Origin of the sequence: Collinsella aerofaciens (assembly GCF_040926185.1) — a bacterium.
Taxonomy (GTDB): domain Bacteria; phylum Actinomycetota; class Coriobacteriia; order Coriobacteriales; family Coriobacteriaceae; genus Collinsella; species Collinsella aerofaciens_BC.
Genome location: NZ_JBCOIQ010000011.1, coordinates 1 through 56286, shown reverse-complemented (window position 1 = coordinate 56286; position 56286 = coordinate 1). Strand labels below are relative to the sequence as shown.

The 56286-nt window shown below is 60.3% G+C and carries 41 protein-coding genes, 1 tRNA gene and 1 pseudogene; 37 read left to right on the top strand and 6 right to left on the bottom strand.

Annotated elements, in window-relative coordinates:
* Nucleotides 1-192: 192 nt before the first annotated feature.
* From AB5750_RS06220 to AB5750_RS06200, 5 genes and pseudogenes are all read left to right on the top strand, one after another.
* Complete coding sequence (locus AB5750_RS06220; RefSeq protein WP_368145860.1) at nucleotides 193-1098, top strand: hypothetical protein; 906 nt, start codon at nucleotides 193-195, stop codon at nucleotides 1096-1098.
* The gene (locus AB5750_RS06215; protein ID WP_368145861.1) at nucleotides 1095-2939 is read left to right on the top strand and encodes a serine/threonine protein kinase; all 1845 of its coding nucleotides are present in this window, start codon (nucleotides 1095-1097) and stop codon (nucleotides 2937-2939) included. The genes AB5750_RS06220 and AB5750_RS06215 overlap by 4 nt, the downstream gene beginning before the upstream one ends.
* Nucleotides 2940-2942: 3 nt before the next feature.
* Nucleotides 2943-3881, top strand: a complete 939-nt coding sequence (locus AB5750_RS06210; RefSeq protein WP_368145862.1) for an FHA domain-containing protein — start codon at nucleotides 2943-2945, stop codon at nucleotides 3879-3881.
* 321 nt (nucleotides 3882-4202) lie between these two features.
* Nucleotides 4203-4472: pseudogene (locus AB5750_RS06205) on the top strand (methyltransferase); the annotation flags it as partial.
* A 695-nt stretch (nucleotides 4473-5167) separates the two neighbouring features.
* Nucleotides 5168-6796 (top strand): ATP-binding cassette domain-containing protein, encoded by a 1629-nt coding sequence (locus tag AB5750_RS06200; RefSeq protein WP_117564924.1) that lies wholly within the window; start codon nucleotides 5168-5170, stop codon nucleotides 6794-6796.
* Nucleotides 6797-7682: 886 nt separating this feature from the next.
* On the opposite strand, the gene AB5750_RS06195 is transcribed toward AB5750_RS06200, so the two are convergent.
* From AB5750_RS06195 to AB5750_RS06185, 3 genes are all read right to left on the bottom strand, one after another.
* A complete protein-coding gene (locus tag AB5750_RS06195; RefSeq protein ID WP_147324165.1) occupies nucleotides 7683-7862 on the bottom strand; it encodes a hypothetical protein in 180 nt (59 codons plus the stop codon).
* A 30-nt stretch (nucleotides 7863-7892) separates the two neighbouring features.
* Nucleotides 7893-8096 carry a hypothetical protein gene (locus tag AB5750_RS06190; protein ID WP_124785779.1) on the bottom strand — a complete coding sequence of 68 codons (204 nt, stop codon included), beginning with the start codon at nucleotides 8094-8096 and terminating at the stop codon, nucleotides 7893-7895.
* A 169-nt stretch (nucleotides 8097-8265) separates the two neighbouring features.
* Entirely contained in the window at nucleotides 8266-9624 is a 1359-nt protein-coding gene (locus tag AB5750_RS06185; RefSeq protein WP_082421808.1) for a radical SAM/SPASM domain-containing protein, read from the bottom strand.
* Between the two features lie 516 nt (nucleotides 9625-10140).
* On the opposite strand from AB5750_RS06185, the gene AB5750_RS06180 reads away from it, so the two are divergent.
* From AB5750_RS06180 to AB5750_RS06170, 3 genes are all read left to right on the top strand, one after another.
* Complete coding sequence (locus AB5750_RS06180; RefSeq protein WP_368145863.1) at nucleotides 10141-10614, top strand: FHA domain-containing protein; 474 nt, start codon at nucleotides 10141-10143, stop codon at nucleotides 10612-10614.
* A gap of 452 nt (nucleotides 10615-11066) precedes the next feature.
* On the top strand, nucleotides 11067-14606 hold the full coding sequence (gene nifJ, locus AB5750_RS06175; RefSeq protein WP_368145864.1) for a pyruvate:ferredoxin (flavodoxin) oxidoreductase: 3540 nt from the start codon (nucleotides 11067-11069) through the stop codon (nucleotides 14604-14606).
* Between the two features lie 637 nt (nucleotides 14607-15243).
* Nucleotides 15244-16053 carry a DDE-type integrase/transposase/recombinase gene (locus AB5750_RS06170; protein ID WP_368145865.1) on the top strand — a complete coding sequence of 270 codons (810 nt, stop codon included), beginning with the start codon at nucleotides 15244-15246 and terminating at the stop codon, nucleotides 16051-16053.
* A gap of 95 nt (nucleotides 16054-16148) precedes the next feature.
* Here AB5750_RS06170 and AB5750_RS06165 read toward each other — a convergent pair whose 3' ends face one another.
* Both AB5750_RS06165 and AB5750_RS06160 read right to left on the bottom strand, forming a co-directional pair.
* Nucleotides 16149-17000: an alpha/beta hydrolase gene (locus tag AB5750_RS06165; protein ID WP_368145866.1), complete on the bottom strand. Its 852-nt coding sequence runs from the start codon at nucleotides 16998-17000 to the stop codon at nucleotides 16149-16151.
* A 98-nt stretch (nucleotides 17001-17098) separates the two neighbouring features.
* Complete coding sequence (locus tag AB5750_RS06160) at nucleotides 17099-18739, bottom strand: PucR family transcriptional regulator (RefSeq protein ID WP_368145867.1); 1641 nt, start codon at nucleotides 18737-18739, stop codon at nucleotides 17099-17101.
* A gap of 231 nt (nucleotides 18740-18970) precedes the next feature.
* On the opposite strand from AB5750_RS06160, the gene AB5750_RS06155 reads away from it, so the two are divergent.
* The 5 genes from AB5750_RS06155 (at nucleotide 18971) to arcC (ending at nucleotide 26867) form a co-directional block, all read left to right on the top strand.
* The gene (locus AB5750_RS06155; protein ID WP_368145868.1) at nucleotides 18971-21976 is read left to right on the top strand and encodes a bifunctional FdrA/YlbE family protein; all 3006 of its coding nucleotides are present in this window, start codon (nucleotides 18971-18973) and stop codon (nucleotides 21974-21976) included.
* A gap of 12 nt (nucleotides 21977-21988) precedes the next feature.
* Complete coding sequence (locus AB5750_RS06150) at nucleotides 21989-22906, top strand: oxamate carbamoyltransferase subunit AllH family protein (RefSeq protein WP_368145869.1); 918 nt, start codon at nucleotides 21989-21991, stop codon at nucleotides 22904-22906.
* Nucleotides 22907-22922: 16 nt separating this feature from the next.
* Nucleotides 22923-24170: a dicarboxylate/amino acid:cation symporter gene (locus tag AB5750_RS06145; protein ID WP_368145870.1), complete on the top strand. Its 1248-nt coding sequence runs from the start codon at nucleotides 22923-22925 to the stop codon at nucleotides 24168-24170.
* 63 nt (nucleotides 24171-24233) lie between these two features.
* Nucleotides 24234-25508: a dicarboxylate/amino acid:cation symporter gene (locus AB5750_RS06140; protein WP_368145871.1), complete on the top strand. Its 1275-nt coding sequence runs from the start codon at nucleotides 24234-24236 to the stop codon at nucleotides 25506-25508.
* 396 nt (nucleotides 25509-25904) lie between these two features.
* Nucleotides 25905-26867 carry a carbamate kinase gene (gene arcC, locus AB5750_RS06135; protein ID WP_195645238.1) on the top strand — a complete coding sequence of 321 codons (963 nt, stop codon included), beginning with the start codon at nucleotides 25905-25907 and terminating at the stop codon, nucleotides 26865-26867.
* A gap of 279 nt (nucleotides 26868-27146) precedes the next feature.
* Here the strand turns inward: arcC and AB5750_RS06130 are convergent, their stop codons facing one another.
* Nucleotides 27147-28148, bottom strand: coding sequence for a C39 family peptidase (locus AB5750_RS06130; protein WP_368145872.1), 1002 nt, complete (start codon nucleotides 28146-28148; stop codon nucleotides 27147-27149).
* Between the two features lie 354 nt (nucleotides 28149-28502).
* Here AB5750_RS06130 and AB5750_RS06125 point away from each other — a divergent pair, with 354 nt between their 5' ends.
* From AB5750_RS06125 to AB5750_RS06010, 24 genes are all read left to right on the top strand, one after another.
* Nucleotides 28503-29954: an APC family permease gene (locus tag AB5750_RS06125; RefSeq protein ID WP_368145873.1), complete on the top strand. Its 1452-nt coding sequence runs from the start codon at nucleotides 28503-28505 to the stop codon at nucleotides 29952-29954.
* A 131-nt stretch (nucleotides 29955-30085) separates the two neighbouring features.
* Complete coding sequence (locus AB5750_RS06120) at nucleotides 30086-31363, top strand: metal-dependent hydrolase family protein (RefSeq protein ID WP_368145874.1); 1278 nt, start codon at nucleotides 30086-30088, stop codon at nucleotides 31361-31363.
* Between the two features lie 112 nt (nucleotides 31364-31475).
* Nucleotides 31476-32867, top strand: a complete 1392-nt coding sequence (locus AB5750_RS06115; RefSeq protein ID WP_368145875.1) for a sensor histidine kinase — start codon at nucleotides 31476-31478, stop codon at nucleotides 32865-32867.
* Nucleotides 32868-32906: 39 nt separating this feature from the next.
* Nucleotides 32907-33641: a LytR/AlgR family response regulator transcription factor gene (locus tag AB5750_RS06110; protein WP_368145876.1), complete on the top strand. Its 735-nt coding sequence runs from the start codon at nucleotides 32907-32909 to the stop codon at nucleotides 33639-33641.
* A 92-nt stretch (nucleotides 33642-33733) separates the two neighbouring features.
* Nucleotides 33734-34678: a zinc dependent phospholipase C family protein gene (locus AB5750_RS06105; RefSeq protein WP_117848797.1), complete on the top strand. Its 945-nt coding sequence runs from the start codon at nucleotides 33734-33736 to the stop codon at nucleotides 34676-34678.
* A 101-nt stretch (nucleotides 34679-34779) separates the two neighbouring features.
* Nucleotides 34780-36039 (top strand): MFS transporter, encoded by a 1260-nt coding sequence (locus AB5750_RS06100; RefSeq protein ID WP_195363431.1) that lies wholly within the window; start codon nucleotides 34780-34782, stop codon nucleotides 36037-36039.
* 171 nt (nucleotides 36040-36210) lie between these two features.
* The gene (locus tag AB5750_RS06095) at nucleotides 36211-37398 is read left to right on the top strand and encodes a glycosyltransferase (protein ID WP_055285281.1); all 1188 of its coding nucleotides are present in this window, start codon (nucleotides 36211-36213) and stop codon (nucleotides 37396-37398) included.
* Complete coding sequence (locus AB5750_RS06090) at nucleotides 37395-38738, top strand: histidine kinase (RefSeq protein ID WP_006235157.1); 1344 nt, start codon at nucleotides 37395-37397, stop codon at nucleotides 38736-38738. The genes AB5750_RS06095 and AB5750_RS06090 overlap by 4 nt, the downstream gene beginning before the upstream one ends.
* 72 nt (nucleotides 38739-38810) lie before the next feature.
* Complete coding sequence (locus AB5750_RS06085; RefSeq protein ID WP_368145877.1) at nucleotides 38811-39527, top strand: LytR/AlgR family response regulator transcription factor; 717 nt, start codon at nucleotides 38811-38813, stop codon at nucleotides 39525-39527.
* A gap of 96 nt (nucleotides 39528-39623) precedes the next feature.
* Nucleotides 39624-40091, top strand: a complete 468-nt coding sequence (locus AB5750_RS06080; protein ID WP_117584170.1) for a YfcE family phosphodiesterase — start codon at nucleotides 39624-39626, stop codon at nucleotides 40089-40091.
* Between the two features lie 410 nt (nucleotides 40092-40501).
* A tRNA-Asp gene (locus tag AB5750_RS06075) sits at nucleotides 40502-40579 on the top strand.
* A 359-nt stretch (nucleotides 40580-40938) separates the two neighbouring features.
* Complete coding sequence (locus AB5750_RS06070) at nucleotides 40939-41424, top strand: RrF2 family transcriptional regulator (RefSeq protein WP_368145878.1); 486 nt, start codon at nucleotides 40939-40941, stop codon at nucleotides 41422-41424.
* A 21-nt stretch (nucleotides 41425-41445) separates the two neighbouring features.
* Nucleotides 41446-42351: an HhH-GPD family protein gene (locus AB5750_RS06065; RefSeq protein ID WP_368145879.1), complete on the top strand. Its 906-nt coding sequence runs from the start codon at nucleotides 41446-41448 to the stop codon at nucleotides 42349-42351.
* 114 nt (nucleotides 42352-42465) lie between these two features.
* Nucleotides 42466-43005 (top strand): rubrerythrin, encoded by a 540-nt coding sequence (gene rbr / locus AB5750_RS06060; protein WP_117746791.1) that lies wholly within the window; start codon nucleotides 42466-42468, stop codon nucleotides 43003-43005.
* Nucleotides 43006-43288: 283 nt separating this feature from the next.
* Complete coding sequence (locus AB5750_RS06055) at nucleotides 43289-43921, top strand: hypothetical protein (RefSeq protein ID WP_368145880.1); 633 nt, start codon at nucleotides 43289-43291, stop codon at nucleotides 43919-43921.
* A 433-nt stretch (nucleotides 43922-44354) separates the two neighbouring features.
* Nucleotides 44355-44789 carry a hypothetical protein gene (locus AB5750_RS06050; protein ID WP_368145881.1) on the top strand — a complete coding sequence of 145 codons (435 nt, stop codon included), beginning with the start codon at nucleotides 44355-44357 and terminating at the stop codon, nucleotides 44787-44789.
* A gap of 136 nt (nucleotides 44790-44925) precedes the next feature.
* Nucleotides 44926-45489: a transcriptional regulator gene (locus AB5750_RS06045; protein WP_195235012.1), complete on the top strand. Its 564-nt coding sequence runs from the start codon at nucleotides 44926-44928 to the stop codon at nucleotides 45487-45489.
* 51 nt (nucleotides 45490-45540) lie between these two features.
* On the top strand, nucleotides 45541-46896 hold the full coding sequence (locus AB5750_RS06040; RefSeq protein WP_368145882.1) for a DNA recombination protein RmuC: 1356 nt from the start codon (nucleotides 45541-45543) through the stop codon (nucleotides 46894-46896).
* Nucleotides 46897-47019: 123 nt separating this feature from the next.
* The gene (locus tag AB5750_RS06035; RefSeq protein ID WP_368145883.1) at nucleotides 47020-48822 is read left to right on the top strand and encodes an ABC transporter ATP-binding protein; all 1803 of its coding nucleotides are present in this window, start codon (nucleotides 47020-47022) and stop codon (nucleotides 48820-48822) included.
* 63 nt (nucleotides 48823-48885) lie between these two features.
* On the top strand, nucleotides 48886-49551 hold the full coding sequence (nth, locus tag AB5750_RS06030) for an endonuclease III (protein WP_035136768.1): 666 nt from the start codon (nucleotides 48886-48888) through the stop codon (nucleotides 49549-49551).
* A gap of 157 nt (nucleotides 49552-49708) precedes the next feature.
* Complete coding sequence (gene mfd, locus AB5750_RS06025) at nucleotides 49709-53341, top strand: transcription-repair coupling factor (protein WP_368145884.1); 3633 nt, start codon at nucleotides 49709-49711, stop codon at nucleotides 53339-53341.
* Between the two features lie 88 nt (nucleotides 53342-53429).
* Nucleotides 53430-54293 (top strand): phosphatase PAP2 family protein, encoded by an 864-nt coding sequence (locus AB5750_RS06020; protein ID WP_368145885.1) that lies wholly within the window; start codon nucleotides 53430-53432, stop codon nucleotides 54291-54293.
* A gap of 45 nt (nucleotides 54294-54338) precedes the next feature.
* Nucleotides 54339-55364 (top strand): threonine aldolase family protein, encoded by a 1026-nt coding sequence (locus AB5750_RS06015; protein WP_368145886.1) that lies wholly within the window; start codon nucleotides 54339-54341, stop codon nucleotides 55362-55364.
* A 77-nt stretch (nucleotides 55365-55441) separates the two neighbouring features.
* Nucleotides 55442-56032, top strand: coding sequence for a GNAT family N-acetyltransferase (locus tag AB5750_RS06010; protein WP_368145887.1), 591 nt, complete (start codon nucleotides 55442-55444; stop codon nucleotides 56030-56032).
* Nucleotides 56033-56286 lie beyond the last annotated feature (254 nt).

Sequence of the window (56286 nt, the reverse complement as noted above, 5' to 3'; positions counted from 1 at the left end):
ACGGTGGCCATTATTCGGTGACCGGGATTGGTCAAAATAGTTTGACTATTAGCGGCTAAAATCGCCCGGCGCTAACAGCATCCTTAATTTGCCCATTCGTTGCGCAACCTTTTGGGTTCGCTGATACACTCAAATATGGATTTGAATGAATGCGCCGCTTCTGAGCGGCGTGTTTTTGTTGGAGGAGAACACATGCGGCCCGGTGGCACTCAGACAAAGCGCGGCGCCGCGGTGCGCATGCGACGCCGACTGGGCTTGGCGCCGCGGGCGTACGCACTGCTATCGTGCTCGCTGGTGCTGGTCATAGCTGGCGTTTCGGCCTATGGCATGACCGTGCCGTCCATGATGCAGGCGCATGCCGCACGCGAACCGCGCGTGGGGCATGAGGTCAAAAGTGATCTGGGCACCACGACTGGATATGCTTGGGCAAGCGTGGTCGCGCATATTGTGTTTGGCACCGACGATGCGGACGGTGCCGAGGCCCCGGACAACGAAGTCACGCTTGCCAACGGCAAAACCATCGTGCTCACCAACACCAAGATCATCGATCGGTTGTCCAACAATAGCGTGGCGGCAACGGTGAATAAGGTCGAGCAGCAAAAGGAACAGGACGCCCAGCAGTCCGGAAAGCCCGGTAGCTCGGATACTTCTGGCTCCGGCTCGGATTCGTCGAGTTCGGGCGGCGGCTCTGGGTCGGGTTCCTCTACCGGAGGGTCTGGAAACGGCGGCTTGACGGGCGGCAACACTGACAGCGATGCAAACTCCGGTGGCCTTTCCGCTGCTGAGGAAGAGAGCATTCACAGTTGGCTTGTGACCAAGTACAACATGCTCGACGGCTATGTTTCTCGTGCCAATGACGTGGTCTCGACCTATAACTCTACGGGAGATCCCAGGCCGTGCGACAGCCTGGTCGGGGAGATGTTCGTCATTCGAGCCGAGTTCGGTCGTCAGACATTCTCGCCCCGGTCAAAGTGGTATCAGCAGTATGCCAATCTGTGGGGCTGTTATACCAACCTATGTCAATGGGTCGGCCATTACGGCGATGATGACGTCGCGCTCGGTAACTTCAACAATAACGTGGCGGCGCTTGCCCTATGATGACCGATCTTGCATCCACCACACCACAATCGCTCGGTCGCGATCCCATGGTCGGCCTGCGCCTGGCGCGTGTCGACGGGTTTGAGCCGGCCATTGCGCTCGGTCAGGACGAACTGCCTGCCTATCTGCGTCGTTTTACGATACTGTTTGCCGACGATGCCACCATGCGCCGTGGCGGTATCGGCCGCGTGACGCGTGCTGTCAACGCCCAAGGCGAGGACGTAGCACTCAAACAGCTCATCTTGCCGACGCGCGATGAGTTTGACGACGATGCCGCCCATGAGTCGCTGGTCGCCAAGTTCAAAGCGGCATTTCGCGAGGAATATGAATGCCATCGCGCCCTTTCGGGCCTTAAGGGCTTTCCCCGCCTCTATGGCTGGGGCGAGGTTGACGGTGTGCCTGCAATTGTCATGGAATGGGTCGAGGGCGAGACGCTCGCCCGCTTGCGCTCGCGACTCGCCGTGGACGATGCCGGACGCCTATCGCCGCTTGTGGCGGCGCGTCTGGGTCGCGACCTGTTCGATCTGCTCTGCCGTATGAGCCTGGTGGGCGAGGGCTTTGTCCATCGCGATATCTCGCCCGCTAATATTATGGTGCGTACGGCGCGCCTGCCGCTTGACCGACAGCTTGCCGAGGGCGCCTTTGACCTGTGCCTGATCGACTTTGGCTCGTCGCTGGCGCTTGAGCCTGCGTCGGCCGTGGCCGGTACCGGCGGCAAGGCGTCGTTTACGGAGCGTTATGCCACGCTGCGTCGCGCGACGGTTGCCTATGCCCCGCCCGAGATGCTCACCGACGATATTCCCGACCTGCGCGCTTTACGTATGTCGCCGGCGATTGACGTCTATGCCGCGGCAAGCACGGTTTACGAGCTCATTGCCGGCGTCGCGCCATACGAAGCCGCGCCGAGCACTTCGGGCGCCTCGGGTTCGCGCAAAAAGACGCGCGACATCGCGAGCCCCTACCGTCTCAAGATGGACACGCGGCCCGACTATCCCATTGGTGCCCATGCGCCCGGTTGTGATTTGACTCAGCTGCTTCGTCGTGAGCCCGATGTGGCGCTCGCTGCGGCCGAGCAGGCCCAGCAGCTAGGGCTTGAGCCGGATTCCGAAGAGCTACGCGATGCGCTGGCGTTTGTCGATGCCCAGCTGTTCGACGTGGTGATGGCCTGTCTGTCCAGCCATCAAAAAGATCGTCCCGAGCCGGCAGCGGTCGAGGCGGCGCTCTCGGCGTTTTGTGACCACTATGCGCAAAATGTCGGTCGTTCGCTCCGCTGCGAGCCGCTCACGCCGTGCCCCATGGATGCGTCTGGCCGCGCGGTTCGTCGCGCGGCGATGATCGGTGCGGCGGTCGTTTGCAGCGTGGTTTGGGCTGTGGTCGTGGTTTCGGCCGCGCTGCTGGCGTCGGGCGCTCGCGTGACGGCGACTTTGGGATCGCTCGTGTGGTCTGGGTCGCTACCGGGTATTATTGCCGCACTGGCGTTGGCGCTGCCAGGCATAGCCGGCGTTGCCGCGGGGGCACTTGCGCGCGATCGGCGCTCGGGGTTCCTGCAGGGTGTGCTTGCGCTTTCTGCCTGCGAGGTTCCGGTGCTGGTTGTGGCTGCATGTAGCGTATTTTCCCAACGCGCCGTGACGGGCGGCCTTGTTGCCGCTCTGGTTGCAACCTATACGCTTACGTGGTTTTTGCTTGCGATGGGCTTTGCCTTTGAACTTCCCGTTTCGGCACCGCGACGCACAAAAGCCCAGATGGCGACTCCGCTTGCCGGTGGAGCCGCAGCTGCCCGTACTTTTGGCGGACCTGTCGAAGTATCGTCCGATTCTATTTCTACGACCAAGGAGGCCTAGGTCATGGCATCTCAAGTTGAGCTCACCCCATGCGGGGCCATGTTTGACATCTTTAAGCGCGCGGCGCATCTGAGCCATATCGAGCTGTGCGGCTTGGTGCTTTCGTCCCGTCCGCTCGCCGACGGCCGCAGCCCGCAGAGCCGAGCCGCCGATCGCTCTTGGGTTTCCCGCTTTATCGTTCGCGCGCCGGTCGGCACGCTTCAGCAGCGCTACTTTGCCGAATACGGTACCTCGGCTGCGCGTATTATGTCGCAACTGGCCCTGCGCCAGCGCAATCCCATGGACTCCACGGCTGTGATCAATATGGTGTGCGGTTCTGCAGGTGAACCGATGGTACGCGCGCTCGAAGAGTGCCACCAGGACACGAATCTCTATCGCAACGCGCTCGATCGCCTGTCCCAGGCGGCGGAACTCATGCCCGCCGAGCGCGCCGAGACCGTGCTGGTGCTGTTTGTCGCCGTCGGTTGTTCGGCGGATGTGCGGTCCTCGGTGAACTATGCCATCGACTACGCGCACGCGACCTGTGGCGGAGGCACCTCCACGCCGCGTTCGCTTGGCATGTCGCTGACCGCGGGCGAACGCGAACCCGCCCCGGCGCACCCCTTGGGCTTGCTGCGCGTGCAAAACAGTTTTGTCGTGAGCGCCCCGCGCTGGATTCAGCCGAGCGAGCAGGGTGTTGAGATTGGCGCGCTGGCCACTGGTGAGGGCGATATTACCGACGTCGGCGATGATGTCTCGGCCCGCCATGCCCATATCTGGTGCGATGCTCAAAATATCTGGCACGTCGAGGACTTGTCGTCCACCAACGGAACCGTGGTGGTAAACGGGGCCACGCGCGTCTGCATTCAGGTCGAGCCCGGCCGTTCCGCCCAACTCAATCCCGGCGACGAGCTCAAGCTCGGCGAATCCACTACCTACGCCATCCTCTTCGGTGCTCTCTAGCCGGTAGATAGGGGCGTTCCTTTTCTGCCGGCTGGGGACACTCCTTGGCGCGCCAGAGCCGGTCGCCTGGGGATGGAGGGGCCATTTTGGCCCTTGGCGGTCAGTCGGGGCGAAACTAGAAGATCTTTCCGATTCGCGGCTGTTCATGCTTGTAGAGCATCTAAAACAATAGGATGTTATTCTGGAATATGCCGGGTGCGTGAACTTGCCTGTCTTAGCCTTAATAAGGTATAGGGGAGTTTGGCTCAGGGGTTCCGTCTTGTTCTTCAGCGCAGTATTGTGGGACAGATTTGCTGAGATTGGCGCCTTACACCGCAGAGCGCACGGAAGGCTCTCGATTTGTGTTCTGGCCCCAGAATACAGGGCCTGATACTTACCAACTGTGGCATGGATGTAACATCTGTAGAAATCAACCCTTTTGTTGTCGACCTTTGTAAGAAAAACACTGCCATCAACTCTTTGGATGACGAAACTAGGGTGCTTGAGGGGAGCCTTTACTCCCCTCTGAGAGATGACTCATGTTTTTCGCTTGTCGTTGTGAATCCTCCGTTGCTGCCGATTCCGGATGAGATTCCTTATCCCTTCGTTTGAGATGGAGGACAATCGGGTCTGGATAAAACACTTCGTATTCTTAAGGGTGGCGATACGCATTTAGAGAAAAACGGTAAATACTGCTAATAGGGGTGACGACGATGGTGCAGGGGCGACCCGCGATGCTCTCATCAATACGTCGGATACTTGGGAAATCAGGTCTAGATGCATGTATGATGATGCTGTGTGGCTATTCAATTAATCCGCGTTCCGAATGGGTGCAGGGTATAGCTGCGACATCGTATGCTTTTGACCCGGCGCGATACTCAGATATTTCTGAGGCGGTTGACGAAGTTTATACGCACTATGCCGCGCAAGGCGTTTCGGAAGTTTGCACATCTACGTTACGGGCTTAGGTTTCTTCAAGCGAGCAGGCCGGTTGCGTTATTTCGAGCGATTTTTCTAGTCTAGACGACAAAAGGCAAAGGATTTGATGGGTATAAAACGCGGACGTTTGTGGGCGGATGCTCAAATCTATTGTGGCAATCGGGCGGTTGAAAAAGATATTTCAACCGCCCGATTGCCAGGTTCGTCGGAGGAGATGTCCGATTCCGACTCTCTTGTAGGAAGAGCTTGAGATCGTATTGGCCCAAGGCAATCTTAAAGCAGTCTCATTGGCAAATCTTCGCTCCTGTTGTGTTGAGGTGTAAGGTATCAGTGATTGATGTTTTGTGGCGGGTAGATTGGGGCCTTCCTTGATTCGATGCGTTCTCTCGAGGTTCATCAGAGCAAAAGGGGCTTTCGTCTTCATTGCTATCACGGTGATTGGAACCGCTCTCTCCTATGCCATGCCATACGTGAACGGGAAATTCTTAGATTTTCTTCTCGGTAACCGCAGCGAAAGAGACGCCGTACTCTTCGCGCTCCTGGTTGCGTCAATAGGAGTTTTCTCCACCCTCTTTACTTATTTTGCAGGAACACTTTCCATTCGCATAACCACGAGACTTTCCTTTGATCTTCTCAGGGAGGCCGTCTTGCGTTTTGAAAGAGACGATTACTTGGTGAGTCGGACCATCGATCCAGCCTATACAACGCAACGGATTATTTCCGACTCCAGCGTGGTCTCATCCTTCGTTTTGGCGAATTTTATCAGTGCGCCGCTGTCCATTGTAGCCATTCCCATCGTATTGCTTATCATATGGTCAATTGATTCAACTCTCGCGGTGTTTTCCATCATTCTCCTCATCGTGTATTTCTGTGTAATTACTGGGTTGAGGAAACTTTTGTATAGGGTCACGTATGAGAAGAAAGAGGCGGACAGCGCCTTTTACGCCGCAATTGCATCGCAGCTTAATCAGATTCTCAACATTCAACTGACATCTTCGTACGGCAAGAGCGAACAAGCGCTCGACGCTGGGTTTAAGAGCTATTTTCCCAAAGTTTTGCGCTCCGGAAAGCTGTCATATTCTCTGACATCGCTCGATGGTCTTTTCGCAGCGTTGTTCCAAGCGGTGATACTTGTTGTTTCCGGAGTACGAATCATTAACGGAACTATGTCAATAGGCGAGTACACTATCATCGGTACATACTTCGCGGTTCTCTTTAAGACTTTGAAAAGTATGATGTCATTGTTCAAATCCTATCAAGATGCCAAAGCATCATGGGATAGGACGGCTATCGCGACGAGAGAAAAGGAGAGATCGGGGTGGAATCGGACCGATTTAGCTAAACTCGATGAAATAAATGACATTTCGGTATCTGATTTGGAATTCTCGGTTGCCCTTCCAGACGGATCTGTCCGAGAGGTCCTCGGCGGGTTTTCTTTCAAGTTTTCCGGTCCTGGTACATATTGCATAGTTGGGGAAAACGGAAGAGGCAAGACGTCACTTCTTTACTTGATGCTCGGGCTATACTCATCGAAAGGCAAAGTAAAATACAACGGCGTGCCAATCGAAGAATGCGACTTGGATTACATACGTGCGAGAGAGATATCGTGCTGCCCACAGTCGTGCTTCGCGCCGGACGAAACGGTGAAAGAGCTGTTAGAGTATTTCGACACGCCCTTTTCTTCCTATCACCGGGGTGTAGATGGCCTACTTTCGCTGGAAAACAGCGTGAAGGAGTTGCTCGGGAAACGTTGCTCCGCGCTTTCGGGCGGTGAGCTGCGCCGAGTGTACTTATGGTCGGCGATTTCACGCAAGTCGTCAGTTTTGGTACTCGACGAGCCCACGACTGGGTTAGACGCTGTAAGCCGCGCCGAGCTTGCGGCCTATGTTAAGCGCAACAAGCAAAGCCAGCTGATCATCGTTGTCTCTCACGATGACGAGATGGTCGGCGCGGTAGAAGGGGTAGTGGATTTAGGCAGCATGTACCAGGGTAAATGATGACAAGTGTAGTGCTACCCAACTGGCAGAGATAACAAAAAGGCGATGCAGATGCACGTAGCATTCAGGCGGTTCGGACTCGGTGCCTTCACGCCATCGCAACGCTTTCAGATATAGTTCTCGTTCTCTTACTAAAGGAAACTTTAGTCTACGTCATCTTGTCGAGACAGAGGTGAAGCGAAGTGTTGTCGCGACGTATCTTATTCCAGGTGGCTCAGTATCAGCGTGAGAATCGCACCAAAGTGTACTTACGATTCTCGTGTCCCACGGACAACATGAGCTGAGCATTGAGGTTCCACCCTTTGCTGCAACTACACGGGGTTGGACGGCAATGAATATGCCGGGCCGCATACCACGCGCAGCGGGGGTCCATGTCCCAGTATGTTGCCTACAGCAGCCTCGATGTCCACGCACACATCATCTCTGCCTTCGCGTTCAATCCATTTGCCGGAGAGTGCGAGGGTTGCCAGGCCGTAGAATTCGAGCCGAACAAATGAAATGCGGTATCAGCGCATAGGATTAAACTGACGATTGCTTTGCACTGAGAATACGCTTGGAAAGCCGCTATGGGTGGCGGCCCGGGTTAAATAGAGAAGCCCGTCCGATCACTTTCATGTGGCGAACGGTCGGGCTTCTTATTCCACTTGCCAATGCTCGGCTCATATTGGAAGAAAGCTACGCTAATGTTTGCGTGACACTCCTATTTTCTCCGAAGAAAGAGTCGGATAATGAAGAATAGAATTAAAAAAGGTGCCAGATATAACGCAAATATAAAGGCTAATCCAACGAGACCTTGCAATAATGGCATAACTCCTCCCAGACACGAGATTTTGGTATTTGTTTCCATCTTATTCTGAATTGGACCAAATAGTTCCTAGCCACAAAACTACTCGTCAACTGGATCGCACCAATCTGCTGGCAAAACACAGCTTGATTCTTTATCGACATAGCACCAATCCGCAACAGGGCACTCGGCGATGTCGTAAAAATTGCATATATCAACTCCAAGACAACAAGGCTCAACGGGAGGATGTTCATTTGAACCAACAGGATGGATATGCTTCATAACAGCTCCTCACCTTAATCCAATTAGAGACTACGTTTGATCAATGCCACAGTGATCTACAACGCAGATGCTGCCGCCATCCATGTCATAGTCGCAGTAATCGTATGCACCACAGCCATCTGCTTTATCATAAACAGTACAGATGTCAGTAATGCCCAAGAGGCAGTCAAAAGACATCGGCTTCACGCCTGCCTCGTCGCCACTTCCTGGATTAATCGGATGAATATGCTTCACGACTACCTCCCTTTGAGTGCAGAAAAACCTCAATATTGTGTATAACAAACCAAGATGTCTAGTTCACCATATTTCTAGAATGGTTTCGGCGAACGTAGCAATAAGCTTCGCAGACGGTAATCAGAAGAACGAACACCTCCACAATGGTGACAGCAATGCGCTGAACCGCTTATTCCGATACAGTAGCTTCTCGTTGATTTTTCTCCTGCGAAGATGAGTGGCGGGAAATAAGGTCAAAAGCCATCTCGTAGCACATTTTTCTATATTCACATGATGCAGGGTGTAGACTCTTGGGCAAGTAGCCGTGCTCGTCTGCAGCCTCCCAGCTACAGCCCCCACCACAGAAAGACCGAGCCCAACAGTCCGTACAGTCAATTCTTTTTTCGACACCCTGACTCCAGTTTTCAATATACCTAGTTTCGTCAATTCCGGTGACGATGTTGCCCATTTTGAATCGCATCATCCCGACAAACCTGTGACAGGGGTATACGTCCCCTTCGGGAGTCACGGAAATAAAACGCCTGCCAGCCCCGCATCCGACAAAGGCGATCCTGTTGCTCATAATCAAATCAACTGCAGTTTTCAATGTTCTAAACAAGGGCTTTTCCCCTTGATCAATCTGTTTGAGATATTGATCCGCCAAATCTATTAGGCCCGCCCTGATTTTGTTTAATGAGTGTTCGTCGAGTTTGATATTCTCATCGAATGAGCTCACGGGCGAGAAGTAAATCCTTCTGAAGCCCATCTCTTTAAACTGAAGATAGTCTTCAACAAGGTTACAGTTATTATTTGTTAAGGTCGCTCTTGCGCCGAAGGGGAACGACTCGGAAAAACGACGAACGTTTTTGTCGATATCGGAGAAAGAGCCGCCTCCCGTCTTGTACGGGCGCGATGCATCGTGCTTGCATCCTGTACCATCGAGACTAATCAGAACAGAAAACCCGTGCTCCTTGAAAGAATTCACAGCAGTGTCATTCAAAAGCGTTCCGTTGGTCGTAATAGAATAGGTAAAGTTTCTATTGGGGTATATTCTTTTTGAATAGTCGACCGTTTTCCATATCAGCGGCTCGTTAATCATGGGTTCCCCACCAAAAAAGACGATCGCAAGCGTTTCGTTTTCCGATGAACTTGCGACGAGGTAGTCGACCGCCTTGAAGGCTATCTCGTCTGTCATCAGCAGAGGAGACGTTCCATAATCTCCTTTACCGGCAAAACAGTAACTACAACCAAGGTTGCATGCATGTGAAACGTGGAGTTCGATGGATCTAAGTTTTCGAGGCGTGTCTTTTGTTAAGAAAGTCCGCTCAGACAATCGTTGATACTCATCAATGTCGTCTTCAAGTTCTGCTATGGTCGTTTGGTCGTAGCCTTTCGCAGCAAGTGACTTTGTTAGCAACTTCGAGTTGACCGTTCTTCCCGATGCTTCAAATATGCGAAGCGCATCTTCTGATGCTTGGTCAACCTGAAAGCAATTGCGAGTGACCTCATCGAAGCAGTAACGACGATCACTTACTGAGAAAAAATGCATACGTTCCTCAATTTCATGCTGGACTGGCACTAACCTTGTTTATTGTTGCGCAGCTATAAAAAACCACCAGCGGGGATTCGGTGTGCGGCCCAATCGGACTCCCAAAAGGTTCTATTTGAGACTGGCAAGCTTTGTGTTGTTGGCACTTCGACAGCGCTCTTTATTCCAACATGGAGCCTCGCAGTTTGATTCGACTTGCCTCTGGAAGGTCCGATCTTAACTTGATTTAGGATGAAAACAGATTACAGGCGCGCTCCTCTAGAAAGAAAGGAAACCAATCGCCGCCTTTCACCAGGAAAGTTTTTATAGCCCACCTCGAGCAAAATGAAAGATGCGAGAGCGATTGGGGAACAACGCGAATCTCCCCTTTTGGGTGGGAGCGAGCCTTCAGCCACCGGCGAACGACTCGCCCTGGTCAGAATCTGGAAGTGGTGCCGGGCCGCTTGGGCCTCCCCGGTGACTTCGTGGGGCTTACCTGCCTGACGTCGAGGAGTACATCCGCAAGATTCGTTCCCTATGCCGTTTGCTCTCACGCCCGCCTTAGTTCCAAGTCGGGCGAGCCGCCGCGCTCATGCGACCCGTGGCGGCGACACGTCGACGCCGCGCTCGCTGAGCACATCTTCGGTCGCGGGCGAGCACGAGGTCGCGCCGGCGCATCCGCTGGGACTGCTGTGCGTGCAAAACGGCTACGTGGTGAGCGTCCCGCGCTGGATTCAGCCGAGTGAGGAAGGCGTTGAGATCGGCGCGCTGGCAACGGGGGAGGGCGGCATCACCGACGACGTCTCGGCCCGCCATGCCCATATCTGGTGCGACGAGTCTGGCGCATGGTTTGTCGAGGACCTGTCGTCCACTAACGGCACCGTGGTGGTAAACGGGGCCACGCGCGTGTGTATTCAAGTAGAGCCCGGCCGCTCCGCCCAGCTCAACCCCGGCGACGAGCTCAAACTCGGCGAATCCACCACCTACGCCATCCTGCTCGGCGCCCTCTAGCCGGCAGTTAGGGACGTTCCTTTCCTGCCGGTACTTGGGGACACTCCTTGGCGCGTCAGAGCCAGTCGTCCGGGGATGGAGGGACCATTCTGGCCTTTGGCGGTCACCCGAGGTAAACCTTTACCGCCCGCCTATATTTGTCGAAATTACACTTGACGGCGGGGTACAATAAACCCGCATGCGGATTTCCGTTGCGGGCGCTTCCCATCGCCGGGGCGTGCCCGGGAGCATCCGGCATGCGGCCTTTGCGGCGCTCGGTCATGTGCAAGACGGGTAGCTGGGCCTGTGGAGCGCGTACAGCCGCCCCTTGCCTCGGCATGCCTTCTCTCCACGCCATGTGCCTGCTGCTGAGCCTGCCTGCCAGATGATTGGAAGCAACAGCGAAAATCCCATCACGCCAACATCCCGGCGATCGCCGGGGCCTGTATACCTATATGAGAGGAGAGGGGTATATGGCGCGTAAGTTTAAGTCTATGGACGGCAACGAGGCGGCCGCATATGTTTCGTATGCGTACACCGAGGTAGCGGGAATCTATCCCATTACGCCGTCCAGCCCGATGGCCGACCATGTCGACCAGTGGGCGGCCCAGGGTCGCAAGAATATCTTCGGCACCCCGGTCAAGGTCGTCGAGATGGAGTCCGAGGCAGGTGCAGCCGGTACCGTTCACGGTTCGCTGGGCGCCGGTGCTCTGACCACCACCTACACGGCTTCTCAGGGTCTGCTCCTGATGATCCCGAACATGTACAAGATCGCGGGCGAGCAGCTCCCGGGCGTCTTCCACGTCTCCGCGCGTTGCGTCGCTTCCCACGCCCTGAACATTTTTGGCGATCACTCCGACGTCATGGCCTGTCGTCAGACCGGCTTCGCCATGCTCGCCGAGGGCAACGTCCAGGAGGTCATGGACCTCTCGCCGGTGGCTCACCTTGCCGCCATCGAGGGCAAGACCCCGTTCCTTAACTTCTTCGACGGCTTCCGCACCAGCCACGAGATCCAGAAGGTCGCCATGTGGGACTACAAGGATCTGGCCGAGATGTGCGACATGGACGCCGTCCAGGCTTTCCGCGACCACGCGCTCAACCCTGAGCACCCGCATACCCGCGGTAGCCACGAGAACGGCGACATCTTCTTCCAGAACCGCGAGGCCTGCAACAAGGTCTACGACGAGCTTCCCGCCGTCGTCGAGGGCTACATGAAGAAGATCAACGAGAAGCTCGGCACCGATTACGGCCTGTTCAACTACTACGGCGCTCCCGATGCCGACCGCGTCGTCGTGTGCATGGGCTCCTTCTGCGACGTGCTCGAGGAAGTCATCGACTACCTCAACGCTCACGGCGAGAAGGTCGGCCTGGTCAAGGTTCGTCTGTTCCGTCCGTTCTCCATCAAGCACTTCGTCGACGTTCTCCCCGAGACCGTCCAGAAGATCGCCGTCATGGACCGCACCAAGGAGCCGGGTTCCATCGGCGAGCCGCTCTACCAGGACGTCGTCTCCGCTCTCTACGAGGCCGGCAAGACGGGCATCAAGGTCGTCGGCGGCCGTTATGGCCTGGGCAGCAAGGACACGCCTCCCGCGTCCGCGTTCGCTGTCTTCGAGGAGCTTAAGAAGGACGAGCCCAAGCGCGAGTTCACCATTGGCATCGTCGATGACGTGACCAACCTGAGCCTGCCCGAGGCCGAGGATGCGCCCAACACCGCAGCCCCCGGCACCATCGAGTGCAAGTTCTGGGGTCTGGGTGGCGACGGTACCGTCGGCGCCAACAAGAACTCGATCAAGATCATCGGCGACCACACCGACAAGTACGTCCAGGCCTACTTCCAGTACGACTCCAAGAAGACCGGCGGCGTCACCGTCTCGCACCTGCGCTTTGGTGATTCCCCGATCCGTTCGCCGTACTACGTGACCAAGGCCGACTTTGTCGCTTGCCATAACCCCAGCTACATCGTTAAGGGCTTCAAGATGGTCCGCGACGTCAAGCCGGGCGGCACCTTCCTGGTCAACTGCCAGTGGAGCGACGAGGAGTTCGCCGAGCACATGCCCGCCGTGGCCAAGCGCTACATCGCGAACAACAACGTCAACGTCTACCTGATCGACGCTATCGACCTGGCCGCTAAGGTCGGCATGGGCAAGCGCACCAACACGGTGCTCCAGTCCGCCTTCTTTGCTCTGGCCAAGGTCCTGCCCGCCGAGGACGCCCTGCAGTACATGAAGGACGCGGCTACCAAGTCCTACATGAAGAAGGGCCAGGCTATCGTCGACGCCAACCACAAGGCCATCGATGCCGGCGCTACCGCCTTCCGTAAGTTCGAGGTTCCGGCCGACTGGGCTACCGCCGAGGATGCCGCTCCCGTCGAGCTCTCCGAGGAGACCAAGTCCGCTATCGCCCAGCAGGTCAAGAACCTGCTCGAGCCCATCGATCGTATGGACGGCGACAGCCTGCCTGTTTCCGCCTTCGTCGATTGCGCCGACGGCCAGTTTGAGCTGGGCGCCTCCGCATACGAGAAGCGCGGCGTCGCCGTGGTCGTTCCCCACTGGGACGAGACCAAGTGCATCCAGTGCAACCAGTGCGCCTACGTGTGCCCGCATGCCACCATCCGTCCGTTCGCGATGACCGAGGACGAGGCTGCCGCCGCGCCCGAGGGTACCCGCACGCTCGACGCCATGGGCCCCAAGGCCAAGGGCATGAAGTTCACCATGGCTGTGTCCCCGCTCGACTGCATGGGTTGCACCAACTGCGTCAAGGTTTGCCCCAAGGGCGCCCTCGAGATGGTTCCCACCGAGCAGGAGATGGACCAGCAGCCCGTTTGGGACTACATGGTCGAGAACGTCTCCGAGAAGAAGGAGCTCATCGCGGCCAACGTCAAGGGCAGCCAATTTAAGCAGCCCTACCTGGAGTTCTCCGGCTCCTGCGCCGGCTGTGCCGAGACCGCCTATGCACGTCTGGTGACCCAGGTTGCCGGCGACCGCATGTTCATCTCCAACGCCACCGGCTGCTCCTCCATTTGGGGCAACCCCGCTGCCACCGCTCCTTACTGCAAGGACAAGGACGGTCACGGCCCGGCGTGGAACAACTCCCTGTTCGAGGACAATGCCGAGCATGGTCTGGGCATGGCCGTTGGCTATGAGGCCGTTCAGCACAAGCTGATCGCCGCTACCCAGGACATCATCGCTGCCGATGGTCCGTCCGATGAGCTCAAGGCTGCCGGCCAGGCTTGGATCGACTCCGTCAACGACGCCGAGGCTTCCAAGGCCGCTGCAGCTGCCTACGTTGCCGAGCTCGAGAAGTGCGGCTGCGACGCTTCCAAGGCAATCCTCGCCGACAAGGCTTATCTCACCAAGAAGTCCTTCTGGATCTTCGGCGGCGACGGCTGGGCCTACGACATCGGCTTCGGTGGCCTGGACCACGTCCTGGCTTCCGGCCACAACGTCAACGTCTTCGTCTTCGACACCGAGGTCTACTCCAACACCGGCGGTCAGGCCTCCAAGGCCTCGAACCTGGGCCAGGTCGCTCAGTTCGCCGCTGCCGGTAAGGTGACCAAGAAGAAGTCCCTGGCCGAGATCGCCATGAGCTACGGCTACGTCTACGTGGCGCAGGTCGCCATGGGCGCCAACCCGGCTCAGACCCTCAAGGCCATTCACGAGGCCGAGGCCTACGACGGCCCGTCCCTCATTATCGGCTACAGCCCCTGCGAGATGCACTCCATCAAGAAGGGCGGCATGCAGAACTGCCAGGCCGAGATGAAGAAGGCTGTCGAGTGCGGTTACTGGAACCTTTTCCGCTTCAACCCCGAGGCTGCTGCCGGCAAGAAGTTCTCGCTCGATTCCAAGGAGCCCGCGGGCGGTTATCAGGAGTTCCTGATGAACGAGGCCCGTTACGCTTCGCTGACGCGTTCCTTCCCTGAGCGCGCCGAGGAGCTCTTCAAAGAGAATGAGCAGGCCGCTATGGACCGCTATCAGCACCTGCTGAAGCTCAAGACGGTGTACAACGAGGCCTAGGTCTCCCACTGCAGGATCTGAGGGCTAACCTTCGCGGACGTCCTCGGACATGAAAGAACCCCCGCTGCGCACTACTGAACTGCCTCCCATTTCTTGGACACGAGAAATGGGAGGCCTTTTATGCGTGCCGACTTGAGAGTGAAACACGACATCGAGGCCAGGAGGGCGGCGATCGGGCTCTTCGAGCGAGGGCACGGCTTCGAGTCGGCGGCGAAGGCGCCGTCGGTCCCGCGCGACACCGTGGGACGATGGCTCTACGCATACCGGTCGTTCGGAAGCGGGGTGCTGCCATCCATGGACGGCAGGCAGACCGGGTACGCATGCGAGCAGGAGGTCGCCGCCGCCTCGGCCGTGGTCGACGGCGGCATGGGCAGGCGGGACGCCATGGAGGCGTTCGGGGCCATGTCCCTGGCGCCGCTCAAGAGACGGTGCGCGCTCTGCCGCGAGGGCGGCGCCGAGGCGCCCAGGCCCAAGCCCAGGGGCAGGCCGAGGGGGTCCGGCCCCAGGCCGCGCGGGCGCACCCGCGAGCAGGGGCTCGGGGAGCGCCGCCGAAGGCTCGAGACCGAGGCGGCCTACCTAAAAAAATTGCGTGCCCTGGTCGGGAGGGACGGGCTTCGACCGGGGCGAAGGTCGAGGCGTGAGCGCCCTGCGCGCGGAGGGGTGCGAGCTGGGGCGCCTGCTGGAATGCGCCGGCCTGGCCCGGTCCGGCTGCTGCTACGCGCTGTCGCGCCCGGCCGGGCCGGCGCGCCCGGGGCCGCGGGGCGCGGCGGCGGAGATCTTCTCGCGCGCGGCCGACGGGTGCGCGCGCATGGCCGACAAGACCGTGCTCAAGACGATGCGGGAGATGGGGGTCCGCCGCGGCATCCGCCGCGAGACCGACTGCCATAGGTACAACCCGTACAGGGGCGCCGTGGGCGAGACGTCCGGGAGCGTCATCGGGCGCGACTTCGCCGCCGACGGGCCGTGGCAGAAGATGGGCACCGACGCCACCGGGTTCAAGCAGCCCTGGGGCAGGGCCTGCTTCGCGCCGGTGCACGACTTCGGCAGCGAGGAGATGGTCGCGTGGTCGGCGTCGGCCAGCCCGGACATGGCGCGGCAGGCCGAGCTGCTCGACCGGCTGCTGGCGAAGATGCCCGAGGGCGCGACGCCGGCGCTCCACGGCGACATGGGCCGGCAGCACCGGCACGCCGCATGGCGCGGGAGGCTGAGGGGCGCCGGGATCGTCCAGAGCATGTCCAGAAAGGGCAACTGCATCGACAACGGCGCCACCGAGCAGGTCTTCGGCCACATGAGGGACGAGTTCTTCCGGGGAAGGGCATGGCCCGACTTCGAGTCCTCCAAGGCGGACCTGGGCGCGTGCGTCGCCCATTGGAACACGGGGCGAAGGCGGGTTAAACTGAAGGGGCTGACCCCGGAGGAGTTCCGGAACCAGCCCCTTGCGGCGTAGTTCTTATTTAAGCCGTCCAAGTTTTGGGGTGCAGTTCAACTCAAGTGCGCCGGGGGCCGCTTGGCCATGCGGGGCGTTCGGGGCCCGCGATCGCGTCAGCCCGCGATCGCATCCATCCACTCGATCGCCTGGGTGTACGCCTTGGCTCCCGCGGGATCGCTCACATCGCGGTCGAAGTCGTGGGGGAGGTGGTACACGGGCTTCTTGACCGCACGCGGGGCCATGCGCGAGAGCGCCTTTGACAAGCGGAACGGGACGTCTTCGTCCCCGCTGCTGGCGGTGATGAACAACGGCGGCAGCTGCGCCGCCTCGTCATCGGTGAGGGACCAGGCGTCGGGGGAGTGGATCGGGTCATCGCCGCCCAGGCCCATGAGGTCGAGCCAGGCCCCCTCGTGTTGACGCGCGTACACGTAGAGCGCGTAGCGTAGGGGCTTCGGCCCCGTGGTCACCATTCGGGAGCCGTCGCCCGCGAGCTTATCAACCTGCGAGCGCGTCACCTCGGGCAGACGTGCGTAGGCTTTCGCCGGTTGGGAGAAGGCGGCGTCGGTGATGGTGTGATAGCCGTAGAAATCCAATATGCCCGCCGGCTGCGGCATGTCCTCGAGGCGTCCGATCTTGCGTGCAAGCAGGAGCGAGAGATATGCGCCCGCCGATCGGCCGAACAGGAAGTGCGCCTTGTATTCCCCGGCGGCCTGCGGCTCGGCCACCGCCGCCTGCCATGTCTCGAAGGCCGCATCGACGATCTGGGGCAGGGAGGACTCCGGCGCCAAGGGATAGTCCGCGCAGATGAGCGTGTAACCCGCGTCGGTGAGCTGGCGGATATAGGGTTGCGGAAGGTCGTCGCGCTCCCCATAGAGCAGTCCGCCGCCGTGCAGGTAGAACACGGCGATGTGGCGGTCGCGCGCGGCGAGCGGATGGTGGATGGTAAGGAGGTCGTCCAAGTTCACGTTCGTGCCTTTCTCATGTGTATGCGTGCGCGTGCTCCGCGCGGTACGGCATGGGGGGTGGTCGGGCTGTGGGGGATCGCCCAGACTAGAAGGGGGTCTCAGCTCTCCCTGCCCAGGGCCATGATCTTGTTGGTGAGCACGACCTGCAGGAAGTCATCGGGGTTCTTGACGTCGATGCCGTAGACCTTCCGTGCGCGCTCCACGCGATAACGGACAGTCTTGGGGTGGATGAACAGCTGCTCGCCTGTCTTGGAGAAGTCCATGCCGTTCTCGCACAGGCAGATGAGGGTGCTGAGCAGCTCTGGCTGCTTCTTGGCAAGATCGACCACGCGCGGGTCCATGTACTCTGCGAGCTGCGAGAGGTCGTCGGCCATGAGCATGAGCTTGTAGACGCCCAGGTCCTCGAACCGGATGGCGCGGTCGCTGCTTGTGGAGCCGTTGAACAGCCTGTAGACATTGAGCACCTCGGTGTTCGCCTGGCCGATCGCATAGCGGTCGACCGTGCTGCTCAGCGCGACGAGGTGCTTGAAGAGCGGCAGCGTGGATAAGGCGTGCAGCTTGTCCAGGATGTCCTGGATGAGGTCGAGGTTGAACCGCGTGAGCGGGCTGCGGAAGTTGTGGAGGAACACGAGGCGGTCGTTGTTCACAAAGTAGACGATTCCGGGGTACGCGGAGCGAATCCTGCGACTGATGGCCTGTTGGAGCTCATCCAGGCGGTCGATGTCCGCGCAGTCCACAAGGCTCACATGGACAAAGAGCACCTCGTAGAAGGGAAACTCGTCGATGCCCAGGACGGTGAGGGCAGAGTTGATCAGCTCGGGCGTTTCGTATCGCTCGAGGAGCAGGTCGTGGACCGCGTTGTTGTTCTGGATGAAGAGCTTCTGTTTGATCGCGTTTTGCTCGAGGATCTTCATCTGGAGGAGCCCGACGATGTTCTCTATGGTCATGGTGTCGAGCGGGGTGAGCTCCACGTCGGATTCGTGCACGAGCAGGTAATAGTCGACGCCATCCGAGCTCGGTATGCGCACGGCGAGCGCCTTTTCCGCGCGGTCCTCGTCTACGGGCCGATTGTCGTCCGCCTCCTTCGCGGTGGCTCGGTTGAAGAAGAGCATCGCGTCGAAGTACGCATGCGTTTGGAACGGCTTGGGCTCGCGCCTGATGAGCGAGTACGCGTCAAAACACGTGCGGGCCGGATCGGTACCGAGTCTGCGGTCGCGCGTGGTGTCCAGGTAGCTGACGTCCATGCGCAAGGTGTTTTTGAGCGTGTTGAGGATATACGGGATTGAGGGCTGCTTGAGGGCGAGTGCCATGGTGTGCTTGTGGGCGTCGTAAAAGCGGTTGAGGAGGGTCAGGTTCGAGTCGAGGACGTGTCCGAGCACGTCGAGCATGATGGACTCGTATTTGACCGATGGGCTCAGCTCGATGAGCGGCACGCCGAAATCCTCGCAGAGCGCGATGACGTTTTGGGGCGCGTTGAGCAGCAGGCGTTCGGGCTTGAATGCCATGGCCGCTATGCCGATGGCGCTCATGGTGTGGAAGAACTGGGCCACTTCGCTCTCGGAGAGCTCCTGGAGCGCAAAGAAGCTCGTGATGATGAGCTGCCCGCTCTTGCCCCAATTCTCAATGTCGGCCGCCTCGAGCACCATGGCGCTCGACAATTCGTTGTCGAGTCCACCGGCACCGGCTATTACCTTCGCTTCCGCGAAGGACGGCAGCAATAGGGCTTCGCGAACAATCATGCCAACTCCTTCAGTTTACTTGACAGCCTATCGAACTTTTCGTTTTGTGGCATGCCCCAAAAGGTCAAAAAAACGGCACAAACCTTATCCGTAAGGGAAGTGTATTCCCATTTTGCCCATGCTTCAATTTTATGCAGCGCGAGAAGGCCGCTGCAGCCCGGGAATACAGCGCGGTCCGTTTTCGAACGGAAGAGCTTTTTTGCAAGGCAAACCGCAATCAAGGAGGAACCTATGCTGAAGACCGTGGTCAAGCAAAACTCCTATCAGGATTCAATCAACCTGATGCTGCTGACCAACAAGATCAACACGCTTGACGGCGTGATCCAGAGCCAGATCATGATGGGCACCGATGCCAACAAGGACATCTACCGCGCCGCAGGTCTGTTGACCGCCGAGGCCGAGGCCGCCGCCCCGAGCGACATGGTTATCGTGGTTGAGACCGAGGACGAGGGCATCATGGACGTCGTCCTGGCCGAGACCGAGACCTTCCTCGCCGACCTCTCCACCAAGAAGGAGGCCGCCGGCGCGCCCGCCGAGGCCACCAGCTGGGAAGAGGCCATGGCGATGCTCCCCGAGGCCAACATGGCCCTGTTCTCCATCCCCGGCGAGTACGCCGCGCCCGAGCTTGAGCGCGCCCTCGACCTGGGCCTGAACGTCTTCTCCTTCACCGACAACGTGCCGCTGGAGGATGAGGTCCGCCTCAAGCAGAAGGCTCACGAGAAGGGCCTGCTCTTCATGGGTCCCGACTGCGGCACCGGCGTGGTCTCCTCCGTGCCCGTTGCCTTCACCAACGTCATCAACCCCGGCAACATCGGCATCGTGGGCGCCTCCGGCACCGGCATCCAGGAGGTCACTTGCATGATCGACCGCCTGGGCGGCGGCTGCGTGCACGCCATCGGAACCGGTGGCCGCGACCTCAACGAGAAGGTCGGCGCCGTGACCGTCAAGGACGCCATCGTCGCCCTTGAGCACCACGATCCTACCGACGTCATCTGCGTCATCTCCAAGCCGCCGGCGCCCGCCGTCCGCGACGAGGTCGTCGACCTGCTCGAGAAGTGCGAGAAGCCGGTCGTCGCCATCTTCATCGGCGAGAAGCCCGAGGCCCATCTGGGCAAGGTGCACCTAGCCCACACCCTCGAGGAGGCCGCTCGCATCGCCGTCGACCTCGCCAACGGTGAGGCCGTCAAGAAAAACTACCTCGAGCCGCTCGACGTGACCGTCGAGACCCCGCTGGCGCAGGACAAGACCGTCATCGGCCTGTACTCCGGCGGCACCCTGGCCGGCGAGGCCGCGATGATGATCACCGAGGCCCTCGAGCTCGGCTCCATCATCAAGGAGGACGGCTACATGCTTCGCCACGGCGGCTACGACGTCATCGACCTCGGTGACGACGTGTACACCCAGGGCCGTCCTCATCCCATGATCGACCCTGAGGTCCGTATCCGCATGATGCGCGACTACGCCTCCAAGGTCACCACGGGCGTCATCCTCTTCGATTGCGTCCTGGGCTATGGCTGTCATCCCGACATGGCCGCCGAGCTCGCCCCGGTGATCGCCGAGTGCATCGAGTCCGCCAAGGCCGACGGCCGCGACGTCCGCTTTGTGGGCACCGTGGTGGGAACCCACAACGACCCGCAGGACTACGACCGCTCCGTCAAGCTGCTCGAGGACGCCGGTGCCATCATGGAGCCCAGCAACGCCATGGCCGTCCGCGCCGCGCTGGCCTTCAAGGGTATCGATTTCACCGAGGCCGACCGCGAGGTCGCGCCCTACGAGGTCAAGGACGACAGCCCCCTGCCCGAGCCCTCCGAGGCCGTCATGGAGCTCCTCACCAGCAAGCCCCGCGTGATCAACGTGGGCGTGGAGAGCTTCAACGACCCGCTGCGCGCCTACGGCGCCGAGAGCGTCCAGTACACCTGGAAGCCCAAGGCCGGCGGTAACAAGCGCATGATCCACCTGCTCAACGAGCTTGAGAAGGTCGAGGGGATCGACGAGGCCAACGCCCGCATCTGCGAGCGCTTCAAGGAGTCCCAGCCGGTCCTGGTGGACGTCGTGCCCGCCAAGACGGTCATCCCCGAGCTCAATCGCGCCCAGAAGACCCTGCTCCACGCCGGTCCTCCAATCTGCTGGGAGAACATGCAGGGCCCGATGAGGGGCTCTTGCATCGGTGCCGCCCTCTTCGAGGGTTGGGCCGAGACCGAGGATGAGGCCATCGCCATGCTCTCCGCCGGCGAGGTCGAGTTCATTCCCTGCCACCACTGCCACGCGGTCGGCCCCATGGGCGGCATCACCTCCGCCAATATGGCCGTCATGGTCGTCCGCAACCTCGCCGACGACACCGTCGCCTACTGCACCATGAACGAGGGCATCGGCAAGGTCCTGCGCTTCGGCGCCTACAGCCAGGAGGTCGTCGACCGCCTGCACTGGATGGCCGACGAGCTCGGCCCGGTGCTCGCCAAGGCCCTCAAGCTGTCTGACGGCGGCATCAACCTCAACGTCCTGATGGCCCGCGCCATCACCCAGGGCGACGAGTTCCACCAGCGCAACATGGCCGCCACGCTCAACTTCCTCAAGGAGGTCGCGCCGCTCATCGTCAAGACCGACGTGAGCGAGGACGCCAAGCAGCGCGTCATCCAGTTCCTGGCCGACACCGACCAGTTCTTCCTGAACGTCATGATGGCCACCGGCAAGGCGATCGTGGATTACGTCCGCAAGGACGTCGAGGGCTGCGTGGTCTCCACGATGACCCGCAACGGCTACGAGTTCGGCGTCCGCGTCTCCGGCCTCGGTGACGAGTGGTTCGTGGCTCCCGTCAACACCCCGGTGGGCCTGTACTTCACGGGCTTTACCGCCGAGGACGGCTGCCCGGACAACGGCGACTCCGCGATCTGCGAGACCGTAGGCGTTGGCGGCATGGCGATGGTCGCGGCCCCCGGCGTCACCCGCTTCGTCGGCGCCGGCGGCTTCGAGGACGCCCTGAACATCTCCAACGAGATGGAGAAGATCTGCGTCACCCATAACCCCAACTGGGCCATCCCCACGTGGGACTTCAAGGGCGCCTGCCTTGGCATCGATATCCGCAAGGTCGTCGAGACCGGCATCACGCCGATCATCAACACCGGCATCGCCCATAAGGAGGCCGGCATCGGCCAGGTCGGCGCCGGCACCGTCCGCGCCCCGCTCGCCTGCTTCGAGAAGGCTCTCGAGGCCTACTGCGCCAAGCTCGGCATCGAGTAAGCGAGGCGCCTTGTGAAATTGGACGCCCTCTACATCAGCGATTACGCCGCCGTGAACCTCGATGCGTTCAAGGCGACGGGAGCCGTGCACAGCGTGTTCCGCACGAGCCTGAACGTCATGCTCGACGGGTTCCTGCTACACATGGGCTCGGCTGAGGCGCCGCTCTCCTGCTTGGGGATCACGGTCGCCGAACAGGGGGCATCCGCTCTTGTCAACCTCGTCGAGCCCGGCGACCGCGCCATGGCCCGCAACGGCGTCCTTCGCCTGTACGGCCGCGGCGATGTCGTCGAGATCGACTTGATTTCCGCTCCCATCCGGTGTCTATCGGTGCCCATGGCGACCGTGGCGCCGGAAGGGGAGACGGACATTCTGGTGTGTCGGGAGCTCTCTGAGCTCAGCCTCCCCGCACGCATCGGGTTGCCGTGGGATGAGCGCGCCGCCAGGTCACTGGCCGGGCTGGCGCGCCTCTCGGCAGCCTGTCGCGCCGCGTGGGACGCCGGGCGGATGGGTGCGCCCGTTCCCCGCGTCCGCATCGATGCCGCTTTCAGGGGCGCTGGTAGTTCCATCGAGCATCTGCTGGGCCGCGGGCTGGGTCTCACCCCCTCTGGTGACGACGTACTCTGCGGTTTTGGCTGTGGCCTGTGCTACCTTTGGCGCCACGGTGCGTTGGGTTGCGATGCCTGGGGTGGGTACACGAGCATGTTGCTCGATGTGCTCCCCGGGAAGACCACCGCGGTGTCTGAGGCGTACCTGCGCGCCATGTGCGCCGGGTACGCGAATGAGGACTACATCGAGCTTCTCACCTCGATCGAGAAGGGCAGGACGGAGGAGATCTCGGGACGGCTCGAGACGATCCTCTCGATGGGGCACACCTCGGGCGCCGACGGCCTTCTGGGCTTCGGCGCGGCATTTGGTTATATCAACATGTAATCTGAAAGGGATTAGCATGGCTGAGACTAAGAAAAAGAAAGTCAACATCACGAATCTCATCGTGCTCTCCATGGTCGTCGGTGTTGTCGCCGGCGTCGCGGGCGGCCCCGCGATGGCTCAGATCCAGTTCATCGGCGACATCTTCTTCCGCCTCGTCCAGATGGGCATCGTACCGTTCGTCATGTGCACCATCATCGTCGCCGTGGGCGGCCTGACCCCTCAGTCGCTCTCCGGCGTGGGCCTCAAGGGCATCGGCATCTTCGCCGCCTCGTCCTTCGTCGCGGCGGGCATCGCCCTCGGCCTCTCGCTGGTTCTCCAGCCTGGTGCCGGCCTGGGCGAGACCGCCCTGGTCCAGGACGCGGTGTTCGAGGGTGAGGCCTCGGTCGTCACCTTCCAGGACACGCTCCTGAGCTTCTTTGGCAACAACATCGTCTCCTCCATGGGCGCCGGCGCCATGGTCCAGTGCATCGTCTTCGCGATCGCCCTAGGCCTGGCCATCTCCTTCTGGCGCAACACTCATGACGGCAAGTGCCTCGTGTACGACTTCATGAGCGAGCTCGCTTCCCTGCTGCTTAACATCATCCGCGCCGTCATGACCGTCGCCCCGATCGGCATCTTCTGCTACGTCTCCTCCATGGTCGGCTCCCTGGGCGCCGAGGTCCTCATCCCGCTCGTCAAGTACCTGGGCGTGATGGCCCTCGCCACCGTCGTGATGTTCGTGCTCTACTTCGTGCTCGTCTCGGTGCGCTGCCGCCTCAACCCGGTCAAGCTCATCAAGAAGATGTGGCCCATGTCCGCACTCGCCCTCGGCACCATCTCCTCCGCGGTCACCCTTCCCACCGCCATGGAGGACACGAAGAACAAGATCGGCTGCGACGCCGAGGTCTCCGACCTGCTGCTGCCCCTGGGTATGCCGCTGAACTCCAACGGCGCCGCCATTCACCTCGCCGTCACCGCCATTACCATCGCCCAGATTTACGGCATCACCTTCGCCGGCCCCGAGCTCCTCACCGTTTGGGTGATCTCCTTCCTGCTGTCCCTAGCCAACGCCGTGTCCCCGGGCGCTTCCCTGGTCTCTCTCACGATGATCGTTCCCGCCCTGAACCTGCCTATGGCTGCCATCGGCATCTTTGCCGGCCTTGAGTACCCCACGGGTGCCATCCGTACCATCCTCAACGTCGACGGAGACGTCTTCGCCGCGCTGCTCGTCGCTGGCGACAAGGGCATCGACCACGATGTCTTCGAGGACAAGGTCCAGGCGTAACGTGTAACCTCGTCGAGGGGGGGGGAGCGTTAGGTTCCCCCCTCTTTAGGAATCCGTGATCCTATGAAAGAGTTTTCAGCCCCGGCCCCCAAGAAGCGTCGCTACAACGCGACGCTTGCCATGGCGATCGCCATGGTTGCCGGAGTTCTCGTCGGTGCGATCGCAGGCCCGGTCATGGGCGAGATCCAGTTCATCGGCGACATCTTTTTTCGTTTGGTGCAGATGGGCATCGTCCCGTTTGTCATGTGCGTCATCATCGAGGCCGTGGGCGGTCTGACCGCGCGCGACCTGTCCGGAATCGGCCTCAAGGGCATCGCCTGGTTCGCCTGTTCCTCCGTGCTCGCCTCTGCATTCGCGGTCGCCGTGGCCACGATCTTCCAGCCGGGCGCCGGCCTTGCCGGCACCGCGCTGGTGGAGAGCGCGAGCTTTGAGGGCGCGGGCACCGGTGCCGTCACCGTGCAGGATACGCTCCTCGGCTTTTTCGGCAACAACGTCGTCGCCTCCATGGGCGTCGGCGCGATGGTGCCCTGCATCGTCTTTGCGGCCGCGCTCGGCCTGGTGGTCAGCTTTTGGCGCAACTCGCGCGACGGCGAGTGCCTCGTGTACGACTTCGTCGTCGAGTTCGGCCAACTGCTGCTCAGCATCATCCGCGGCGTCATGAAGGCCGCACCCATCGGTATTTTCTGTTATGTGTCCGCGATGGTGGGCAAGCTCGGCCCAGAGGTGCTCATACCGCTGCTCAAATACCTGATCGTCCTGGGCGGCACCGTCGCCGCGTTCCTCGTGCTCTGGAACATCGTGGTGTGCACGGTATGCCGCGTCAGCCCGATGCTGCTGATCCGCAAGATGTGGCGCATGTCCGTCATGGCCCTCGCGACCATCTCCTCCGCGGTGACCCTCCCAGTCGAGATGGATGATGCGAAGAACCGTCTTGGCATCCGCGATGACATCGCGGACCTGGTCCTTCCCCTGGGTATGCCGCTCAACTCCAACGGTGCGTCCATTCATCTGGCGATTACGGCGATCACAATCGCCCAAATCTACGGCGTTGGGTTCGAGGGGCTCGATTTCGTGTACCTCACTATCATCTCCACGCTGCTGTCCCTGGCCAATGCCGTCGCGCCCGGCGCCGACCTCGTGTCGTTGACCATGATTGTGCCGCAGCTCGGGCTTCCGCTCTCGAGCATCGGCATCTTCGCGGGGCTCACGTATCCCGTCGGTGCGATCCGCACCATCCTGAACGTCGACTCCGACGTGTACTGCGCCCTCATGGTCGCAGCGAGTGAGCCCGACGGAATCGATCGGGAGATGCTGCTGGACTCCGGTCCGCGAGCATAGCCCGTACGGGGCTGTCCCGTTTTCAGCGGCTTATTCCTTATGCTGGATGAAATGCCCCATGTTTTTGTAAGGGTGCATACTCGTCCAATAAGTGCATAGAATCTCGTATAGTGCGAGTAAGATATTGCGCTGTCTGTTTTGTGTTTAGCAAAGATATAGTTTGCATAATCTGGTCTAATCCCTGCTCTATTAAAATAAAGTTGCACGTAAATGGCGTAGATATGCTTGAGCTGGGGTTCTGTACGCTGAGCGGATAAAAACGACCGTTCACCGTTCCGCTATTTTCAAAATGAATAAAATGAGCGATAAAGAGAATATAAACCTTAATAAACTCGCGTATCGCACGGACGCGGGTTATTAATGGGTTGTAGGCCTTTTACAGAAAGGATTCCAGCAATGTCTAAGCCTCTTGGCAAGCCCGATCGTATTGTCGTCGCCCTTGGCGGCAACGCCCTCGGCAACAACCCCGTCGAGCAGATCGAGGCCGTGGGCAACACCGCCCATGCCCTCCTCGGCCTCATCGAGCAGGGCAACGAGATCATCATCACCCACGGCAACGGCCCGCAGGTCGGCATGATCCAGAACGCCTTCGCCGCTGCCCACGATGCCATCGGTACCCCCGAGATGCCGCTGCCCGAGTGCGGCGCCATGTCCCAGGGCTACATTGGTTATCACCTGCAGCAGGGCATCGGCCGCGAGATGCACAAGCGCTATAAGCGTTGGCACGCCGCCACCGTCGTCACCCAGATCGAGTGCGACCCGGATGATCCCGCGTTCAAGAACCCGACCAAGCCGATCGGCCCCTTCTACACCGAGGAGCAGGCCAAGGAGTTCATGGCCGAGGATCCCTCCAAGGTCTTCGTCGAGGATTCCGGCCGCGGCTGGCGTCGCGTCGTCGCTTCCCCCGATCCCAAGAAGATCGTCGAGGCTGACTCCATCCTCAACCTGCTCGACAACGAGTTCATCGTCATCGCCTGCGGTGGCGGCGGCATTCCCGTCGTCCGCGACTACGAGAACAAGGGCTGCTACAAGGGCGTTCCCGCCGTCATCGACAAGGACCTGGGCGGCGAGCTGCTGGCCGAGGACTGCGATGCTGACGTTCTGTTCCTGCTGACCGCCGTTGAGCATGTTGCCATCAACTTTGGCAAGCCCAACCAGGAGGAGCTCGAGGACCTCACCGCCGACGAGGCCGAGCGCCTGGCAGACGAGGGTCAGTTCGGCAAGGGTTCCATGGAGCCCAAGGTTCGCGCTGCCATCAAGTTCGCCCGTTCCCGCAAGGGCCGCACCTGCATCATCGGCGCTCTGGACAAGGCCGCCGAGACCATGGCTGGCCTCTCCGGTACCCGCATCCACGAGTAGTCTCTACTCTGTTGCCTCTCTCGTGGGCGCCAGGCAAAGCGCCCACAAACTAGCCTCTCTTCATGAGCCCCGCAGTCCGCTCCGACTGCGGGGCTTTTGTTTCAACCCGGCACTTAGGGACGTTCCTTTCCTGCCGGCAGCCTAGGGCTGGTCATTGGGGACAGACTTAAATGCGTGGCACCGATCAACTGCGGAAAGCGCATCCCACAATGAGTGTCCAAAGCGGGGCACAGTTTCCCAGGTACTCATTTAAGTCTGTCCCCAATGAGTGCCCAATGACTAGTAGTAGGCCCACATGGCTTCGACTTCGTTGAGGACCTCTACGACGCCCCAGCGACGGGCGCTGCGGCTGGCCGAGTTGGGGTCGTAGACGCCAATCTGGTCGGCATCGTCGATGCCGTAGAGCACGATGTAGTGGCCTACGTTGGTAAACGTACCGGGGCGCACTGCGGCGATGACGGGCGCACCCGAGCGAAGTGCTTGAGTAATCGATTCGCGATCGTTATAGAGCTGTGTTCCGTTGAGCCCCAGCTGCCACGCACCGCCTGTCATAAACGACCACTCGGTGGCACCAGTGGGGGCGTAGTTGCCGGCTTCGGCCAGCGCGCATATATCGACCGGCGTCTTATCGGTATGGCCGGTCTTAAAGATATAGACCATGGTGAGGCAGGTAGGACCGCAAGCGTTTTCGCGAATAGTGCCACCGGCATAGGGCAGCTCCGACCATGCGGGGTCAATTTGGTAGATGTGGGGCATGGTGCCGGCCTGCCATTGCGAGCGTGGGGTCGAGAACGCAAAGGAGTAACCGGGCGCGACGGGAGCTTTAAGCAGCTTGTCCTCGGCAGTGGGCTCAAGACCGGCTGATCCGTGGGAGATACAGGATCCCAAAAACACAAAGACGAGGCAGGCGGCGATGGAGCAAAGCGCAAGGCGTAGGCGGCGGGCCGGAAGCGCGTGGCTTGTGGTGTGCGACGCGGGGTGAGGGGAGGAATTGCCGCGATCGCGTTGAGGTCGCGAAAAGGAACGCTTGACGTAGTAGTCGGTCTTACGGCGATCGTAGCGGCGTAGCTGCGATGTGTCGGTCTGACGTTGGCGTGTGCTCGTACTCACGCGGTCTGACTGCTGCACGGTACGGCTTTGCTGCCGCGAAGAAGCCCCGGGCTGCTCTTGGGGGCGCTGCGGGTTGTCGTTGTCGGAGGTGCTTCTGGGCGTTGGCGTGGTGCGGCCGGCAAGGCGCACGCTTTGTGGCCGTTGGTCGCCGTCATTGTATCCGTATGCCATTCGAATCACCTTGCCTCATGTGTAACTTGTCTATCCTACATAAAAAGATGCACGACACATGGGTATGTGCGCCAAAAGCCTGACAAATGGTATGAACGTTGCCGCGCCGCGCGCCAAGCGTCACGGCAACAGGTCTTCAAAAGCAGACAAGATGAAAGCGTCCAAGACGAATGACGTCTCCCGCCGTTCGTCCCAAAAACGGTGCCGCTCGTTTTGCAGTTCTGCCTTCGGTCGAGCTGCGAGCGGCGCTGCTGCGCCAAGGCCGTATCTTAAAGCCATGGAATAAAAGCGCGCGGCAAAACGGACCGCGCAAGGGGTGACGCCAAGGGCGTCAAAAAGGAAAGGAGGGGAACAATGGCGGACAAGAACGCAGAAGTTGCAGTCGAGGATAACGGCGGCATGAAGAAAACGCTCTCGCTCTGGAACTTCTTCACCATCGGCTTTGGTGCCATTATCGGTACCGGTTGGGTTCTGCAGGTCGGCGACTGGATGGTCGTGGGCGGCGGTCCCGTTCCCGCTATGATCGCATTCCTCTTGGGTGCAATCTTCCTCGTGCCCGTCGGAGCTGTTTTCGGTGAGCTCACGGCTGCTATCCCCATCTCGGGCGGCATCGTCGAGTATGTCGATCGTAGCTTTGGCCGTACACTGAGCTACATCACCGGATGGCTTTTGGCCCTGGGCAACGGCATCCTGTGCCCGTGGGAGGCCATCGCCATTTCGACCCTCGTGTCCGAGATGTTCGGCAGCCTACCCGGTCTTGAGTGGCTGCGCGCCGTCAAGCTCTACACCATCCTGGGGGCCGACGTCTACCTGTTCCCGACGCTGATCGCGCTCGGCTTTGCAGTCTACGTCATCTTCCTCAACTTCCGCGGCGCCAGCTCGGCCGCCAAGCTCCAGGCCTTCCTGACCAAGGCCCTGCTCTGCGGCATGCTGCTCGCCATGGGCGTCTCGCTGTTCACCGGCTCGCCGGACAACGCCATGCCCGTGTTCTCCCAGGTCACCGGCGCTGGCGGCGGCAAGGCCGCTACCGAGAGCACCAGCCTGTTTGCCGGCATCGTGTCGGTCCTGGTTCTGACCCCGTTCTTCTACGCCGGCTTCGACACCATTCCTCAGCAGGCTGAGGAAGCAGCCGAGGGCCTCAACTGGAACAAGTTCGGCAAGATCATCTCCCTGGCCCTGCTGGCCGCCGGCGGTTTCTACATGGTCTGCATCTACTCGTTCGGTACCATTCTCGACTGGCATGAGTTTGTTAAGAGCCCGGTTCCCGCGCTTGCCTGTCTCAAGGGCATCAACATGCTCCTGTACCTGGCCATGCTCGTCATCGCCACGCTTGGACCCATGGGCCCGATGAACTCCTTCTACGGCGCAACGAGCCGCATCATGCTCGCCATGGGCCGCAAGGGCCAGCTGCCCGAGAAGTTCGCCGAGGTCGACCCCAAGTCCGGCGCTCCCAAGCTCGCCTGCGTTGTTCTGGGCGTCATCACCGTCGTCGGTCCGTTCCTGGGCAAGAACATGCTTATCCCTCTGACCAACGTGTCGGCTCTCGCCTTCATCTTCTCCTGCGGCATGGTCGCCCTCGCCTGCCTGCGCATGCGCTTCACCGAGCCCGACCTGCCTCGTCCCTACGAGGTGCCCGGTGGCAAGTTTGGCATCTCCCTCGCTATCGCTGCCTGCGCCATCATCATCGGCCTGCTTGTGATTCCGTTCTCTCCCGCCTCCCTCAACATGGTGGAGTGGAGCATCGTGATCGGCTGGCTGGCCGTCGGCCTGGCTCTCATGGCCTTCACCAATTCCCGCAAAAAGTAACGCCGAGCCGGGGCGGATCAGGTGCGCGGGACCCTCTCTTCCGCGCACCGAACCCGGCACCACTTGGGTAGCTTTGTGAGGCCTTAACCCAACGCGGCCTCGCCCACTATATGGATCCATAAGGAGGAACCATGTCCACTAAGTATGCAATCGTTGGCGGCAAGCTCATCGACGGTACCGGTGCCGAGCCGGTCGAGAACTCCCTCGTTCTCGTCGACGACAACGGCAAGATCGAGTACGCCGGCGCCATGCAGGACCTTCCCGAGGGCGTTGAGGTCATCGACGCCGCCGGCAAGACCGTCCTTCCCGGCCTGATCGACACCCACCTGCACTTCTCGGGCAACTTGACCGACGATGACACCGACTGGGTCATGCAGCCGCTCCTCGAGAAGCAGGCCGTCGCCGTCAAGCAGGCCTACGACTGCCTCACCCACGGCCTCACCACCGTCTGCGAGATCGGCCGCTTTGGTATCCAGATCCGTGACTGCATCGACAAGGGCGTCTTCAAGGGCCCGCGCGTTCTGGCCACCGGCCTTGGCTTCTGCCGCGTTGCCGGCCACGGCGACTCCCACCACTGCAGCCAGGGGCTCAACAAGGAATCGCACCCCTGGGGCGATCAGGTCGACGGTCCTTGGGATCTGCGCAAGGCCGTCCGTCGTCGCCTGCGCGAGAACCCCGATGCCATCAAGATCTGGGCTACCGGTGGCGGCATCTGGCGCTGGGACTCCGGCCGCGACCAGCACTACTGCTCCGAGGAGATTCAGGCCGTGGTCGAAGAGGCCAAGATGGTCGGCATCCCCGTGTGGAGCCACTGCTACAACAACCACGCCGCTGCCTACGATTCCGTTCGCTTTGGCTGCGAGCAGCTGATTCACGGCTTCGATATCGATGAGCGCACCATGGACCTCATGGCCGAGCAGGGCACCTTCTTCACCCCGACGATCGCCTTCCTGCCCACCTGGTACGCCACCTATCCGCCCGTCTACGTCCCCGAGCTGCACGACAAGTACGAGGGCACCCTGGTCGAGAAGGAGCTGCAGCGCAACTACGACTGCCTGCGCGAGGCCAAGAAGCGCGGCGTCGTCATGACGATCGGCTCCGATTCCTTCTCCTTCGTCACCCCGTACGGCACCTGCTCCATCGAGGAGATGTACGAGTTCGTCGACAAGATCGGCTTCACTCCGGTCGAGACCATCACCTGCGCCACCCTCAACGGTGCCAAGATGTGCCACATCGAGGACGAGACCGGTTCCATCGAGGCCGGCAAGTGCGCCGACCTGCTGGTCGTCAACGGTGACGTCGCCGCCGACATCCACGTGCTCAACACCGACAACATGGACGTCATCATGAAGGACGGCTGGATTGTCGAGGGCGGCACCTTCGGCGAGGCAAACAAGTACAGCGCCTAAGCTACCGTTCATCGATGGCTTGATGTAAAACACAGTATTTGATTGCATAATGCAATGGAGAGGGTCGCTTGCGGCCCTCTTTATTGCTATGGGGTGCGTCGGTAAGAAGGAGATGACGGTGGATCTCAATAGGCTGATTCTGGGCAAGAGCTACAACTCTACCAAGGTCTTTCGTACCGCTCAGCATGTGGTTCAAGCCATCTTGCTCGGTATCGTCGTTCCGCTGCTTATCCTGCTGCTCATCTGGGATCTAACCGATAATCCCAATCCCGTTCCGGCCGTTGTCGTCATTGCCGGCTTGGTCATGCTGTGCTTCTTCTTCTCGTACGTCTTTGTCGTTCCCGACGACCTCACATCGAGCGCAACCGACCGCACGCTCGCCATCGCTTCAAAAATATTCGCCTACACGTCGCGCGGCCTTACGCCCGAAGCTGCCCTGGGCGCCTCTAAGATCATCCTGTCCGAAACTATCGCCTCTGCCATCTGCTTTACCGACGGCAAGCAGGTGTTGGCAAGCTGGGGCGAGGACTCGGCAAAATGCCCCGCGGGCACCCCGGTGGTGCTGCGGACTACGCTCAACGTGATCAACAGCGGTGAGCAAAGCGTGTTCTCGCGCGATGCCTCGACCGAGACGGGTGGCTACTTTCCGCGCCTGCGCGCCGGTATTGTCGCACCGCTTACCGTGCGCGGGCATTGCGTGGGCACGCTCGAGCTGTATTATCCCCGTCTGAGCAGCATCGATATGCGCCAGACGGCGCTTGCCTCGGGCTTTGCCGACCTCATTTCCACGCAGCTTGCGAGCTTTGAGCTCGAGCGCCAGGACGAGCTTACGGCCCGCGTGGAGCTGCGCGCCTTGCAATCGCAGGTCGATCCTCATTTTCTATTCAATACCATTAGCACGATCGTGTCGCTCGTTCGAACCGAGCCCGACAAGGCGCGATCGCTGCTGATCGACTTCTCCAACTACTATCGTCAGACGCTTTCTGATTCCGATACCCTCACAACGCTCGAGCACGAGGTGGAACAGGGCACTCGCTATATCAATCTTATGCAGGCTCGTTATGGCGACGGCCGTCTGCGCGTCTCGGTCGATATCGACTTTGAGGTGCGCGATTGCATGGTGCCGCCGTTTATCTTGCAGCCGTTGCTCGAAAACTGCATCAAGCACGCGCAGCGCGAGACCGAGCCGCTTTCTATTCATGTTAGGGCTTTCGAGACCGATGACGGTTTGGAGATCATCGTCGAGGACGACGGCATCGGTATGAGCGAAGAGGTCTGCGCGCATCTGTTTGAGCAGCATCGCCGAGAGGAGCCCGAAAGCATTACCGCCGACGGCTCCGTCAAGCGAGGCTGCGGCCTGGCGCTCTTCAACGTGCTTCAGCGCATCCATTTCTTTTACGGAGAAGATTCTGGCATGCGCGTGAAGTCCCAGGAGGGCGTGGGAACGCAGGTCATCGTTGAGTTGAACGGCGAGCCGCATGAGCCGGCACCGCTAACGGTGTAGCGCGCGGTTGGATTGAGAGAAAAAAGAGGGGAAGCGCATATGTCCGAAGGCTGGAACATCTTGGTGGTTGATGACGAACCTCAAATTAGGGCTGAGCTACGCTATCTGTTGGAAAAGGATGCGCGTGTGGGCCAGATTGCCGAGGCGGGCAATGTCACCGAAGCCGTGGAGTCGATTCTGTCGAACAAGCCCGACGTGCTGTTTTTAGACATTACCATGCCCGGTCGCTCGGGAATTGAGCTTGCCGAGACGCTGCAGAACCTAAAGACACCGCCGGTCGTGGTGTTTGTGACGGCATTTGCCGAGTATGCGGCTGATGCCTATAACCTCGATGCTGTCGATTATGTCGTCAAACCGGTCGAGGATGCCCGCTTGTCAAAGGCGCTCGACAAGATCGAGACCGCCCTGGGCGCTCGCCGCGTCGTCCATGCTCCGCGCCAGCCTTTGCGCCTGACGGTAGATCGTGGGGGCAAAAAGGTGTTCATTCCCGTGGCAGATGTCTGCTACTTTGAGGCGCGCGCCGATTTTTGCAACGCCGTCTGCGCCGAGGGAACATACCTGATCAATGAGTCGATCTCTTCGCTCGAGCGTCGCTTGGGCTCCGAGGGCTTTATTCGCGTTCATCGCAGCTATCTGGTCAATTTGGAAGACGTGCACAATGTTGAGATTGGCTCCACGGGGTTGATGGAGCTCAGGCTCGACCGCGTGAGCTCGACGGTACCGGTGTCCCGTCGTCGTGCCGCCGAGGTCAAGTCGCACCTGGGGCTTGCGTAAGAGGCTTGCGTGCCGTCGTTTACCATCGCAGGTTTGGCATGGGCGCGCGGTGGGCATAATGGGTGGCATCGAATGAAATCGAAAGGATCATTATGCCCGCGCTTATCACCCATCATCTGTTTGGCGAGGAAAGCATCGACCGTCTTCCGCAGGGCGTCATCACGTCCGATGAAGAGCGCATTGCCTTTATCTTGGGCAACCAAGGCCCCGACCCGTTTTTCTTTCACATTCTGACACCGCGTGTTTCCGACTGCACGCTGCTAGCACAGGTCATGCATCGGTCGCGCATGTCTCGCCAGTTCGCGTGCCTGCGCGACGGCGTGTCGCATCTGCTGCCGCGCGACGCCAGCTTGGGTCGTGCCTTTGCGCTGGGCCTACTGTCTCATTACGTGCTCGACCGCAACGCCCACCCCTTTGTCTATGAGCAGCAGTTTGGCATCGTGGAATCCGACTCAGAGCTTGAGGATTCGAGCAGTCAGGTCCATGCCGTGATCGAGAGCGACCTGGATGTGCTGATGCTGCAGCTTAAACGCGATGGCGCTACGGTTGACGATTACCCGCCGGCGGGCGAGATCGTCACCACTGATCGCATCAATCGCGTGGCCGGCGTGCTGATGAGCTATGTTGCCGGACGCGTGTACGGCATTGACATTCCGGCGGGGGAGTACGGTGCTGCCGTTGCCAATATGCAGCGACTTTACCGCGCGATTGAGCCGGCCGGCTCCGCAAAGACGCGCGCGATCTCGCTGGTTGAGGGCTTGGTGCACGATTACTCGCTGCTCGACGGCCTTGCTCATCGCGTGACGACGGAGTTGCCCGAGCGCACCGGTAACCTGGGCCATCTGACATGGAAGAATCCCTTTACCGACGAGGTCTCGAACGAGAGTTTCCCCGAGGTCTTTGATCGCGCGCTGGGCGATTACGAGTGCACGGTCGCACGTTTTATCGAGACCGGTGACATGGATGCCGTGACCAGTCACGTCAACTACAGCGGTCGCGTGCTCAATGCCGATGAGGAGTTCGACCGCGAGGAATAGGGCCCGTGCGTGCCCCTTTGCCGAATCCTTACCGGCGGTTCTGGACAATTGGGGTACGATGAACTAACTGCATATCGGGCGAATACGAAGGGTCCCTGTCCATGAAATACACCAAGCTCGAGCGTAACTGGGTTATGTATGATGTGGGCAATTCGGCCCTCGTGCTGCTCAATACCTCGGTGGTGCCCATTTACTTTAACGCCATCAATACCGGCGCTTCCTCGGCCGACCTGGTGGTCGCCTGGGGCAATGCACAGACGATCGCCTCGCTGGTCATCGCCATGCTCATGCCCATTCTGGGCGCACTTGCCGACTACGCTGGCAACAAAATCAAGTTCTTCTTGGGCTTTTTCCTCACGGGCCTGGTTCTTTGCCTGGCGCAGGCTATCCCAATGTCCGCCATGGCATTTTTGACCGTGTACGTGCTGTGCACCATCGGCCTTAACTCTTCTATGACGTTCTACGACGCCATGCTGCCCGACGTTACCACCGACGAGCGCATGGACGCCGTGTCCAGCTCGGGTTATGCCTGGGGCTACATCGGTTCCACCGTGCCGTTCGTCATCTGCCTGGCGCTCATCATGGGTGGCCCCGCTCTTGGCGTCCCCACCATGCTGGCAACGCGTCTGTCTTTTATCATCACTGGTGCCTGGTGGCTCATCTTTACCCTGCCGCTCATTCACACCTATAAGCAAAAGTATGGTCGCGAGCGCGGTCCCGAGGACACCATCGGCCACATCGTTGGCGGTGTGTTCTCCGAGGTCGGACACACCATGCGCGAGATCGCCCACAACAAGACCGTGCTGGTCTACATGATTGCGTTCTTCTTCTATATCGATGGCGTCCACACGGTCATTTCCATGGCTACCAGCTACGGCTCGGCTTTGGGCATCGATTCGACCCAGCTGGTACTGGCGCTGCTCGTTACGCAGTTCGTGGCCTTTCCGTCCGCCATCATCTACGGCAAGCTCGCCGGACGCGTGGGCACGCTCAACATGATCCTGGTGGCGGTCGCCGCCTACATGGGCATTGTGCTGTTCGCCGCGTTCTTCCTAAAGACCGCCTTTGAGTTCTGGGTGCTTGCCATTATGGTCGGCCTGTTCCAGGGCGGCGTGCAGGCGCTCAGCCGTAGCTACTTTGGTCGCATTATCCCCAAGGAAAAGTCCAACGAGTACTACGGCTTCTTTGACATCTTTGGTCGTTATGCAAGCGTCATGGGTACCTTCCTAGTGTCGGTCGTTACCTCGCTGACCGGCAACCCGTCGCTGGGCGTCCTTTCTATTGGCGTGCTGCTGATCGTTGGCTTTATGCTGCTGGTTCGCCTGTCCCGCATGACTCGGGCAGCAGAGCATGCCGCATAGGAGCGAGCGGCTATTGTGCCTGTCCACGGTACTCTTTTGGGGTTATCCGCAATAAACATTGCGACTTGCGAGCAATGATTTGCCCAAGTGGGTATGATGGAATCAGCTAGGTCGCGGGGCGTCGCCTGTGTTTGGCGGCGTCCCGTTTTTGTGTTGCAGGGAGGGTAAGGCATGAACGCCACAGTCGTGATTCCAACGTATTGGGCGGGCGATGACGCTTGCGCAAACGCCCCTGGCACCTATGACCATTCGACGCGACTCAACGCCGACAATCCCGAACTCGACCGCTGCCTGGCCTCGCTTGAGCAGGTACGTGACATCCCGCGCATCATCCTTTTGGTGGTCTGTCCCGTTTCTGCCACAGCCGATGTGTCGCTGCGCGTGCACGAGATTGTCGACGCGCATCCCACGCTCAAGGTCACCGTTGTCACCAACACCCAGGCCTCGCGCATCGCAGACCGGGTTGCTCAGATCGCGCCCAAGGGTTCGGGCGAGTGCGTGAGCCTGCGAGGCTACGGTGCCATCCGCAATATGGGGCTAGCCTGCGCCGCTGTGCTGGGGCATGACGCGGTTATCTTCTTGGATGACGATGAGACTGTCATCGACGCCGACTTTATGAAGCGCGCGACCTATGCGTTGGGGCAGCAGACGCGTCAGGGCTTGCCGATCTTGGTCAAGAGCGGCTATTTCTACGATCGCGACGGCTCGCCGCTGGCTCCCACGGACAAGGCGGGCATCTGCCATCGTTGGTGGACCAAGCGCATCGAGTTCAACCGTTGGATGAAAAAGGCGCTTTCGGGCACCCGCATCTCGCGCTCCAACTACGTGTGCGGCGGCCTGATGGCCCTGCACGCCCGCGCCTTTACGCGTGTGGCCTTTGACCCGTTTATCACCCGCGGCGAGGACTTGGATTACCTCTTTAACATGCGCATGTTTGGCTACGACGTGTGGTTCGATAACGAGTGGACCGTGCGCCATCTGCCTCCGGAGTCCGAAAAGCGCTCACCGCGCTTTATGCAGGATGTATACCGTTGGTACTACGAACGGGCCAAGTTGACATTCGCCGCGCATCAAAAGGAGCTCATTCCCGTTACGGCGGCATCGCTCATGCCCTACCCGGGCCCGTGGATTTCGCGCGAGCTCGACGACCGCGTGCGCAAGACCGCTATGGTCCGCAGCGTGTTTACCCGCGAGCATGAGGGCTACCTGCGCATCTGGCGCCATGGTATCGACGAGGCAAAGGCCTATGCGCGCCAAAACGCTGCAAGCTACCTGCGTTTCCAGAGCTTTTGGCCCAAGATCATGGACGGGCTTTGGCGTGACGCACAACTGATCAGTATCCTGGAGGGGGCCGAATGATCGACCGCCGCGCCCAGCGCGATAGTTCAATATCAATCTTTCGCATCATTGCCGTTGCCTGCGCCATTTGTGTGCTGGTGTACTTTATTTTTGCCTTGGTGACCGGTATCGAGCCGATCGCCACGGTGATTGCCTGCGCGCTGCTGTGCATCTTTCTGTGCATCTTTATCTTTTTGACGCTCAATCCCGATTCGGTGCGCTCCCAGTACACCGAGGAGACGCTCTCGGTGGCCTCGGCCATGCTCGAGGACATTAAGGGCGGTCTGACGCAGGAGTCGGCGCGTTTGGTGTGCCGGCGCATTTTGCCCGAGACGCGCGCCATGACGGTGGCCATCACCGACGAGGACAACGTGCTTGCCTGCGCGGGCGAGTTTGAGGAAAAACTGCTGCCCGATACTCCCATCCACACGCTTGCCACACGCTACGTTATCGAACATGGCATCGTGCAGTCGTTCAACCGTATGGTGGATGTCGTGGGCTCGGACGGCTCGCACAACCAAGTCCCCGCCGGCATTATCGCCCCCATCAAGGTGGGCGATCGTACCGTCGGCACGCTCAAGTTCTACTACAAGACCCCGCGCGCCGTCGACCGTACCCAGTATGCGCTTGCCTCGGGCTTTGCCGAGATCTTGTCCACGCAGCTCGCCATCCACGAGCTCGAGGTGCAAAAGGAACTCACGGCGCGCGCCGAGGTGCGTGCGCTGCAGGCGCAGATTAACCCGCACTTCCTGTTCAACACGCTGAACACCATTGCATCGTTTACGCGCACCGACCCGCTGCGGGCCCGCGAACTGCTTCGTGAGTTCTCATCGTTCTATCGTGCCACGCTCGACAACTCGGGATCGCTTATTCCGGTCTCGCGCGAGGTCGCACAGACCAAGCGCTACCTTACCTTTGAGAAGGCCCGCTTTGGCGAGGATCGCGTGCTTGCGACGTTCGATGTGTCCGAGGACGTGGAAGATACGCTGGTGCCGGCGTTCGTGATCCAGCCGATTGTCGAGAACGCCGTGCGTCATGGTATGGGCGATGACGACGCCCTGAGGATCGACGTGACCGTTCACCAAGACGGCGAGGATGCAATCTTGATTGCCGTGGCCGATAATGGCGTGGGCATGGATGAGGGTACCGCCGCCAGACTGTTTGACGAGCGTTCTGCCCGTCCCGACGCCAGCTCTCCCCAGGGTGGCGGCGCCGGTGTGGCCATGCACAATATTTCGGAGCGCATCCATCGCTTTTATGGGCCGCACTCCTATACGCGTGTCGAATCGGCGCCGGGCAAGGGCACCAAAGTGCTCCTTCATCTTGATTTGTCAGAGAGCATCTTTGACATTCAAGAGTAAAATAAAAGGCTACGGGCTCAACGTCATGCGACGGATGCCCGGCGTAGTTAGTTGACGAAAGGTTTTATCCCTATGCTGCGTGCGATGATTGTGGATGATGAGGCGCCGGCTCGCTCGGAGCTTCGCTTCCTGCTCGAGCAAACGGGCAAGATCGGCACGATCACTGAGGCGTCGAGCGTCCGCTCCGCCATCGAGATGCTTATGGAAAGTCGCGTAGATGTCGTGTTTCTCGATATCTCGATGCCCGGTGCCTCGGGCCTGCAACTTGCCGAGGCGCTGCATAAGCTCAAAAATCCGCCGGCGATCGTGTTTGTGACTGCGTATAGTGACCATGCGGTCGAGGCATTCGACGTGGATGCCGTCGATTATCTGATGAAGCCGGTCGAGGAAGCTCGCTTGGATCGCGCGATCGAGAAGGTCATGCAACGCGCCAAGCCGGTTACGGACAGCAAGGTGACCATCGAGCGTATCCCGGTGGAAAAGGGCGGCCGCAAGGTGCTCATTCCCGTGGACGACATTCGCTTTATCATGGCCAAGGACGATTACTCCTGCATCTATACCGTCGATGATCGCTTTTTGTCGACGACCTCGCTGGCGCAGTTTGAGGCCAAGCTCTGCGACTTTGGCTTCTTCCGTGTTCACCGCCGCTATATCGTCAACTTGGCGTGCGTCACGGATGTGGAGACGGTGCCCTCGGGCGCCATGCAGCTGGGCATTACGGGCGTCGACGAACGCGTGCCGGTTTCGCGCCGCCGCGTCGTGCCGCTTAAGCAGGCCCTGAGTCTCTAGCACACTGGCCCCGCAGCCCTGTAGACCTATCGTCTGCGGAGCCGTGGGGCCTTTTTGTATGTATCTGCCGAATCGTTTTTTTGCGGAAGGGATCCCATGAACAGTGCAAGCGCCAAGCGTATCGACATCATCTCGGACACCCACGGCTATTTATCGCCTGCGCTCTTGGATGAGCTTGAGGGCGCGGATCTGATTATCCATGCCGGTGACCTTACGTCGGAGATGGACTACGAGCATCTATGCACTATCGCCCCCGTGCGGGCCGTACTGGGCAACAACGATTACTACCGCGACTACGGCCCCGATGTAGACCGTCTTGCGCTCTTTACCTACGAAGGCCTCAAATTCGCCGTAGCCCACTACCGCGAAGACCTTCCGGTGGGATCCGTAGACGTAGCCATCAACGGCCACACCCACGTAACCAAAGAAGCCCAAGTGGGCCGTTGCTTAGTCCTCAACCCGGGCAGCGCCAGCTACCCCAGAGGCACCCGAGGCCCCACCATGGCCAGAATGCTAGTAAAAGACGGCAAGATCCTAAGCACTAAGTTTATTGACCTAGACTAACCGCAACAAAAACGGGGGATGCACAACGCATCTCCCGTTTTTCTTTGAGCCAAAGTAAGAAGTTCAACAAGATCCATCAGACCAACCCCGCCGAGGAGCACGCGGGCTAGCCGCGCAGCGGCGCACGCCCGCAAAACTGGTTAAATAATGTGACGGCAGGGAGGGTCTCCGGGGCTGAGGGCGGGGGTTAAGTTTGTCGCGAGTTCCGCACGCAAAGGAAAGCACTTAATGTGCTTTCCGTCTTGCGCAGGACTGTAGAGCAGCAAACTTAACCCCCGCCCTCAGCCCCGGAGACCCTCCCGGATGGCCCTGAAAAATTTTTTCAAAAAAGTTGTTGCGCGCCGGACAGACTTCTGTGTATACTAATCCCCGCAGCGCACGCGAGCGGAAACAAACGCGAACGCCTGCCTGGGGAGTTAGCTCAGTTTGGTTAGAGCGCCGGCCTGTCACGTCGGAGGTCGCGGGTTCGAGCCCCGTACTTCCCGCCAACGCAATTAAAGCCACGTCTTCGGACGTGGCTTTTTGCGTTTGATGCACTTTGTTTCGATAGAACGATCGCCCCGGTGCATCTTCGCCCAGAATCCCCGCGCCTTCGGGAACGCAAGTAAAATCTAATAAGTATATCTGTCTGAACAACAGCTTTGTTGCGCAACACCTGTTCTACGAGACAGGGGGTTAGGTTATACTAAATTGCACTGTGCGCCGCACCTGATGCATTTCGCTCCAAGCGCGGCACTCAGTGGATATCCGATTTACCATTTGGATGTCCTGGCGGTCATTTAGCGTCTCGACACAAGCTCGGCCCCGGAGCTCGTTCGAGCTGTTCGTATTCCTTGAAAGGGGAAAAATGGACATATCGAGGAAGACTGATTACGCCCTTCGTATGCTGTCGATGCTTGCTGAGGATCCGGAGCGTTTGCTTTCTGTTCGCACCGCTGCCGAAGAGGTCAATGTCCCGTATTCGTTTGCCCGCTCGATTCAGCACGGTTTGGTCCAGGCCGGTATTGTGGAGAGCCTGCGCGGCGTCCACGGTGGCATGCGTCTCAAGGTCAGTCCGGACGACGTCACTATCCGCCAGGTCGTCGAGGCCGTTCAGGGTCCTATGGTTATGAACGATTGCACCGCGCCCGATGGTGACTGTGCTCGCATGGGCGCGTGCTGCTATCATCCCCTGTGGGCCGGAGCCCAGGCGTTGATGCGCGACTACCTCGATTCCGTTTCGCTCGGCGACATCGTCGCTCGCCGCCAGTTCCCAGCCGTCGATCCCAAGTTCGCCGACCGCGAAGCGTTTCCCGAGTACGCCACCTGCGCGTGCGCTTACCGGGAGGAATAGCGCCGCATAAGGAGCATAGCCATGATTCAGGACCCCTTTCGTTCGATGATTCGTTCGGAAGGGGTCTTGCGTTATCGCGACCTTCCGTGGCGCCGAACGCGCGACCCGTACATCATTTGGCTTTCTGAGGTCATGTTGCAGCAAACACAGGTGCCGCGTGTGGAGGCGCGCATGCCGGTGTGGCTCAATCGTTTTCCGACCGTGCAGGCGCTTGCCCAGGCCGCGCCTTCGGATGTTTTGGACGCTTGGCAGGGGATGGGCTACAACCGACGCGCTCTGGCGCTTCACGGGGCCGCTCAGCGCGTTGTAGAGGACTGGGGCGGGGAGTTTCCGCGTGAGACGCGTGACTTGGTCGCTCTGCCCGGCATTGGCCCGGCAACGGCGCAGGGCATCCGTTCGTTTGCGTTTGATCTTCCAGGCGTGTATCTAGAGACCAATGTGCGCACGGTCTTTTTGCATCATTTCTTTCCCGATGTGCCGGCCGTTCCCGATCGCGAGCTGGTGCCGCTGATTCAAGCCGCCTGTCCGGCGGCCCCTGGTGCGGCGGCGGATGAGATTGCGCCCTTTGCCGTGCCTCAAGACGATGCCGACACGCCGCGCGCATGGTATTACGCGTTGCTGGATTACGGCGCGTATCTTAAAAAGACGCTGCCCAATCCGTCCAGGCGGTCGGCGGGCTATAGTCGTCAGTCCAAGTTTGAGGGCTCGCGTCGCCAAAAGCGCGCCCACATTGTGCGCATGCTGCTGGCGGCGCGCGATGGACAACCGGCAGGTATTACGCTCGATGAAGCCGTTGCAGGCGTTAACGAGATGGAGACGGCAGCCGGCCGAGAGCCGGTCGAGCGCGAGCTGGTCGCAAGCATTCTAGCTGACCTGGAGCGCGAGGGCTTTTGCCGAGCCGAGGACGATCGTTGGTTGAGTGTGTAGCCCGTTCAAATCTGAAGAACGGGATTGTAAGGTTTAAATTCGCGGCTTGAGGGCATCCTAAAGACAAGGTCGCTCAAAGCCTATGGGCGGCACGTGTTGAAGGGAAGTACACCTATGGATTTTGAGAATTCCCAAACCAAGAAGAACCTCGAGACCGCTTTTGCCGGTGAGTCCCAGGCACACACCAAGTATCGCTACTACGCATCTAAGGCCAAGAAAGACGGCTACGTTCAGATTTCGAATATCTTTGCCGAGACCGCAGGCAACGAGTCCGAGCACGCCAAGCTGTGGTTTAAGTATCTGCACGACGGCGTCGTCCCCGATACCCTGGACAATCTGCGCGATGCCGCCGCAGGAGAGAACTACGAGTGGACCACGATGTACGATGAGTTTGCCAAGACCGCCGAGGAGGAGGGCTTTGCCGAGATTGCCGCAAAGTTCCGTGGTGTCGCCGCCGTCGAGAAGGCCCACGAGGAGCGCTACAACAAACTCGTCGAGCGCATCGAGTCGGGCGAGGTGTTTGAGCGCGAGGGCGTGAAGGTGTGGAAGTGCCTGAACTGCGGGCACCTGCACGTTGGTGCCGAGGCGCCTGAGGTGTGCCCGGTGTGTAACCACCCGAAGGCGTACTTTGAGGAGCAGGTGGTGAACTACTAGCGCTTGGTGCTGGCTGCTGCGGAGCGCAGGGCGGGAGGCCTGATCGCCTTCCCTCCCCGCTCACGGCTCCGCAGGGTCGCGTTGAGGGAAGGTAATCCGGCCTCCCGCCCTGCGCCCCGGCGTTGGGTCGTCGCGTGCTCGTTACAGAAAAGCTGATAAGAAGTTTGTGTGCCGCCCCTTATGGGGCGGCACGTTTTTGTGGGGGCCGGTTGGGGCGGTGACGTTGCTTAGAGGGTACACTGGGTAGCGTTGGCTATTCGTTTCCTCTTGTGAGGTGTTGGTTATGGGTAAGAAGTCTCGGGCTCGGGTTGCTGCGGCGGGAACTCGCAAGGATCCTGGTCATCGGGTTGCCGAGGGTAAAAAGGCCGATCGTGCTGAGAAGGACAAGAAAGTCGGCGCGCATGCTCATCCTGAGTGGGCGCCTCATTTGAATTCGGCTAGTGAGGATTTGACTGCCAAGTTGTTTACTCTGGTCGAGGTAATTTTGGGCGTGGTGCCCCTTGTGGTTATCGGTTTATTCTTGGCTTCGAAGGACGCCACGAGTGTCGATAAACTCACCGAGGTCTTTTCGCAGGACCCCTCGATGGTGGTCTCGTTTATTTCTGCGTGCTTGCAGCCGTTTGTGGCGTACATGCTGTATATGGTCTACCGCAAATACTGCGAGGGTGATGCGGGCTTTGCCGCCGGTAACCTGATCGGTCTTTTGTGCTCCGAGATCCTACTGCTCAATATCCCGGGCGTCATCGGTATGGGCATCTTGCTGTGGCGTGTTTGGCGCAACGTTGCCCCGCACTTTGAGAGTTGGCTGTTTGAGCGCCGCGTAATGGGCGTGCTGGCAGACATCGCCGGGTCGCTCGTGATTCTCGTCTTGGCATTTATGTGCGCCACCGCCGCCCGCGGTCTCGCGGGCATGTAGTCTGTTCTCACCGACCACGGGGCGCAGGGCGGGGAAACCTTCCCCTCTCGCTCACGGCTTCGCAGGGTCGCGCGAGGCAAAGGTTTCCCCGCCCTGCGTCCCGGCGTTGAGTCGTCGCATACTCGTTACAGAAAAGCTGATAATAAGTTTGTGTGCCGCCCCTTTGGGGCGGCACTTTTTGTGTGGGGTCCCGGTCTCCACAATTTTCGTCAAGCTATTGGTTAGATTTTGGTCAGTTGGCGTAAGGGTGGAAGGCCAAAAGATTGTTGGCGAAAAAAGCTCAGAGAAAGTGCTGGTAGGGGAGTTGTTGAGCTTTTCGACAGCTTTTGAGCAGAAGAAACTTTGTGGCTATTGCCGGCGATTGCGTTGTCGCGGTCATGGCGGTGCGGGATGCTGGTCGTAAGCGTCGAATGCTCCGATTTTGGAGGCCAGCATGGATCTGTTTCTTGAGACTCCGCAGCAACAAGCCGAGCGCATGTTGCGCCAACAGCAACGACTCATGGAGATGCAAATGCAAGGGGCGGCAGTCCAGCCCTTTGCGCAAAATGTCGTGCCCGCTGCTGTACCTGCAGCTGTGCCCGGGTGCGAATCGGCACCAGAGGCCTATTCCGTACAGCAAGATTCATATGCGCAGGAGCTCGCGTTCGACAAGCGTCGTGCGCGTCGCCGTCGCTGGGTCCAGCGCCTGCGCACGCTGGCGATGATCGTGCTGATCCCGTTGGGGCTCGCGGCAATCTTCTTAGCCTCATATGCCCTCACATGCATTCTCAACGGCGCCTCGCCCAGCGAGGTGCTTGAGCACTTGGCAGCTCTCGGCCAGCGCCTAGGCGATGTCGCAACAACCATCTGCGCCGGCTGGGAGAGTTAGCGTTTGTCACTTTAGGACTTCTAGGGAGTAGGGATTATCGCCACGAGTAGAATTCTTGCATCCTGCGGGTCCTGTCGTGCGACTGAATAGTATTATTGATGATGAATAATAATACCAAATGAATGGAGGTGCTCGGTTGAATCTGACCTTTGAGGGATTCTTAAAAGGCTATTGCCGAGAGCTATCCGGACAGCGGTCGCTGAGTTTTAGAAAATTGGTTGAGCAGGCGACGACGGATGCGCCGCGCGTGGCGGAGCCTCTGTTTTTGCTCGCTTTGGCGCAAGGAAAAGCCGAATACGTTCTGGGTTTATCCGAGGGCTCGTGGATGGAACGGGATTACCGAGACGTTTTATCCTTGTACGGTCAAGCGGGTAGCATGGCGTCTCTATGCGCCAAAAGTGAGCTCCCAAATCGTTATGCCAACGTTTGGCGTGCGTATAGAGCGGTGAAGGAAAAGCCGGCGGCCGATAGAAGGGTGAACGCCCTGATGAGAAAGAAAACGCTGGAAGCATTGGAGGAATCGGGTGTAACGCGCTATGGCCTCTGCCGTGCTCTGCACCTGAATAAAGGAAACGTATACGCATACTTGGCCGGCGATGACTCAAAGGTGAGCAGGAAAACGGCGCGCCGCATTATGGAATATGCGGAGGAGAGGGGCACCCAAGAAGGGGCCGGGCGCCCGGTGTGTGTGGCGGGGTAAGATTGATCGCGGTTTTGATTGGTGCTCGATTGGGTTTGTTGGGCGGAGATTATGTCTGCTATTGATATTGTGCTTGTTGCGATCGCCTTGGTGGCGGTGGGGGTTGCTGCGGCTTGCGCCCTTCAGCTCAAGAGCCTGCGTGCCGAATTGCGGGAGCGTGGCGACAGCAGCGCGGAAACGCTGGCAGCACTCGAGCAGGCCAACAACGCGCTCGATGCCCTGAACGTCGCGCTGGCCGAAACTCGCCGCACGGCCAATGCCATCGCGCAGCAGCAGACGACAGATGCGGCCGTGGAGCAGCAACGTTACCTGACCATCGCACGTGAGTTTTCGCAAGCTGGTGACCGGATGGATGACCTGCGTCGCGAGACGGCCCAACAGCTCGGTGCCAACCGCGAGGGCATCGAGCACCGCCTGGACAAGGTGCGCGAGACGGTCGATGCCCAGCTGGGTGCTATCCGCAAAGACAACAACGTGCAACTCGATCAGATGCGCGCGACGGTGGACGAGAAGCTTTCCCGCACGCTCAACGATCGCCTGTCGGCATCGTTTAAGCAGGTGAGCGACCAGCTCGAGGCCGTGTACAAGGGCCTGGGCGACATGCAGTCCATCGCCACCGGCGTGGGCGACCTTAAGCGCGTGCTGGGCAACGTGAAGGCGCGTGGCATTTTGGGCGAGGTGCAGCTGGGTGCAATTCTGGCGGACATCCTTACACCCGACCAGTATCTGGAAAACGTCGCCACCAAGCCCGGCGCCTCGGAGCGCGTTGAGTTTGCCGTCAAGCTGCCGGTGGACGAGGGCGACCCCGTGCTGCTGCCGATTGACTCCAAGTTTCCGGGCGACGCGTACGAGCACTTGCTCGACGCGCAGGAGTCGGGTGACGCTGAGGCCGTCGCCGCCGCACGCAAGACGCTCGATATGATGGTGAAGCGCGAGGCAAAAGACATTTGCGAGAAGTACCTGAGCGTGCCCGCGACCACCAACTTTGGCATTATGTTCGTTCCGTTTGAGGGACTGTACGCCGAGGTCGTCAGCCGCTCCGGGCTTATCGAGACCCTGGGCCGCGAGTATCACGTCAACGTTGCCGGCCCCAGCACCATGGCAGCCATTCTCAACAGCCTGCAGATGAGTTACCAAACGTTTAAGCTGCAAAAACGCACCGACGATGTACTGCGAGTGCTCTCCGCCGTCAAGGCCGAGCTGCCGCGCTATCAAAAGGCGCTGCGCCGCGCCCAGCAGCAGATCGAGACCGCGGGCAAAACGGTCGAGGGCATTATCACCACGCGCACCAACGTCATGGAGCGCAAACTCAAGGATATCGACGCGCTGGAAGATGCCGAGGAGGCCGACGAGATCTTGGGGCTCACATCCGCGGAGCTGCTCGCAGACCAAAAAGACGAGGACTAATTGCATCTGACGGCGGAGCGCCTGCGCAAGCACGGCGCGGGCGCTTTTCGCATCGCGCTTGTCTGAAGCGTGCTCCAATGTGCAACAATGGCGTTTCGCCCTATCAGACACGAAAGGAAGCCCATGTCTCAGAGAAGCACCAGCCCGCTCAGCCGCTCCACCGTGCGCCGCACGCTGCAGCGGTTTTGGGGTGTCACGCGCACGCAGCCGCTGATCGTCTTTCTCTCGGTGTTCTCGTCGGCGGGCTACATCTTTTTGCTCACGTTTGCCAACACCTACGTGATGGCCCTTATCGTCGACCGCGTCCAGACCGGTCCCGTGGCGGGCGACCGGGTGTTTGAGGTCTTTGGCCCCTACATTCTGGCACTCGTGCTCGTTAACCTAGTGGGCCAAATCCTCTCCAAGCTGCAGGACTACACCGTCTACAAGCTCGAGATTGCGGGCAACTATCACCTGGCACGCCTGTGCTTCGACACGCTCTCCAATCAATCCATGACATTCCACACCAGCCGTTTTGGCGGATCGCTTGTGAGCCAGACGAGCCGTTTTATGAGCGGCTACACGGGCTTGGTCGACGTGACGGTGTATTCGCTCATTCCCACCATCACCTCGGTTGTCTGCACCGTGGCCGCACTCGCCCCGGTGGTGCCGACGTTTACCGTGATCCTGGTGTGTATCATGGTCGTCTACATCGCGTTTGTCTGGCTTATGTACAAGCGCATCATGCCGCTTTCGGCCGCGACGTCCGCCGCGCAGAACAAGCTCTCGGGCGTGCTCTCCGACGCGGTCACGAACATCTTGGCTGTCAAGACCTGCGGGCGCGAGGACTTTGAACGCGATCTGTTCGACGCCGCCGATCGTGCCGCGCGCGACGCCGAGACAGTCTCGATGCATGCCATGATGCAGCGCAACTTTACGACCTCGGGCCTTATCGTCATCACTATGGCCGTGGTGAGTGTGTTCGTGGCGGGCGGCAACGCGTGGTTTGGCATCTCGGCCGGCTCGCTCGTCATGATCTTTACCTACACCTATAACCTCACCATGCGCCTGAACTACGTAAGCTCCATGATGCAGCGCATCAACCGCGCGCTCGGCGATGCGGCCGAGATGACGCGCGTGCTGGACGAGCCATGTTTGGTGGCAGACGACCCGGACGCCCCTGAGCTCAAAGTGACCGAGGGCGCGATTGATTTTGAGCACCTGAGCTTTGCGTACCGTGACGCTGCGGCGGGCGAGAGCGTGTTCGATGACCTGACACTTCATGTGGCGGCGGGCCAGCGCGTGGGCCTGGTGGGCAAATCGGGCTCGGGTAAGACGACGCTCACCAAGTTGCTGCTGCGCCTGGACGATGTCCAGGGCGGCCGCGTGCTCGTGGACGGTCAGGATGTCTCGCGCTGCACGCAGCAGAGCCTGCGCCGCCAGGTTGCCTACGTGCCGCAGGAGGCGCTGCTGTTCCACCGCTCCATTCGCGAAAACATTGCCTACGGTCGTCCCAACGCCACTGATGAGCAGATTCGCGAGGCCGCGCGCCTGGCCAATGCCCTGGAGTTTATCGACCGCTTGCCCCGTGGCTTTGACACCATGGTGGGCGAGCGCGGCGTCAAGCTCTCGGGCGGCCAGCGTCAGCGCGTGGCTATCGCCCGTGCCATCCTAACCGACGCGCCGATTCTAGTGCTCGACGAGGCGACGTCTGCCCTCGACAGCGAGTCCGAGGCGCTGGTGCAGGAGGCGCTCGAAAACCTGATGCGTGGGCGCACCTCCATTGTGGTGGCACATCGCCTGTCCACCGTGGCGGCGCTCGACCGCATTGTGGTACTGGCCGATGGCGAGATCGTCGAGGATGGCATGCATGCGCAGCTCGTCGAGGCGGGTGGCGAGTACGCGAGCCTGTGGAGCCGTCAGACCGGCGCATTCTTGGAGGCGTAAGCGTTTCGGACGTGGGACAATTGTGCCCATAAGTTTATTGTGCCGTTGAGCCGAGGAGTCGTTATGCCACGCGAGACCAATGCCGCCAAGCGCGAGCGCGCCATCGAGGTGTGTGAGCGCCTCAACCGTCGCTATGGCCCGGTCGAGTGCTTTTTGGACCACGAGAATCCCTTCCGCCTGCTGATCGCGGTGCTGCTTTCGGCGCAAACGACCGATGCACAGGTCAACAAGGTGACGCCGCGGCTGTTTGCCCAGTGGCCCACGCCCGAGGCCATGGCCGGGGCGAGCGTGGCTGACGTGGCAGACACTATCAAGTCACTCGGCTTCTACAAGAGCAAAGCCAAGCATGCCGTCGAGGCCGCGCAGATGATCGTCGCCGACTATGGCGGCGAGGTGCCGGCCGACATGAAGGAGCTCGTGAAGCTGCCGGGCGTGGGACGCAAGACGGCGAACATCGTGCTCAACGTGGGGTATGGCATCGTGGAGGGCATTGCGGTGGACACGCACGTCAACCGCATTGCGCACCGCCTGATGTTGAGTCCCAAGACGCATGCCAAGGAGCCGCTCAAGACCGAGCAGGATCTGCTCAAGATTTTGCCGCACGAGTATTGGGAGTCGGTCAACCATCAGTGGATCACCTTTGGTCGCGAGATCTGCGATGCCCGCAAGCCCAAGTGTGACGAGTGTCCGCTGGCAGATTTGTGCCCCAGCGTGCGCGTAGCGGGGTAGGGCGGAACGCATCTTCGTCTGGCGTTTTTTGCGGGGCTGGGTTTGCCCTTGAGCCGGAGTCCTCTCCATGCGCTACCATGACAGGCAATGTATTTGACGTACGACCCGCCGAGCTTGCCCCGGCGGGCTTTTGGCGTTGCGATGCCGGAGGAACAGCATGCTCATTCACCGTATAGCCGCGCAGCTCTACACTGCCGAGGCGCTGCAGACCGTCGAGGTCGGACTCGATTCTGGCGAGGACGTGACGCTGGCCGTGTCGCAGTCGGGTCGCACGCTTATGGCGGCCGCCCAGTTTGCGCGCCGTCCGCGCCCGACGGTCTACATTGTGAGCGGCGAGGATGCGGCCGATCGCGCCGCGCGCAGCCTTGCCGCCTACGTGGGTCTGGCACACGTGTGCCGTTTTCCCGAGCGCAAGGACTATCCGTGGCGCGAGCAGGCGCCCGACGATGCTGTGGTTGCCCAGCGCTGCGAGGCCCTGGGACGCATCGTTCGCGGTGACAACTGCATCATGGTCGCCTCGGCCCGCGCGTTGCTGCGTTGCGTGCCGCCAGTCGAGAGCCGCTACTGGGAGTCCACGACCTTCGCGGTGGGCGAGGAGATTCCTTTTGACGAGGTGCCGCAGCGCCTGGTGGGCATGGGCTACACCAATGCCGGCGCCGCCGACGCGCCTGGTCTGTTCCGCGTGCACGGCGACACCGTCGAGGTGTTCCCCGCGCAGGAAAAAGCGCCCGTGCGCATCGAGTTCTTCGGCGACGAGATCGATCGCATCCGTCGCATGGTGAGCTCAACGGGGCAGACCATCGGCAACGAGGACAGCATCGAGATCTTCCCCTGCCGTGAGCTGGCGCTTACCGACGAGGCCGTCCACAACATGCATGTGGCGCTTTATCGCGCCAGCCAGGACGACAGCAAACTGGCAGCGCTGCTCGAGATGGTGGATGCGCGCATCGTCACGCCCGAGCTCGACCGCTTTTTGCCGGTGATGTACGGCCAGACCGTGAGCCCGCTGTCGCATGTGAGCGGCAAGGCGCTCGTGGTGCTGTCCGAGCCGCGCTCGCTGTTCGACGATTGCCTGCGCGCCTACGAGGATATCGAGGCGCGTGCCGGCGAGGCGGGGATTGACCGACTGGATGGCCTGTATGTACGCGCCCAGCAGCTCGATTTTGGTGCTCAGCAGCGCCTGAACTATGTGAGCCTGATCCGTGCCGGCGGTGCGGTGACGGCAGAGCTCAAGATTGAGCAGCCGGCCATCGCGGGCTCGGACAATCGCTTTATGACGCGCATCCAGGAGGTCGTGGGCAAGCGCTATGCCTGCGTGTTTGCCATCCCCGACCGCGGTGCGCGTGAGTCGATGGAGCTCACCTTTGGCGACGAGGGCATTACCTTTGAGGAATCGCTGACCGCCGCGCCCGAAAATGCCGGCGCTATCGGCGACCGCGTGCGCGTGGCAGCAGCGGATTCCGCCGACCGTGCCGCACGCCAGGAGGCCCATGCTTCCATTCGCGAGCGTCGCGCCGACGCGCTCAACGCCCGCTCGCTCGAGGCGGGTGCCGCCCAGGCTGCCGCCGGTGCCGCCGTGCCCACCATCTCGCGCGGGCGCGTGACCTTTGTCGATGCTGCCTTGCCGCAGGGCGTGGTGGTGCCCGATGCCAACCTGGCCGTGTTCTCAATCGCCGACCTCAACGCCCGCATGGACGCCAATCGCGCGCGCAGCCGCCGCAAGGTGGACATTACGCAGATCACGTTCCCGTTTAAGCCGGGCGACTACGTGGTGCACGCCACCCACGGTATCGCGCTCTTTAGTGAGGTCGCGCGCCAGGAAGTGGGCGGCAAGGAGCGCGACTACTTTTTGCTGGAATATGCCGACGGCGACAAGCTCTACGTGCCGCTGGAGCAGGTTGACCGCATTACGCGCTACGTTGGTCCCGACGGCGATAAACCGCGCTTGACCAGGCTCAACACCGCCGACTGGACGCGGGCCACCAACAAGGCGCGCAAGAATGCCAAAAAGCTGGCGTTTGACCTGGTCGACCTTTATACGCGCCGCTCGTCGATTACCGGTATCGCCTGTCCGCCCGATACGCCCGAGCAGATCGAGATGGAGGAGAGCTTCCCCTACGACGAGACGCGCGACCAGCTGGAGGCTATCGCCGACATCAAGGCCGACATGGAGGCGCCCAAGCCCATGGACCGCCTGCTGTGCGGCGACGTGGGTTTCGGCAAGACCGAGGTCGCCCTGCGCGCGGCCTTTAAGTGCGTGGACTCCGGCCGTCAGGTCATGGTGCTCTGCCCCACGACCATTCTGGCCCAACAGCACTACGAGACATTCTTTGAGCGCTTTGCCCCGTTTGGCCTGGAGGTCGAGGTGCTCAGCCGTTTCCGCACCCCGGCGCAGCAAAAGCGCGCGCTCAAGGCGTTTGCCGAGGGCACGATTGATGTGCTCATCGGCACGCACCGCTTGCTTTCTGCCGATGTGAACCCCAAGAACCTGGGCATGGTGATCATCGACGAAGAGCAGCGCTTTGGTGTGCAGCACAAGGAGCAGCTCAAAAACCTGCGCGAGCAAATCGACGTGCTCACGCTCTCGGCAACGCCTATTCCGCGAACCATGCAGATGGCCACGAGCGGCGTGCGCGACATGAGTCTGATCACCACGCCGCCGACCGGGCGTCGTCCCGTGATCGTGCACGTGGGGGAGTACGACCCCGACGTGGTGAGTGCGGCGATTCGCCTGGAGGTGGGCCGCGGCGGTCAGGTGTATTACGTGTCCAACCGCGTCAAGACCATCGACGACGCCGTGGCGCGCGTGCACGAGGCCGCGCCCGAGGCGCGCGTGGGCGTGGCACACGGCAAGATGAGCCCGCGCGAGGTCGAGGACGTGATGATCGAGTTCGCGACCAAGAAGATTGACGTGCTTATCGCCACGACCATCGTTGAGAGCGGTATCGACAACGCGACCGCCAACACGCTCATCATCGAGGACTCGCAGCGTCTGGGCCTGGCACAGCTCTACCAGCTTAAGGGCCGCGTGGGCCGCTCGGCCACGCAGGCATACGCGTACTTTATGTTCCCCGGCGAGCTGCCGCTTACCGAGGAGGCCACGGCACGCCTGACTGCACTTTCAGAGTTCCAGGACCTGGGCAGCGGCATGCGCATCGCCATGCGCGACCTGGAGATTCGCGGCGCCGGCTCGCTTATGGGCGCCGAGCAGCATGGCAACTTGTCGAGCGTGGGCTTTGACCTGTTTACGCAGATGCTGGGCCAAGCCGTGGCCGAGGCGCGCGGCGATGACGATGCCGGCGTGGAGGCGGCGAGCGTGGGCATCAACCTGCCGGCCGACTACTTCTTGTCCGAGGAGTACCTACCGGCGGTGGATCAGCGTGTGCTCGTGTACCGTAAGCTCGCAGCGGCCGAGGACCTTGAGAGCATCGATGAGGTGCAGGAGGAGACCGAGGCTGCGCATGGCGAGCTGCCGTTGGCGGGACTCAACCTGTTCAACCGCGCTCGCATTCGTATTCGCGGCGAGCGCCTGGGGCTCGAGAGCGTCACGCTCAGCGGTGGACGCATTACCTTCCTGGGGGTTGACGTGCCCAAGAAGGTGGCCTTTGAGCTTAAGACCCGCTATGGCGCGGTGAACTTTCCCAAGAGCCGCAAGCTGTCGGTGCCCTACAAGGCGGGCGCCGGCGCGGGCAGCGCCCTGGGTCGCGGCCTCGACGCCAACGACGGCACCGGCCCCGTGGCCGCGGCGCTCATGCTGCTGCAGCAGCTGGGTGCGAGCGACGATGACTAACAAGTAGGGGACGTGGCGGGGCAGAGCCATCGGTTGTTCTTTGCCCCGCCGCCTCGCAGGTTGATCCCGGCCCAATCGAAAGGAAAGCATGTTCGGATACATCTATAAGAAAGATGTCACCATTATCGCGGTTGTCCTGTGCCTTTGTCTGGGCGTGGGCAGCTTCTTTGATTATCAAATCTCGAGTGCGCTGTTCAACATCGGCAGCATGTACGGTCGCTTTGTCGAGGCGGCCGGTGAGCTGCCGTTCGAGCTGACGGCGAGCATCGCGGGCGTTATGCTCGTGCGCTCGACACGCCCCGATTCCAGGGGGAGCAAATGGCTCGCCGCGCTGGGCGTTCTGATCAACGTGGGTCTGGTCGGCTACGAGATTATCGGATCGCTGCGCGTCGGCGGCAAGCTTATTGCGTTTCAGCTGGTACTGACGTTTGTGCTGGTCATTGCAGCCAACTTCATCGCCTACCGCCTTACGCACGACACCGAGCCCGACGAGCTTACGCGCTGGGCGTTGATGGTGCTTGCCGTGTGGGTCGCTCAGGCCATCATCCTCAACGTCATTGTTAAGCCGTTATGGTCACGCCCGCGCATGCGCGTGATCGAGGTCACGCCGGGGCTCAATTTTCAGCCGTGGTGGGTGATCGGCAATCCCGACAAGTGGACCTATATCGCCGCCGGCGTGATCAAGGACGGGTTCAAGTCGTTTGCGAGCGGACACACGGCGCATGCGGCGATCGGCCTTATGCTCGCCGGGCTTCCCGCGGCAGCCTTTAAGGAAAAACCTTCGCGTCGCCGCGTGATCTTTTGGGCGGCGGCTGTGGTCGCGACGCTCGTCGCCTTTGGGCGCATCGTGATTGGAGCGCACTTTTTGACTGATGTGAGCTGCGGTTTTGCCCTGGTACTGGCACTTGAGTGCCTTGCCGCGCGCATTGCTTATCCGGACGGCGTACAATAGCCCCGTTTGAATCATCGGGCCCGTGCCCGGCTAGAGAGGATTGCCATGCTCGCGTTTAACAACGACTATTCCCACGGCGCACATCCGGCGGTGCTGCAGGCGCTCGTCGATACCAACATGGAGCCGCAGCCCGGCTACGGTACCGATGCGCACACCGAGCGTGCCAAGCAGCTTATCCGCGAGGCCTGTCAGGCCCCCGATGCCGACGTGTTTTTTCTGGTGGGCGGCACGCAGGCCAACGCGACGGTGATCGACATGCTGCTCGCGCCGTACGAGGGCGTCGTTGCCGCCGAGACTGGCCACGTCGCCTGCCACGAGGCGGGGGCCATCGAGTTTGGCGGCCACAAGGTGCTCACCATTCCCGGTTACGAGGGCAAGATGCACGCCGAGGATCTGGAGGACTATATCCAGGTGTTCTACGAAAACGAGAGCTGCGAGCACATGGTGTTCCCGGGCGCCGTGTACATGAGCCTGTCGACCGAGTACGGCACGCTGTACTCCAAGGCCGAGCTCGCGGCGATTCACGCGGTGTGCCAGAAGCGCGAGATTCCGCTGTTTGTGGATGGCGCCCGCCTGGCCTACGCGCTGGCGGCCGATGAGTGCGACATCACCCTGCCCGAGCTGGCGCAGCTGTGCGACGTGTTCTACATCGGCGGCACCAAGTGCGGTGCTCTGTGCGGCGAGGCCGTGGTGTTCTGCGGCATGCATGCTCCTGCGCATCCCATTCCGCGCATTAAGCAGCATGGTGCGCTGCTGGCTAAGGGCCGCCTGACGGGCGTGCAGTTTGAGGCGCTCTTTACCGATGGCCTGTATTTTGAGATTGGTCGCCAGGCGATTGAGACCGCTCAGGCGCTGCGTCGCGTGCTGCATGAGCGCGGCTACCAGTTCTTCTTGGAGACGCCGACCAACCAGCAGTTTGTGATTCTGCCCAACGAGGACATGGCGCGCATTCGCGAGCATGCCTCGATCGAGTACTGGGAAAAGTACGATGAGACCCACACGGTGGTGCGCTTTTGCACCAGCTGGGCCACGACGCAGGAGGATATCGACGCGCTGGCGGCGGTTCTGTAGCCTGATGTAATGACGGGGGGCCGCCTTGCGCTGGGTTTGGCGCAAGGCGGCCTTTGTTTTTGAGGGAGAAGGGTTGTATGACCGAGATGTCCGAGCCGACGATTCGCCTGGCGACGCCCGAAGACGCGTCGGCGTTGCTTGCCATCTATGAGCCGTATGTGCGCCAGACGGCGATTACCTGCGAATACGAGGTGCCGAGCGTTGAGGAGTTCGCCGGGCGTATTGAGCGTACGCTCAAGCGCTATCCGTATTTGGTGATGGAGTTGGACGGGCGTCCGGTAGGCTATGCCTATGTGAGTCAGCTCAACAGCCGCGAGGCATACGACTGGTCGGTCGAGACGTCGATCTACCTGGCGCGCGATGTGCGCCATGGCGGGCTGGGTCGCAAGCTGCATGACGCGCTCAAGCAATGCCTGGTCGCGATGGGCATCACCAACATGTGCGCGCTCATTGCCGTGCCGCACGATAAGGACGACGAGTATCTGACGCACAACAGTCAGGATTTCCATGCCCATATGGGATATCGCCTGGTGGGCGCCTTCGACCGCTGCGCCCAAAAGTTCGGCCGCTGGTACGACATGTGCTGGATGGAGCTGGTCCTGGCTGAGCGCACACCCAACCAACCCAAACCAATCTGGTTTCCCGACCTTCCCAAACCTACCATTTAGGGACAGGTTTATTTTGGCCGCTTTATAGCGTCAATTCACCGCGAGAAGTACGGATTCACGCGTCTTTTGATGCAGATGGGCTTAATTTGGCTTCGATTTGGGTCCGTTTGGCTTCGATTCGAACTAAGTGAGTAGACTTTTTGGCGCAGGTCGAGCACAAGGCGTATCTGCCTTAGTAAAACCGACGCTCCTATAAGTTGTCAATAGGCAGTTTGCGGGAGCGCTCCCTTCAATTCGCACAGGAGCTCGTAATA

Bases quoted from the DNA above. Each gene is read 5' to 3' on its own strand.
- AB5750_RS06015 (WP_368145886.1), top strand. From the start codon at position 54,339: ATGCTCGCGTTTAACAACGACTATTCCCACGGCGCACATCCGGCGGTG.
- AB5750_RS06090 (WP_006235157.1), top strand. From the start codon at position 37,395: ATGATCGACCGCCGCGCCCAGCGCGATAGTTCAATATCAATCTTTCGC.
- AB5750_RS06130 (WP_368145872.1), bottom strand. From the start codon at position 28,148: ATGGCATACGGATACAATGACGGCGACCAACGGCCACAAAGCGTGCGC.
- AB5750_RS06095 (WP_055285281.1), top strand. From the start codon at position 36,211: ATGAACGCCACAGTCGTGATTCCAACGTATTGGGCGGGCGATGACGCT.
- AB5750_RS06085 (WP_368145877.1), top strand. From the start codon at position 38,811: ATGCTGCGTGCGATGATTGTGGATGATGAGGCGCCGGCTCGCTCGGAG.
- nifJ (WP_368145864.1), top strand. From the start codon at position 11,067: ATGGCGCGTAAGTTTAAGTCTATGGACGGCAACGAGGCGGCCGCATAT.
- AB5750_RS06050 (WP_368145881.1), top strand. From the start codon at position 44,355: ATGGATCTGTTTCTTGAGACTCCGCAGCAACAAGCCGAGCGCATGTTG.
- AB5750_RS06040 (WP_368145882.1), top strand. From the start codon at position 45,541: ATGTCTGCTATTGATATTGTGCTTGTTGCGATCGCCTTGGTGGCGGTG.
- AB5750_RS06160 (WP_368145867.1), bottom strand. From the start codon at position 18,739: ATGATTGTTCGCGAAGCCCTATTGCTGCCGTCCTTCGCGGAAGCGAAG.
- AB5750_RS06125 (WP_368145873.1), top strand. From the start codon at position 28,503: ATGGCGGACAAGAACGCAGAAGTTGCAGTCGAGGATAACGGCGGCATG.
- AB5750_RS06080 (WP_117584170.1), top strand. From the start codon at position 39,624: ATGAACAGTGCAAGCGCCAAGCGTATCGACATCATCTCGGACACCCAC.
- AB5750_RS06215 (WP_368145861.1), top strand. From the start codon at position 1,095: ATGATGACCGATCTTGCATCCACCACACCACAATCGCTCGGTCGCGAT.
- nth (WP_035136768.1), top strand. From the start codon at position 48,886: ATGCCACGCGAGACCAATGCCGCCAAGCGCGAGCGCGCCATCGAGGTG.
- mfd (WP_368145884.1), top strand. From the start codon at position 49,709: ATGCTCATTCACCGTATAGCCGCGCAGCTCTACACTGCCGAGGCGCTG.
- AB5750_RS06220 (WP_368145860.1), top strand. From the start codon at position 193: ATGCGGCCCGGTGGCACTCAGACAAAGCGCGGCGCCGCGGTGCGCATG.
- AB5750_RS06210 (WP_368145862.1), top strand. From the start codon at position 2,943: ATGGCATCTCAAGTTGAGCTCACCCCATGCGGGGCCATGTTTGACATC.
- AB5750_RS06035 (WP_368145883.1), top strand. From the start codon at position 47,020: ATGTCTCAGAGAAGCACCAGCCCGCTCAGCCGCTCCACCGTGCGCCGC.
- AB5750_RS06120 (WP_368145874.1), top strand. From the start codon at position 30,086: ATGTCCACTAAGTATGCAATCGTTGGCGGCAAGCTCATCGACGGTACC.
- AB5750_RS06105 (WP_117848797.1), top strand. From the start codon at position 33,734: ATGCCCGCGCTTATCACCCATCATCTGTTTGGCGAGGAAAGCATCGAC.
- AB5750_RS06180 (WP_368145863.1), top strand. From the start codon at position 10,141: ATGCCGTTTGCTCTCACGCCCGCCTTAGTTCCAAGTCGGGCGAGCCGC.
- rbr (WP_117746791.1), top strand. From the start codon at position 42,466: ATGGATTTTGAGAATTCCCAAACCAAGAAGAACCTCGAGACCGCTTTT.
- AB5750_RS06020 (WP_368145885.1), top strand. From the start codon at position 53,430: ATGTTCGGATACATCTATAAGAAAGATGTCACCATTATCGCGGTTGTC.
- AB5750_RS06055 (WP_368145880.1), top strand. From the start codon at position 43,289: ATGGGTAAGAAGTCTCGGGCTCGGGTTGCTGCGGCGGGAACTCGCAAG.
- AB5750_RS06010 (WP_368145887.1), top strand. From the start codon at position 55,442: ATGACCGAGATGTCCGAGCCGACGATTCGCCTGGCGACGCCCGAAGAC.
- AB5750_RS06195 (WP_147324165.1), bottom strand. From the start codon at position 7,862: ATGAAGCATATCCATCCTGTTGGTTCAAATGAACATCCTCCCGTTGAG.
- AB5750_RS06155 (WP_368145868.1), top strand. From the start codon at position 18,971: ATGCTGAAGACCGTGGTCAAGCAAAACTCCTATCAGGATTCAATCAAC.
- AB5750_RS06185 (WP_082421808.1), bottom strand. From the start codon at position 9,624: ATGCATTTTTTCTCAGTAAGTGATCGTCGTTACTGCTTCGATGAGGTC.
- AB5750_RS06065 (WP_368145879.1), top strand. From the start codon at position 41,446: ATGATTCAGGACCCCTTTCGTTCGATGATTCGTTCGGAAGGGGTCTTG.
- AB5750_RS06110 (WP_368145876.1), top strand. From the start codon at position 32,907: ATGTCCGAAGGCTGGAACATCTTGGTGGTTGATGACGAACCTCAAATT.
- AB5750_RS06070 (WP_368145878.1), top strand. From the start codon at position 40,939: ATGGACATATCGAGGAAGACTGATTACGCCCTTCGTATGCTGTCGATG.
- AB5750_RS06140 (WP_368145871.1), top strand. From the start codon at position 24,234: ATGAAAGAGTTTTCAGCCCCGGCCCCCAAGAAGCGTCGCTACAACGCG.
- arcC (WP_195645238.1), top strand. From the start codon at position 25,905: ATGTCTAAGCCTCTTGGCAAGCCCGATCGTATTGTCGTCGCCCTTGGC.
- AB5750_RS06100 (WP_195363431.1), top strand. From the start codon at position 34,780: ATGAAATACACCAAGCTCGAGCGTAACTGGGTTATGTATGATGTGGGC.
- AB5750_RS06115 (WP_368145875.1), top strand. From the start codon at position 31,476: ATGACGGTGGATCTCAATAGGCTGATTCTGGGCAAGAGCTACAACTCT.
- AB5750_RS06145 (WP_368145870.1), top strand. From the start codon at position 22,923: ATGGCTGAGACTAAGAAAAAGAAAGTCAACATCACGAATCTCATCGTG.